The organism is Pseudomonas sp. B21-023 (assembly GCF_024749165.1).
Classification (GTDB): domain Bacteria; phylum Pseudomonadota; class Gammaproteobacteria; order Pseudomonadales; family Pseudomonadaceae; genus Aquipseudomonas.
On record NZ_CP087190.1, the window covers coordinates 675840 to 732210 of the forward strand.

At 64.3% G+C, this 56371-nt stretch carries 49 protein-coding genes (2 of these 49 only partly in view); 22 read left to right on the forward strand and 27 right to left on the reverse strand.

Features of this window, described 5'->3' with window-relative positions:
* Positions 1-687: the 5' portion of an urea ABC transporter substrate-binding protein gene (gene urtA, locus LOY42_RS03110; protein ID WP_016395201.1), read on the reverse strand. 579 nt of this gene lie to the left of the window's left edge; 687 of the gene's 1266 nt are visible here — the first part of the coding sequence; it begins with the start codon at positions 685-687; the stop codon falls past the left edge of the window.
* Between the two features lie 508 nt (positions 688-1195).
* On the opposite strand from urtA, the gene LOY42_RS03115 reads away from it, so the two are divergent.
* A complete protein-coding gene (locus tag LOY42_RS03115; protein WP_258599767.1) occupies positions 1196-1495 on the forward strand; it encodes a hypothetical protein in 300 nt (99 codons plus the stop codon).
* Positions 1496-1616: 121 nt separating this feature from the next.
* Here LOY42_RS03115 and cycA read toward each other — a convergent pair whose 3' ends face one another.
* From cycA to cbiE, 11 genes are all read right to left on the reverse strand, one after another.
* Positions 1617-3032, reverse strand: a complete 1416-nt coding sequence (gene cycA, locus LOY42_RS03120) for a D-serine/D-alanine/glycine transporter (RefSeq protein ID WP_139673766.1) — start codon at positions 3030-3032, stop codon at positions 1617-1619.
* A gap of 245 nt (positions 3033-3277) precedes the next feature.
* Positions 3278-4642: a PepSY domain-containing protein gene (locus LOY42_RS03125; protein WP_258599769.1), complete on the reverse strand. Its 1365-nt coding sequence runs from the start codon at positions 4640-4642 to the stop codon at positions 3278-3280.
* Positions 4643-4700: 58 nt separating this feature from the next.
* Positions 4701-6767 carry a TonB-dependent copper receptor gene (locus LOY42_RS03130; RefSeq protein WP_258599771.1) on the reverse strand — a complete coding sequence of 689 codons (2067 nt, stop codon included), beginning with the start codon at positions 6765-6767 and terminating at the stop codon, positions 4701-4703.
* Positions 6768-6836: 69 nt separating this feature from the next.
* A complete protein-coding gene (locus tag LOY42_RS03135; RefSeq protein WP_102683975.1) occupies positions 6837-7262 on the reverse strand; it encodes a DUF2946 domain-containing protein in 426 nt (141 codons plus the stop codon).
* A 20-nt stretch (positions 7263-7282) separates the two neighbouring features.
* On the reverse strand, positions 7283-7768 hold the full coding sequence (locus LOY42_RS03140) for a copper chaperone PCu(A)C (protein WP_258599773.1): 486 nt from the start codon (positions 7766-7768) through the stop codon (positions 7283-7285).
* Positions 7769-7815: 47 nt separating this feature from the next.
* Entirely contained in the window at positions 7816-8205 is a 390-nt protein-coding gene (locus LOY42_RS03145) for a DUF2946 domain-containing protein (RefSeq protein ID WP_258599775.1), read from the reverse strand.
* 209 nt (positions 8206-8414) lie between these two features.
* The gene (locus tag LOY42_RS03150) at positions 8415-9269 is read right to left on the reverse strand and encodes an SPFH domain-containing protein (RefSeq protein WP_023631114.1); all 855 of its coding nucleotides are present in this window, start codon (positions 9267-9269) and stop codon (positions 8415-8417) included.
* Positions 9270-9296: 27 nt separating this feature from the next.
* On the reverse strand, positions 9297-9734 hold the full coding sequence (locus LOY42_RS03155; RefSeq protein WP_102683977.1) for an NfeD family protein: 438 nt from the start codon (positions 9732-9734) through the stop codon (positions 9297-9299).
* A gap of 338 nt (positions 9735-10072) precedes the next feature.
* The gene (locus tag LOY42_RS03160; protein WP_258599777.1) at positions 10073-10801 is read right to left on the reverse strand and encodes a cobalt-precorrin-6A reductase; all 729 of its coding nucleotides are present in this window, start codon (positions 10799-10801) and stop codon (positions 10073-10075) included.
* The gene (locus LOY42_RS03165; protein WP_139673748.1) at positions 10798-11892 is read right to left on the reverse strand and encodes a cobalt-precorrin-5B (C(1))-methyltransferase; all 1095 of its coding nucleotides are present in this window, start codon (positions 11890-11892) and stop codon (positions 10798-10800) included. Before LOY42_RS03165 ends, LOY42_RS03160 begins: the two co-directional genes overlap by 4 nt.
* The gene (gene cbiE, locus LOY42_RS03170; RefSeq protein ID WP_139673745.1) at positions 11885-13096 is read right to left on the reverse strand and encodes a precorrin-6y C5,15-methyltransferase (decarboxylating) subunit CbiE; all 1212 of its coding nucleotides are present in this window, start codon (positions 13094-13096) and stop codon (positions 11885-11887) included. Before cbiE ends, LOY42_RS03165 begins: the two co-directional genes overlap by 8 nt.
* A 111-nt stretch (positions 13097-13207) precedes the next feature.
* Here cbiE and cobG point away from each other — a divergent pair, with 111 nt between their 5' ends.
* Genes cobG through cobJ form a run of 4 tightly spaced genes read left to right on the forward strand, consistent with a single transcriptional unit; the run spans position 13208 to position 17571 of the window.
* Positions 13208-14533, forward strand: coding sequence for a precorrin-3B synthase (gene cobG / locus LOY42_RS03175; protein ID WP_139673743.1), 1326 nt, complete (start codon positions 13208-13210; stop codon positions 14531-14533).
* Positions 14526-15152, forward strand: coding sequence for a precorrin-8X methylmutase (locus LOY42_RS03180; RefSeq protein ID WP_046854044.1), 627 nt, complete (start codon positions 14526-14528; stop codon positions 15150-15152). The genes cobG and LOY42_RS03180 overlap by 8 nt, the downstream gene beginning before the upstream one ends.
* Entirely contained in the window at positions 15149-15883 is a 735-nt protein-coding gene (locus LOY42_RS03185) for a precorrin-2 C(20)-methyltransferase (RefSeq protein WP_102683173.1), read from the forward strand. Before LOY42_RS03180 ends, LOY42_RS03185 begins: the two co-directional genes overlap by 4 nt.
* Complete coding sequence (gene cobJ / locus LOY42_RS03190; protein ID WP_214500938.1) at positions 15871-17571, forward strand: precorrin-3B C(17)-methyltransferase; 1701 nt, start codon at positions 15871-15873, stop codon at positions 17569-17571. Before LOY42_RS03185 ends, cobJ begins: the two co-directional genes overlap by 13 nt.
* 12 nt (positions 17572-17583) lie before the next feature.
* Here the strand turns inward: cobJ and LOY42_RS03195 are convergent, their stop codons facing one another.
* From LOY42_RS03195 to LOY42_RS03245, 11 genes are all read right to left on the reverse strand, one after another.
* Positions 17584-18180 (reverse strand): MarC family protein, encoded by a 597-nt coding sequence (locus LOY42_RS03195; protein ID WP_023633040.1) that lies wholly within the window; start codon positions 18178-18180, stop codon positions 17584-17586.
* 129 nt (positions 18181-18309) lie between these two features.
* Positions 18310-21084, reverse strand: coding sequence for a hybrid sensor histidine kinase/response regulator (locus LOY42_RS03200; RefSeq protein WP_258599783.1), 2775 nt, complete (start codon positions 21082-21084; stop codon positions 18310-18312).
* 136 nt (positions 21085-21220) lie between these two features.
* A complete protein-coding gene (purD, locus tag LOY42_RS03205) occupies positions 21221-22513 on the reverse strand; it encodes a phosphoribosylamine--glycine ligase (RefSeq protein ID WP_139673736.1) in 1293 nt (430 codons plus the stop codon).
* A 181-nt stretch (positions 22514-22694) separates the two neighbouring features.
* A complete protein-coding gene (gene purH, locus LOY42_RS03210; RefSeq protein WP_023630842.1) occupies positions 22695-24302 on the reverse strand; it encodes a bifunctional phosphoribosylaminoimidazolecarboxamide formyltransferase/IMP cyclohydrolase in 1608 nt (535 codons plus the stop codon).
* 78 nt (positions 24303-24380) lie between these two features.
* A complete protein-coding gene (gene fis, locus LOY42_RS03215) occupies positions 24381-24701 on the reverse strand; it encodes a DNA-binding transcriptional regulator Fis (protein ID WP_011535876.1) in 321 nt (106 codons plus the stop codon).
* Positions 24698-25711, reverse strand: a complete 1014-nt coding sequence (gene dusB / locus LOY42_RS03220; RefSeq protein WP_102683176.1) for a tRNA dihydrouridine synthase DusB — start codon at positions 25709-25711, stop codon at positions 24698-24700. Before dusB ends, fis begins: the two co-directional genes overlap by 4 nt.
* Before the next feature lie 205 nt (positions 25712-25916).
* A complete protein-coding gene (locus tag LOY42_RS03225) occupies positions 25917-27248 on the reverse strand; it encodes a DUF3426 domain-containing protein (RefSeq protein ID WP_258599784.1) in 1332 nt (443 codons plus the stop codon).
* Positions 27249-27291: 43 nt separating this feature from the next.
* Entirely contained in the window at positions 27292-28170 is an 879-nt protein-coding gene (gene prmA / locus LOY42_RS03230; RefSeq protein WP_198754599.1) for a 50S ribosomal protein L11 methyltransferase, read from the reverse strand.
* Between the two features lie 256 nt (positions 28171-28426).
* The gene (locus tag LOY42_RS03235) at positions 28427-31237 is read right to left on the reverse strand and encodes an FAD-binding and (Fe-S)-binding domain-containing protein (protein ID WP_258599785.1); all 2811 of its coding nucleotides are present in this window, start codon (positions 31235-31237) and stop codon (positions 28427-28429) included.
* A 71-nt stretch (positions 31238-31308) separates the two neighbouring features.
* Complete coding sequence (gene lldD, locus LOY42_RS03240) at positions 31309-32454, reverse strand: FMN-dependent L-lactate dehydrogenase LldD (protein ID WP_102683180.1); 1146 nt, start codon at positions 32452-32454, stop codon at positions 31309-31311.
* A 63-nt stretch (positions 32455-32517) separates the two neighbouring features.
* On the reverse strand, positions 32518-34188 hold the full coding sequence (locus tag LOY42_RS03245; protein ID WP_198754602.1) for a lactate permease LctP family transporter: 1671 nt from the start codon (positions 34186-34188) through the stop codon (positions 32518-32520).
* Between the two features lie 260 nt (positions 34189-34448).
* Here LOY42_RS03245 and LOY42_RS03250 point away from each other — a divergent pair, with 260 nt between their 5' ends.
* Positions 34449-35216 carry an FCD domain-containing protein gene (locus LOY42_RS03250; protein WP_102683182.1) on the forward strand — a complete coding sequence of 256 codons (768 nt, stop codon included), beginning with the start codon at positions 34449-34451 and terminating at the stop codon, positions 35214-35216.
* Between the two features lie 118 nt (positions 35217-35334).
* On the opposite strand, the gene smpB is transcribed toward LOY42_RS03250, so the two are convergent.
* On the reverse strand, positions 35335-35817 hold the full coding sequence (smpB, locus tag LOY42_RS03255) for an SsrA-binding protein SmpB (RefSeq protein ID WP_023629355.1): 483 nt from the start codon (positions 35815-35817) through the stop codon (positions 35335-35337).
* Between the two features lie 161 nt (positions 35818-35978).
* Here smpB and LOY42_RS03260 point away from each other — a divergent pair, with 161 nt between their 5' ends.
* Complete coding sequence (locus LOY42_RS03260; protein ID WP_139673722.1) at positions 35979-36413, forward strand: type II toxin-antitoxin system RatA family toxin; 435 nt, start codon at positions 35979-35981, stop codon at positions 36411-36413.
* 88 nt (positions 36414-36501) lie between these two features.
* Here LOY42_RS03260 and LOY42_RS03265 read toward each other — a convergent pair whose 3' ends face one another.
* Positions 36502-37020, reverse strand: coding sequence for an outer membrane protein assembly factor BamE (locus tag LOY42_RS03265; protein ID WP_046854057.1), 519 nt, complete (start codon positions 37018-37020; stop codon positions 36502-36504).
* 97 nt (positions 37021-37117) lie between these two features.
* On the opposite strand from LOY42_RS03265, the gene fur reads away from it, so the two are divergent.
* Positions 37118-37522 carry a ferric iron uptake transcriptional regulator gene (gene fur, locus LOY42_RS03270; protein ID WP_110701757.1) on the forward strand — a complete coding sequence of 135 codons (405 nt, stop codon included), beginning with the start codon at positions 37118-37120 and terminating at the stop codon, positions 37520-37522.
* A gap of 82 nt (positions 37523-37604) precedes the next feature.
* Here the strand turns inward: fur and recN are convergent, their stop codons facing one another.
* A complete protein-coding gene (gene recN / locus LOY42_RS03275) occupies positions 37605-39278 on the reverse strand; it encodes a DNA repair protein RecN (protein WP_258599787.1) in 1674 nt (557 codons plus the stop codon).
* A 182-nt stretch (positions 39279-39460) separates the two neighbouring features.
* On the opposite strand from recN, the gene grpE reads away from it, so the two are divergent.
* The 8 genes from grpE (at position 39461) to LOY42_RS03315 (ending at position 49783) form a co-directional block, all read left to right on the forward strand.
* Positions 39461-40015, forward strand: coding sequence for a nucleotide exchange factor GrpE (gene grpE / locus LOY42_RS03280; protein WP_050706997.1), 555 nt, complete (start codon positions 39461-39463; stop codon positions 40013-40015).
* 101 nt (positions 40016-40116) lie between these two features.
* A complete protein-coding gene (gene dnaK, locus LOY42_RS03285; protein WP_102683185.1) occupies positions 40117-42042 on the forward strand; it encodes a molecular chaperone DnaK in 1926 nt (641 codons plus the stop codon).
* Between the two features lie 212 nt (positions 42043-42254).
* The gene (dnaJ, locus tag LOY42_RS03290) at positions 42255-43379 is read left to right on the forward strand and encodes a molecular chaperone DnaJ (RefSeq protein ID WP_102683186.1); all 1125 of its coding nucleotides are present in this window, start codon (positions 42255-42257) and stop codon (positions 43377-43379) included.
* 13 nt (positions 43380-43392) lie between these two features.
* Positions 43393-44199 carry a 4-hydroxy-tetrahydrodipicolinate reductase gene (dapB, locus tag LOY42_RS03295; RefSeq protein ID WP_102683187.1) on the forward strand — a complete coding sequence of 269 codons (807 nt, stop codon included), beginning with the start codon at positions 43393-43395 and terminating at the stop codon, positions 44197-44199.
* 226 nt (positions 44200-44425) lie between these two features.
* Positions 44426-45562, forward strand: coding sequence for a glutamine-hydrolyzing carbamoyl-phosphate synthase small subunit (carA, locus tag LOY42_RS03300; protein WP_102683188.1), 1137 nt, complete (start codon positions 44426-44428; stop codon positions 45560-45562).
* Positions 45563-45667: 105 nt separating this feature from the next.
* Positions 45668-48889, forward strand: coding sequence for a carbamoyl-phosphate synthase large subunit (carB, locus tag LOY42_RS03305; RefSeq protein ID WP_031314636.1), 3222 nt, complete (start codon positions 45668-45670; stop codon positions 48887-48889).
* Positions 48886-49368 (forward strand): transcription elongation factor GreA, encoded by a 483-nt coding sequence (gene greA / locus LOY42_RS03310; RefSeq protein ID WP_011532131.1) that lies wholly within the window; start codon positions 48886-48888, stop codon positions 49366-49368. The genes carB and greA overlap by 4 nt, the downstream gene beginning before the upstream one ends.
* A complete protein-coding gene (locus tag LOY42_RS03315; protein ID WP_102683190.1) occupies positions 49346-49783 on the forward strand; it encodes an MFS transporter in 438 nt (145 codons plus the stop codon). The genes greA and LOY42_RS03315 overlap by 23 nt, the downstream gene beginning before the upstream one ends.
* A 24-nt stretch (positions 49784-49807) precedes the next feature.
* On the opposite strand, the gene LOY42_RS03320 is transcribed toward LOY42_RS03315, so the two are convergent.
* Positions 49808-50116, reverse strand: a complete 309-nt coding sequence (locus LOY42_RS03320; protein WP_102683191.1) for a YhbY family RNA-binding protein — start codon at positions 50114-50116, stop codon at positions 49808-49810.
* A 102-nt stretch (positions 50117-50218) separates the two neighbouring features.
* Between LOY42_RS03320 and rlmE the strand changes: the two genes are divergently transcribed.
* The 6 genes from rlmE to secG form a co-directional block, all read left to right on the forward strand.
* Positions 50219-50845 (forward strand): 23S rRNA (uridine(2552)-2'-O)-methyltransferase RlmE, encoded by a 627-nt coding sequence (rlmE, locus tag LOY42_RS03325; RefSeq protein WP_011532133.1) that lies wholly within the window; start codon positions 50219-50221, stop codon positions 50843-50845.
* Positions 50846-51048: 203 nt separating this feature from the next.
* Complete coding sequence (gene ftsH, locus LOY42_RS03330; protein WP_038706866.1) at positions 51049-52956, forward strand: ATP-dependent zinc metalloprotease FtsH; 1908 nt, start codon at positions 51049-51051, stop codon at positions 52954-52956.
* Positions 52957-52964: 8 nt separating this feature from the next.
* Complete coding sequence (gene folP, locus LOY42_RS03335) at positions 52965-53816, forward strand: dihydropteroate synthase (RefSeq protein ID WP_139673717.1); 852 nt, start codon at positions 52965-52967, stop codon at positions 53814-53816.
* A gap of 16 nt (positions 53817-53832) precedes the next feature.
* Positions 53833-55173, forward strand: coding sequence for a phosphoglucosamine mutase (gene glmM / locus LOY42_RS03340; protein WP_110701750.1), 1341 nt, complete (start codon positions 53833-53835; stop codon positions 55171-55173).
* 66 nt (positions 55174-55239) lie between these two features.
* The gene (gene tpiA / locus LOY42_RS03345) at positions 55240-55995 is read left to right on the forward strand and encodes a triose-phosphate isomerase (protein WP_139673714.1); all 756 of its coding nucleotides are present in this window, start codon (positions 55240-55242) and stop codon (positions 55993-55995) included.
* A gap of 3 nt (positions 55996-55998) precedes the next feature.
* On the forward strand, positions 55999-56371 hold the 5' portion of the coding sequence (gene secG / locus LOY42_RS03350) for a preprotein translocase subunit SecG (protein ID WP_258599792.1). Its footprint extends 20 nt past the window's final position; only the first 373 of its 393 coding nucleotides appear in the window; its start codon is at positions 55999-56001; the stop codon falls past the right edge of the window.

Consider the following 56371-nt stretch of genomic DNA (forward strand, 5'->3'; position numbering starts at 1 on the left):
TGCCGTCTTGCCGCCGGCGGAGAACTTCTTGATGTTGGCAACGATGGTCTGGTAATCGGCGTGGCCGAACGGCGTGTACACCTCTTCGATGTCCTTGTCGGCCACGCCTTTGCTGTGCAGGAAAGCGCGCAGGATCTTGTTGGTGGTGCGCGGGTAGACGTAGTCGGTGCCCAGCAGGAAGAAGCGCTTGGCGCTGCCGCCGTCTTCGCTCATCAGGTATTCCACCGCCGGAATCGCCTGCTGGTTGGGCGCGGCGCCGGTGTAGAACACGTTCGGCGACATCTCTTCACCCTCGTACTGCACCGGGTAGAACAGCAGGCCGTTGAGCTCTTCGAACACTGGCAGCACCGACTTGCGCGACACCGAGGTCCAGCAGCCGAACACCACCGCGACCTTGTCCTGGGTCAGCAGCTGGCGGCTCTTTTCAGCGAACAGCGGCCAGTTGGACGCCGGGTCGACCACCACCGGTTCGAGCATCTTGCCGTTCACGCCACCCTTGGCGTTGATCTCGTCGATGGTCATCAGCGCCATGTCCTTGAGCGAGGTCTCGGAAATGGCCATGGTCCCGGACAGCGAATGCAGGATGCCGACCTTGATGGTCTCGGCGGCCTGGATGCTCCAGCTCAGGCCCATCGCGGCGATCGATGCGCTGAGGGTAAAGGCCTTGATCAGACTGCGTCGCTTCATGTGCTCACTCCGATGTGATGGTGGGGGTTGGCCAGGTCGGAGATTGCAAAGGCTGTGCCGAGCGATGGAGGGTGCGCGATAGAGCGGTTGTGCGACGAATCGGGGCGTGGGGTGGGGCCAGGATGGTGCTTGCTGCACAGGCCTGCACAGGATTGGGGCCGGGGGCGATGAACACTTTTGACACATAAGCGGTACTTGAGTACCGTGCCGCACCGCAGTAGTTTCTGCGGTTCGGGATTGGCGTCCCGGATACAGAGAGCGGGCACTTTCAACAGTGTCCTGCATGGCTGCACCCGTTATGGGCGGAGCCGTGTGTGGGAGCCTTCGGGCTCACCGGCTCTCTCTGTCCGGCACGCCAACCCGCACGGCTCCGTCCACCCATATTGGCGTGTGGGTGCGGAGCGTCATTACGGAGAGCCGCAAGGAGATGCACCATGCTCAAGAAGATCGTTCCAGATCCACCGTTCGCATTTATCGAGATCGCCACCTTTCATCGAGAGGTGCAGCCATGAACCTGGAATCGCTGGTCAACCTCACCCCGCGCAAATCACGTCCGGTCACCGCCAGTTCCCACTTTGGCACCTGCAATCACGCCCACGCGCCGATGCTCTCGGTACAGGCCGGGGTCGATAGCGAGGATGCGCTGGTGTGCGCCGTGGCGGCGTTGAAGGCGGCCTATGAGACCAATGCCGCGGCATTGGAGAAGGCCGCAGATCCGTTGCGCAGTTTGCTGACGGCAACGGAGAATTCGCTGGAGAAGGGGTTGGCGTTGGCTGAGGCTGTGCTTGAAGGGTTGGAGCACGGCTGACAATCGCCGGGGCCGCTGTGCGGCCCAATCGCCGGCAAGCCGGCTCCCACAGGTACTGCGCAATCCTGACCCTGTGGGAGCTGGCTTGCCAGCGAAAGGGCTGCGCAGCAGCCCCCTGCGATCAGCGGCTCGACGCGCCTCTCACCGCATTGCGCGGCTGACGCCTGCTGCGCACAAACTGATAGGTCACCGCCAGGATCACAAACCAGATCGGCGTCACCACCAGCGCCGAGCGCGTATCGGCCTCCAGGCTCAGCAGCACCAGGATGCCGGCGAAGAACACCAGGCACACGTAGCACATGAAGCGCCCGCCGGGCATCTTGTAGGTGGATTGTTCATGCAACGCCGCACGTTGCTTGCGGTAGCTCAGGTACGACAGCAGGATCAGCGTCCAGACGAACATGAACAACACCGCCGACACCGTCGTCACCAGGGTGAAGGCTTCGATCACATTGGGTACCAGGTAGATCAGCACCGCGCCCAGCAGCAGGCAGGTGCAGGAGAAGTACAGGCCGTTGGCCGGCACCGCGCGGCGCGAGAGTTTCTCGAACGCCCTGGGCGCATCGCCTTCCTGGGCCAGGCCGAACAGCATGCGGCTGGTGGAGAACACGCCGCTGTTGGCCGACGAGGCGGCCGAGGTCAGTACCACGAAGTTGATGATGCTCGCCGCCGCCGGCAGGCCGGCCAGCACGAACAGCTCGACGAACGGGCTCTTGCCCGGCACCACGTCGCGCCATGGGGTCACGGCCATGATGGCGATCAGCGCCAGCACGTAGAACACGATGATGCGGATCGGGATCGAGTTGATCGCCCGTGGCAGGGTGCGCTCGGGGTTCTTCGCTTCGGCGGCGGTGGTGCCCACCAGTTCGATACCGACGAAGGCGAACACGGCGATCTGGAAGCCGGCGAAGAAGCCCAGCAGGCCGTTGGGGAACATGCCGCCGTCATTCCACAGGTTGGTCAGGGTGGCGGTGTGCCCGCTCGGCGACTGGAAACCGGTGATGACCATGTACAGGCCGGTGGCGACCAGGCCCATGATGGCGATGATCTTGATCAGGGCGAACCAGAATTCCATCTCGCCGAACATCTTCACCGTGACCAGGTTCAGCGACAGCAGCAGGGCCACGCAGCTCAGCGCCGGTATCCACTGCGGCAGGTCGGGGAACCAGAATTGGGTGTAGGCGGCGATCGCCACCACGTCGGCGATGCCGGTGACCACCCAGCAAAACCAGTAGGTCCAGCCGGTGAAGTAGCCGGCCCAGGGGCCGAGCAGGTCGGCGGAGAAATCGATGAACGACTTGTAGTTGAGGTTCGACAGCAGCAGCTCGCCCATGGCGCGCATGACGAAGAACAGCATGAAGCCGATGATCATGTAGACGAAGATGATCGACGGGCCGGCCAGGCTGATGGTTTTGCCCGATCCCATGAACAGGCCGGTGCCGATGGCGCCGCCAATGGCGATGAGCTGGATGTGGCGGTTGGTCAGGTTGCGTTGCAGGTGCTGCTCTTCGGAGGGTGTCTGGGAGGTCCGGGTCATAGGCTGCATTCCATTGAGGGTCAGTCTTTTTGTGAGCGAAAGCCGAGTAGGCTATCACGTCGCGTTCCAATCGCGGGTGTGGCAGATCGGCACGATCTTGGCGGTACAGCGCGATGCTCGACATGACTGGAGTCAATGGTTGCATGGGCTGGCCTAATCGCCGGCAAGCCGGCTCCCACAGGGATCGCATCCACCCTTGTGGGAGCCGGCTTGTCGGCGATTAGGCCGGAACAGCCAAGCAAGGCTCAGGCCCGGGCCAAGGCCCGTTGCCGCACCACCAGGCTATCCACCACCCACATCACCACCATGGACAACCCCACCAGCGGGAAGGCGACGCCCAGCAACAGCATCACCCCCACCGCCGTCTTCCAGCGCGGTAGGTCATGGCGCAGCGGCGGCACGCCGAGCCCACCGGCCGGTTTGCGCTTCCACCACATCACCAGCCCGCTTACCGAACCCAGCAGGATCATCAGGCATACCAGCAGGATGACGAGCTGGTTCAACGACCCGAACATCTTCCCTTCGTGCAGCATCACCCCCAGCTCCGTGGCGCGGGCCACCGGGCTGTAGTCCTGCCAGCGCACGTCGGCCAGTACTTGGCCGGTATACTGGTCGACATGCAAGGTGGCGTCGTTGCGCGGATCGTCGGCGAACACGGCGATAGTGAACACGCCGTCGGCACCGGTCGGCAGGGTGATGCTGTAGCCCGGTTCGACCTTGCGCAGGGTGGCGACCTCCTCGACCTGCTGCAGGCTCACCTGCGGCGCCGCCGGGGCGTGATCCATCATGTGATGCCCGGCATGCTCGGCATGGGCGCCGGACACCGGCATCGGCGTGTTCTCCATCGCCCACGGCACGGTCTGGCGGTGGGCGCTGTTGAGGTCGCGCGCTTCTTTATCGGACTTCGGCACGTCGTTCCACATGGCCGCTGGGAAGCGGTTCCACAGGTCGGCGTACTGCTTGCCCCACAGCCCGGTCCAGGTCATGCCGCTGAGCAGCATCAACAGCAGCAGCGTCGAACCCCAGAAGCCGGTGACGGCATGCAGGTCGCGCCACAGCAAGCGGCCGCGCGCGCTGAAACGTGGCCACAGCACGCCCGCGCTGCTGCGCCCGCGTGGCCACCAGAGATAGAGGCCGGACACAACCAGGACGATGCCCCAGCCGGCCGCCAGTTCCACCAGCCGGTCACCGACCGTGCCGACCATCAGTTCGCCATGCAGGGCGCGGGCGATGGCCTGCAGGTTCTGCTTGCCATCCTGCTCGCCCAGCACCTTGCCGCTGTACGGGTCGACGAAGACATTCAGCTCGCGCCCGCCGTCATGCACCACGAACTGCGCGCTGCGCTCGGCGTTGATCGCTGGCAGGTACTGGCCCACCTGCCCCTGGGGATAAGCCTGGCGCACATTGGCCAGCAGCGTGTCGGCAGCCTGCCGGTGATGGCCGGCCTCGACCACCATCAGCTCGCGGTACATCAACGGGTCGAGTTGTGGCTTGAACAGGTAGATGATCCCGGTAAGCGCCAGCAGGATCATGAACGGCGCCACGAACAGCCCGGCATAGAAATGCCAGCGCCACGCCAGGTTGTAGAAGGAAACGTTTGGTTTGCTCATGGGAGCCTCCCGTAGACCTTGTGTGGGCGCGGTCAGGCCCCGCGCCCGTTTGTTGTTGTCAGAAGCTGAAGTCGACCTTGGTCCAGAAGGTCCTGCCTGGCTCGTTCACCGGCTGGGTACTGTTGGCCGGGTAGCCGAACCCGGCGTTCCCGGCCAGGTTCAGGTGCTCGGCGTAGGCCTTGTCGAACAGGTTGTCGACGCCCGCGCTGAGCTTGAGGTTGTTGTTCACCTTGTAGGCACCGTTGAGCGAGAACACGCCGAAGCCGGCACTTTTGTCGTAGTCCTTGCCGACCACGTTGCCCTGGTTCTGGGCGATGCGGTTCTGCTCGGCCACCAGGCGCCACAGGGCGCCGACGCTCCAGGTGTCGCGGCTGTAGGTCAGGCCCAGGCGGCTTTCCAAGGGCGGCATTTGCGGTAGCGCCTTGCCATCACTGCTGTTCTTGCCCCAAGCGTAGGCGAGCGTGGCGTCGGCCTTCCAGTTCTCGGTCAGCTTGTAGGCCGCGCCCAGTTCACCGCCCATGATGCGGGCGTCGATGTTCTGCGCCTGGGAGGTGAGGTTGCCCATCATGTTGCGTTGGTAGTCGAACAGGATGTAGTCGCGGATCTGGCCAACATAGCCCGATGCCCAGGCTTCCAGACGCTCGTCGCGATACTGGATGCCGAAGTCGAGCTGGGTGGTTTTCTCCGGCTTGATGCCGTCGAAGGCATTCACCGAGCCGGCCGGGGGGCGCTTGGGCGAGAACAGCTCCCAGTAGTCGGGGAAGCGCTGGGTGTGACCGAGGCCGATGTAGGTGGTGGCGGGGATCGCCGCCAGGTCGTGCTCGTAGCGCACGAAACCGCTGGGCAGCGTGTCGGCGCGGGTGTCGCCCTCGGTGGCGCTGCCCTTGCGGAAGTCGCGGGCCGAGGCGCGGTCCAGGCGGGCGCCGGTGATCAGGCGGTCCTCGCCGGTCGCATACCAGGTGAGCTCGCCGAAGGCGCCGTAGTTGTGGAAGTCGGCATCCTTGGTCCAAGGCTGGCCCTTGTGCGCGTTGACCCCCATGCCGCCACGCTGGCGGTGCTCGTTGGTCTGCGCATCGATGCCGCTGATCAGTTGCACGTCAGCCCAGCGCCAGGTGGCCTTGATCCGCGCACCCAGGGTGCGGCGGTCGACGTTGCTGACCATGGGCATGCCCATCATGCCGCTGCCCGACGGGGTGCGCAGGGTGTAGTTGTCCATCACGTGGTCGGCGTAGTTGTAGTAGACCTGCGCCTCGACCTTGTCGAGCATCTCGCCGAGGTTGGACTTCTCGAAGCGCAGCCCCAGGCTTTCACGCTTGAACTGGGAACCGTCCATGCCACGCCCGGCGGAGCGGGCCTCGCCGTCGCCCTTGCCGGCGGTCAGCTCGAGCAGGGTGTCGGCGTCCGGGGTCCAGCCGAGGCTGACATCGCCGTTCCACTTGTCCCAGCGCGAAGGCACGGTGTCGCCGTTGCCGTCTTCGAAGTCGTCCGAGTGCGACTGGTTGCCGACGAAGCGCACATAGCCGAGCTGGTTGCCGGCCGCGGCGTCTAGCACTTTGTCGAAGCGACCGTTGGAGCCGGCCAGCACGCTGCCGTTGACCCGGCTGCCGAGCTCGCCGAATTTCTCCGGGTCACGCTCGAAGAGTATGGTACCGGCCGAACCGCCCGGCCCCCAGATCACGCTTTGCGGGCCCTTGATCACGGTGAGGCGGTCGTAGGTTTCCGGGGAGATGTACGAGGTCGGGGCGTCCATGCGGCCCGGGCAGGCGCCGAGCATCATGCCGCCGTTGGTGAGGATGTTCAGGCGCGAGCCGAACATGCCGCGCAGCACCGGGTCGCCATTGGTGCCGCCCGCGCGGATCACCGAGAAACCGGGGATGGTCTTGAGGTAGTCGCCGCCGTCGCTGGCCGGCACGGGCTGGCGCGGGTCCTTGGGGTTGGTGACCACGGTCAGCGGCGAGCTCGGGGCGATGGCGGTGATCACCGTCGGGCTCAGCTCGGCAGTGTCGTGGATGTGGCCTTCATGGCCGGTTTCGACGGCAAAGGCCAGTGGCGCGAGCAGCGAGCCGCACAGTACGGCGATGGTCCCACGCAGGGAAAGTGCAAAAACAGGGGTGCAGCCGGACATAATGATTCCAGTCGATCAGTCATGAGTCAGCGCGAAGCCTCCTGGCTTCGGGCGTTTATCGCGTTGTGTTCAGGCGACGATCGAACGGGGTGGCGCGCGGCTGCGGGCGCCGGGGAATACAGCCTGCCGGGCATGGCCCTGGCGCGTGGCATTGGTGAGGTGGACAGGGGGGATCTGGCTGCCCGCTGTCAGCGGGCTGAGGGTCTGGGGCAGGGCGGGGCAGTTGAACAGCAGGCTGCAGTAGCCGCACTTCTCCCACATGACATGCAGCTGGCCATCGTTGCCGTGGCCATGGTGCTCGTCGTGGGCCATGGGCATGCTCATCGACATGTCCATGGGCATGGCCATGCCGGCGTGGTGCTCCATCGGCATCGACTGGGAAACCAGCGGGCCGATGAAGATCATCCACATGGCGAACAGGCTCAGCCAGCCGCCACCGACGCGCCTGCGATCAGGGCGGGTGCTGCGGGCGGAGCTGTAGCGCGGCAGGCTCATGGCGAGCGCCTGTCAGTCGGTCAGTGCGTGTGTTCGTGCGCTGCAGCCTGCTCGGCCGGCGGCTGCTTCTGCACCGCGACGTCGACCGTGACGTCACCGGCTTTCTCGAAGTGCAGTGTCAGCGGGAAGCGCTTGCCGTCGGTGAGCAGGCTGCGGTCCTTGGGCTGCATGATCATCACGTGGTAGGCGCTGGGGGCGAACACCACATCCTTGCCGGCCGGGACCAACACGCTGGGCACATGTTGCATCTTCATGGCGCCGGCGGCGCTCATCACATGCTCATGCAACTGGGCGTCGTCGCTGACGGGGCTTTTCACCGAAAGCAGGCGGTCATCGGCCTTGCCGTTGTTGTGCACGACAAAGTAGGCGGCGACGTTGGGCGCGTTCGGCGGCAGCTCCAGCGACCAGGGGTGGGCGATGTGCAGGTCGCCGACGTTGTACTCGTGGGCGTTGGCGTAGGCGCCGGGCAGCAGCAGGGCGGCCAGGACGAGGGCTTGCTTGAGCATGGGTGAGTCTCCGGTCTGTTCAGGTTCTGAAGGACAGCGTAGTGAACTCAGACCAGCGGAGAGGCACGGGGATTGAGCGCGGGCCAGAGCTGGCGCGGCGTGAGTTGGTAGTCGGCGAGGTGCGGCAGGTGCCCGGCGATCAGAAGCGGCGGGTTGTGCAACTGTGGCGGGTAGCTGGGCAAGGCCAGCAGTGGCGCCGCGCCCAGGCAGCACCAGCAGTTCATCATGCTGGCGCTGTCGTCGCTTTGCGGCCCCAGGTCGATCTTGGCCAGGGCCTGGACATCGACCTTGGCCTTGTTGGCCATGCTGGAGCAGAAAGCCCCCCACAGCAGCTGCTCGGCCGGGCCCTTGGGCGCGGCCGAAGACAGCGGCATGGCCAGCAGGTTGAACAGCACTGCAAGGCAGGCTATCCAGGCAATGTGCCGACGTGGGGGCATGGAGAGATCCGGTCAGGAATCGTGATGGCTATTGTACGGCGGAGTATAGGTAAAAAAGCCGGGGTGCGGTGAAGTGCCGCACCTGGGGCTGCTTTGCAGCCCTTTCGCTGGCAAGCCAGCTCCCACAGGTGTTGCGGCAACCCTGTGGGAGCCGGCTTGTCGTGACGACGAACCGCGGCGAAAAGGGGCGCAAAGCGCCCCCGACGATATCAAGCTTTGCCGCGCCCCATCAGGCCGCGCACGGTTTCCTGCAGGTCAGCCGGCAGCACCACGACTTTCGAATTGTCGCTGGCCGCCAGGTTCTCCATCGCGCCAATGTAACGCTCACCCAGCAGGTACATGGCCGGCACGGTCTCGCTGCCCACCGCTTCCTTGACCAGGGTGATCGCCCGCGCCGACGCCTCGGCCAGGTTCACCTGGGCCTCGGCATCCAGCTTGGCCGCCTGCAGGCGCGCTTCGGCCTCGAGGATCGCCGCCTGCTTGTTGCCCTCGGCGCGGGTCACGTCGGCTTTACGTTCACGCTCGGCGGCCGCCTGGCGTTCCATGGCGGTCTGCATGCTCGGCGATGGCTTGATGTCCTGGATCTCCACCGAGCGCACGGTCACGCCCCAGTCTTCGGTCTGCTCGGACATCGCCTCGCGCAGGCGCGCCTTGATCTGCTCGCGGCTGGACAGCGCCTCGTCCAGGTCCATGGCGCCGACGATGGCGCGCAGCGAGGTCATGGTCAGGCTGGTGACGGCGAACGAGAAGTTTTGCACGCCGTAAGAGGCTTTCTGTGGGTCGACCACCTTGGCGAAGCACAGGGCGTTGGCGACGATCACCGCGTTGTCCTTGGTGATGATTTCCTGCTGCTGCACGTCGAGGATGATGTCCTTGGTCGGCAGGCGGTAGGCGACCACGTCCATGTACGGAATGACGATGTTCAGGCCGGGCTTGAGGGTGCTGTGGTAGCGGCCCAGGCGTTCGACGATCCATTCCTCGCCCTGGGGCACGATGCGCACGCCCTTGAACACGGTGATCAGGACGAATACAGCGAGGGTGGCGACGACGATGAGGCTGGTCATGCTTGCGAACTTCCTTTTAGTGCAGATTCAGGCCCGGGTGACCCGGGCGGTGTTGCCTTCGATGGCGGCCAGGCGCACACGCTCGCCGGCGGGGATGTCGCTGTCGGCAACGCAGGTCCATTCCTCGTTGCCGAGGATCGGCTTCTGGAAGCGCACGCGGCCTTTCTGGAACTGCGACACGGCGCTGGTCAGCAGGCCGACTTCGCCGATCACGCTGTCGGCGGTCCAGCGCACGTCCGGCTTCTTGCGCCGGAACACCTTGAACCAGAGGGCGGTGGTGATCGATGAGAGCACCACCCACAGCAGGCCCTGCATATCGAGTTGCAGGCCGGGAGCAAGCAGCGAAATGAACGACACCAGCACGGCACCGATGCCGAACCAGAGAATGAAGAAGGTGGGGAGCACCAGTTCCAGCAGGATCAGGGCCACGCCGAAGACGAGCCAGATCCACCATTGCATTTCCATATGGGTGGAGCCTTCCAGAAGAGGGAAGGTGATTGTACGGCAGGATAAAGGCACAGGGCCATTTACCTGTCCTAACAAGCTCTGCTGGAGAGTGTGTCGCGACGCTGATCGGCCAGCTGTTCGCGCTGAATGACGAAGTCGCTGGTTACACCGTCATTTGCAAACCAGGTGTCCCAATCGCTTTCGAGGACAGGGGGCGCATTTTCATAAGCTGTGTTTGGGGGGCGTTTGGGCGTATCTGGCATGAGGTGGCTCCATTCGAAGTACCTGGGAAGGGCTACACCTTGCTTAATCTTGTGGAGCGATGAAAGCGTCAATGTGTTTCGGAAGATGCCGGGTTATTCCGGACGGAAGCTCAGAGCCTCAAATAGCCGTTTCGGATCAGGGAAAGTTCGATCCACTTCCGGCAGCACCGGCCGCTTGAGCACCAGCACTGGAATCCCGCGCTCCCTTGCCACTTCCAGCTTCGGCTCGGTGGCCGTGCTGCCACTGTTCTTGCTCACCAGCACGTCGATCCGTCGACGTTCGAACAGGGCACGCTCATCGTCGATGAGGAATGGTCCGCGCGCACCGATCACTTCACAGCGTTCATTGTCGGGACACGCTTCGAGGGCGCGCAGGGTCCAGAACTGGTGTGGGGGGATTTCGTCCAGATGTTGCAGGGGTTCGCGGCCAAGGGTGAACAAGGGGCGCTCGAACGGGGCCAGTGCCTCGATCAACCCGGCCCAGTCCTCGACTTCGCGCCAGTCATCGCCGGGCTGCGCCTGCCACGCCGGGCGGCGCAGGGCCCAGCAGGGAATGCCAGCGCTGCGTGCGGCGAGGGCGGCGTTGCGGCTGATCTGCGCGGCATAGGGATGGGTGGCGTCGATTAGCAGGTCGATGCCTTCGGCGCGCAGGTACTCGGCCAGGCCTTCGGCGCCGCCATAGCCGCCGACCCGCACCTGGCAGGCCAGGTCCTGGGGAATACGGCCGATGCCGGCGAGGCTGTAGACATGCTGCGGCCCCAACTGGCGAGCGATGACCAGGGCCTCGGTGACACCGCCCAGCAGCAGGATCCGCCCGTTCATGCCACGCCCGCCTTGCCGACGATGCCGCCCTGGCGATCGATGGCGAACACTTCGACCTGCACCTGGGCAGGCACCACGCTGCGGGTGAAGAGCAGGGCGTGACGGCAGACCTCGTTGCCCAGGGCGATACCGGCGGCATGGGCCAGGGCCAGCGCTTGCTGGCTGGTGTTGGCGCTGACGATGGCCTGTTGCAGGGTGGTATCGGCGCCAATGGCCGCCGCCCAGCCCGCCAGCTGCGGCAGGTCGATGCTCGAATGGCGGCTGTGCAGGTCCATGTGCCCGGCCGCCAGCTTGCTGATCTTGCCGAAGCCACCGCATAGCGTGAGGCGCGGCACCGGCACCTTGCGCAGGTGCTTGAGCACGGCGCCGACGAAGTCGCCCATCTCGATCAGGGCGATCTCCGGCAGGTTGTAGACCCGGCGCATGGTGTCTTCGCTGGCGTTGCCGGTGCAGGCGGCGATATGCGTGTAGCCGTTGGTGTGAGCGACGTCGATGCCCTGGTGGATCGAGGCGATGTAGGCCGAGCAGGAAAACGGCCGGACGATGCCGCTGGTACCGAGGATCGACAGCCCGCCGAGGATGCCCAGGCGTGGGTTCATGGTCTTCAGCGCCAGCGACTCGCCGCCCTGGACATTGACCGTGACTTCGAAACCGCCGCCATAGCCGCATTCGCTGGCCAACTGTTGCAGGTGGTCGCCGATCATCCTGCGCGGTACCGGGTTGATCGCCGGCTCGCCGACGCCCAGCACCAGGCCCGGGCGGGTCACGGTCCCTACGCCTTGCCCGGCGACAAAGCGAATGCCGGGCTCGGCCAGCAGGCGCACCTGGCTGTAGAGCAGGGCGCCATGGGTGACATCGGGGTCGTCGCCGGCATCTTTCAGGGTGCCGGCTTCGGCGGTCTCGCCGTTGAGATGGCAGAACTCCAGGCGCATCTCCACCACCTTGCCCTTGGGCAGGGTGATGTGCACCGCGTCGTTGTGCTGCCCGGTCAGCAGCAGGCGCGCCGCCGCCAGGCTGGTGGCGGTGGCGCAGCTGCCGGTGGTCAGGCCGCTGCGCAGGGGCGCGGGCTGTTCGCGGGTTTCTTCACGCATCGACAGGTTTCACCACGTCGAGCAAAGTGATCGGCAGGGCCTGGCGCCAGGTGTCGAAACTGCCCAGCGGCTGGGTGTGGGCGATATGGATACGGGTCAGCTCGCCGCCATGCTGGTCGCGAAATTGCCCCAGGGCGACCTCGCTTTGCAGCGTGACAGCGTTGGCAACCAGGCGCCCGCCCGGCAGCAGGCGCTCCCAGCACAGGTCGAGCACGCCTTCGCGGGTGACGCCGCCGCCGATGAAGATCGCGTCCGGACGTTCCAGCCCGGCCAACGCTTCGGGTGCCTTGCCGCGGATCAATTGCAGGCCGGGCACGCCGAGGGTGTCGCGGTTGTGTTCGATGTAGCCCTGGCGGCCTTCGTCCGCCTCGATCGCAAGGGTGCGGCAGCTGGGGTGGGCGCGCATCCATTCGATGCCGATGGAGCCGCAACCGGCGCCTACGTCCCACAGCAGTTCGCCCGGTTGCGGTGCCAGGCGGGCCAGGGTAATCGCTCGCACGTCGCGCTTGGTCAGCTGGCCGTCGTGACGGAAGGCGCTGTCAGGCAGGCCGGCCACGCGAGGCAGGCGCGGGGTATCAGGCGAGGCCTGGCATTCGATGGCGACCAGGTTGAGCGGGGCGATGTCGGTATGTGGCCAATCGTTGGCGGTGCCGCTCAGCGTTCGTTCCTGTGGGCCGCCGAGGTGTTCGAACACCTGGAGACGGCTGGGGCCGAAGCCACGTTCGCGCAGCTGCGCGGCAATGGCCGCCGGGCTGCCTTCGTCGTTGCTCAGCACCAGCAGGCGCATGCCGCTGTACAGGTGGGCATTGAGCGCCGCCAGCGGGCGGGCGACCACCGAGACCACCTGCACGTCCTGCAGCGGCCAGCCCAGGCGGGCGGCGGCCAGGGCGCAGGAGGAGGGCAGCGGCAGTACCTGCAGTTCCTCGGCGGGCAGCTGGCGCGCCAGGCTGGCGCCGACGCCGTAAAACATCGGGTCGCCGCTGGCCAATACGCATACCGGCTCACCGCGCAGGGCCAGGACCGGGGCCAGGGAGAAGGGGCTGGGCCAGTGCAGTTGCTCGGCGGTCACACAGCGGGGCAACAGGGCCAGCTGGCGCGGGGCACCGATGATTCGCGTGGCCGATAGCAGGGCGCGCCGGGCCTGTTTGCCCAGGCCGCTGAAGCCGTCTTCGCCGATGCCTATTACTGTCAGCCAGGGGGCCATCTGTTCCTCATACCGTTTATTGATCGCGGAGCGTTCGACCACCGGTTTTTCATGCCGCCGGACAAAGCAGGCATAATACCGCGCCTTCTACACTGAAGCGCACTTTCACGATTGCCGGATGCCCCCTTGACGCCGCCCCTGCCCCCCGAAGTTTCGCCCCGTCCCTCGGCCTGCCCGGGGTTGTGGCGCATCGTCGCCGCGCGCGATGGCGGCATCTGCCGGATCAAGCTGCCCGGTGGCCTGCTGCTGGCCGACCAGGCCGATGCCGTGGCCGACGCCGCCGAGCGTTTTGCCGGAGGCGTGATCGAGGCGACCAACCGAGCCAATCTGCAGATTCGCGGCATCGGTGATGATCACCGGGGCCTGGTCGAGCATCTGCTGGCTGCCGGGCTCGGCCCGCGTGACGCGGCCGGTGATGATGTGCGCAACCTCATGGTCAGCCCATTGGCCGGGCTCGATCCGGCGATGGTGTTCGACACCCGACCGTTGGCCGGGCAGATTCTTGACCTGCTGGAAAGTACACCCAGGCTCCACAAGCTGTCGGCCAAGTTCGCCATGCAACTCGATGGCGGCGAAGCGCTGGCGATGCTCGAGCACGCCCATGATCTGTGGCTGTCCGCGATGCAACGCGAAGGACGGATCTGGTTGCGGTTCGGGCTCGCTAGCAGCCTGTCGAATAGCCAGGCGCTGGGCGCGGTGCCGGTGGAGCAGGGGCTGGCGTTGGTGCGCGCGGTGCTGGAGCGCTTCCTCGACCTGGCGACGCCCGAGCAGTCGCGCATGCGTCAATTGCTGCAGGTGTGCCCGGTGGAGCACTTTCTTGAAGGGCTGCCCCTGAAAATCGACACCTCATTGCTGGTTTGGCAGCGCCCGGCTACGACAAGTGCCTGGCTTGGCGTGCTGCCCCAGCGCCAGGGCGTGGCCCTTGGCGTCGCGCCGCCCCTCGGACGCCTGACCCCAGCCATGCTGCGCGGCGCCGCCCATGTCGTCCGCCAATGGGGCGATGGCAGCTTGCGCCTGACGCCTTGGCAAAGCCTGGTACTGACCAACCTGAACCCGGCCCATGTGGAGCCTGCCCGCGAACACCTTGCAGCCCTGGGCCTGCTGTGTCACAGCGAGCACCCGCTGGCGCGGGTCGTCGCCTGCACCGGCTCCAGCGGCTGCGCCAAGGGCCAGGCCGACACCAAGGCCGATGCCGTGACCCTGGCCGGCTTGCTGCACCACGGCGCCCCAGGCAGCGTGCACCTGTGCGCCTGCCCACGTTCCTGCGCCATGGCCCATACGGCCCCGGCCACCCTGCTGGCCCGCGCCCCGGGCCGCTATGACCTTTACTTGCGCGATGCGCGCCAGCCGGGCTTCGGCAGGCTGCGCGGCGCCGACCTCACCCCAGAAGAAGCAGGCGCCATGCTCGACCTGCCGACGGAGCACCTTGATGATTGACTACATCCGCGATGGTCAGGAGATCTATCGCAATTCCTTCCGCATCATCCGCGAGGAAGCCCGGCTCGAGCGGATCCCCGCCGATCTTGAAAAGCTCGCCGTGCGCGTGATCCATGCCTGCGGCATGGTCGAAGCCATCGATGGCCTGCAGTTCTCCGAAGGCGCCGGCAGTGCAGGCCGCGAGGCCCTGGCCAAGGGCGCGCCGATCCTCTGCGACGCGCACATGGTCGCCGAAGGCATCACCCGCGCCCGTCTGCCGGCCAACAACCCGGTGATCTGCACCCTGCGTGACCCGAGCGTGCCGGACCTGGCCAAGGCTGAAGGCAACACCCGTTCCGCCGTGGCCCTGGAGCTGTGGCGCCCGCATCTGGAAGGCAGCGTGGTGGTGATCGGCAACGCGCCGACCGCGCTGTTCTACCTGCTGGAAATGCTCGATGCCGGCGCACCGAAGCCGGCGTTGATCCTTGGCTTCCCGGTTGGCTTCGTCGGCGCCGCCGAATCCAAGGCGATGCTCGCCGCCGACAGCCGCGGCGTGCCGTTCGTGATCATGCAGGGCCGCCTGGGCGGCAGCGCGATGGCCGCCGCCGCGGTCAACGCCCTGGCCACGGAGGTGGAATGATGCAGGCACGCGGACGACTGCTGGGCCTGGGCGTGGGCCCGGGCGACCCCGAACTGATCACGGTCAAGGCCTTGCGCCTGCTGCGCGAGGCGCCGGTGGTGGCGTACTTCGTCGCCAAGGGCAAGCGCGGCAACGCCTTCGGCATCATCGAAGCGCACCTGCAAGCCGAACAGACCCTGTTGCCCCTGGTGTATCCGGTGACCACCGAGGCGCTGCCGGCACCACTGTCCTATGAACAGGTGATCAGCGACTTCTACGACGAAGCCAGCGTGCAGGTGGCCGAACACCTGGATGCCGGCCGTGACGTGGCGGTGATCTGTGAGGGCGACCCGTTCTTCTACGGCTCCTACATGTATCTGCATGATCGCCTGGCCTCGCGCTATGAGGCCCAGGTGATCCCGGGCGTGTGCTCGATGCTCGGCGGCGCCTCGGTGCTCGGAGCGCCGCTGGTGTATCGCAACCAGACCCTCACCGTGCTTTCCGGCGTGTTGCCCCATGAGGAACTCAAGCGCCGTCTGGCCGATGCCGACGCCGCAGTGATCATGAAACTGGGACGCAACTTCCCCAAGGTGCGCCAGGTGCTCGCCGAACTGGGCATGGATAGCCGTGCGCTGTACGTGGAGCGGGCGACGATGGCCAACCAGAAGATCGTCGCGCTGGACGAGGTCGACCCACAGTCCTCGCCATACTTCTCGCTGATCATCGTGCCGGGTGAGAAATGGCAGGGATGAACAAGGCTCCGGCAATCGTCATTCTCGGCCCGGGCAGCCTGGCCACCGCGCGGCGTATCCAGGCCTGTTATCCACAGGCGCTGATCCATGGCCTGGAAGGGCGCGTGGAAGGGGCGGACGTATACTACGCAGCATTTGGCGACACCCTGCGTGCGCTGTACCAGCAGGACACGCCGATCATCGCCCTGTGCGCGGCAGGTATCGTCATTCGCACCCTGGCGCCGCTGTTGAGCGAAAAAGGCGTCGAGCCACCGGTACTGGTGGTGGCCGAGGACGGCAGCGCCGTGGTGCCGCTGCTCGGTGGCCTGGGTGGGGTCAATATCATGGCCCGAGAGATCGGTGAGGCGCTGGGTGTGAGCGCGGCGATCACCACCAGTGGCGAACTGCGCTTCGGCACCTGTCTGCTCAACCCGCCCGAGGGTTACGCACTGGCGGACCTGGAGCAGGGCAAGCGCTTCGTCTCCGACCTGCTGGCGGGCGAGGCGGTGCGTGTCGAAGGTGACGCGCCATGGCTCGAACACGTCCAGCTGCCCGCCAGTGACGAGGCGCAGCGCACTATCCACGTGGGCAGCGCACTGCGTCCGGCCAGCCGTGACGAACTGCTGATCCATGCGCGTTGCGTGGTGGTGGCGGTCACGGCCGGTAGCGCCGACCTGGCGCACCAGGTACGCGAGGAACTGCTGCGGGCGAACATCGCCGAGCCCGCGCTGGCCTGCCTGCTGGCGAGCGAAGCCGAGATGGCGGAGCCGGCCCTGCACGAAGCTGCACGGGCACTGAATGTTGCCCTGCGCTTCGCCCCGGCCGCCGAAAGCCTGGAGCGGATGCTGGCTGATGCAGTGCCGCAAGCGCGTGTAGGTTCGTCGGCGGGGCTCGCCCACGGTGTTTGCGCAGCACCTGTCGACATCGACCGCGTTGGCCGTCGCCGTGGTCGCCTGGCCGTGATCGGCCTGGGCCCTGGTGCCGCCGAGCTGATGGTGCCGGCGGTCAAGGCGGAGCTGGCGCGTGCGCAGGATGTGCTGGGTTACGAAACCTACGTGCGCATGGCCGGCCCCTTCCGCGACGATCAGGTGCTGCACTGCACCGACAACCGCGAAGAGATGCAGCGTGCTCGGCATGCCTTCGAGCTGGCGGCGCAAGGGCGTTCGGTGGTGGTAGTGTCGTCGGGCGATCCGGGCGTGTTCGCCATGGCCGCCGCGGTGCTCGAAGCGCTCCACGAGTCCAGTGACCCGGCCTGGCAGCGCGTCGAGCTGGAGATCCTGCCTGGCGTCTCGGCCTCGCTGGCTACCGCCGCCCAGGCGGGGGCGCCACTGGGCCACGATTTTTGCGTGATGTCGCTGTCGGACAACCTCAAACCCTGGTCGATCATCGAGAAGCGCCTCGACCTGGCGGCCCAGGCGGATCTGGTGCTGGCGTTCTACAACCCGATCTCCAAGGCCCGCCCTCATCAGCTGGGTATGGCGCTGGAGGTGGTACGCCGCCATCGCGGTGCAGGCACCCCCGTGGTGCTGGGCCGTGATATCGGCCGGCCAGGGCAGACCCTGCGCGTGGTGACCTTGGGCGAGCTGCTGCCGGAGATGGTCGACATGCGCACCATGGTGCTGGTCGGCTCCTCGACCACCTGCACCTTCCCCCGTGCCGATGGCGGCCAGTGGGTGTACACGCCGCGCTGGTACCCCGCCAAGCCCTGAGCGGAGCCGGGGTCAGGGCAGCAGGTAGCCCTTGATCCCGGTGAAGATGATCTGCGCCGCCAGGGCGCAGACGAACAGCCCCATCAGGCGGCTGACGATCTGCAGGCCCTGGTCGCCGAGAATCCGTTCGATACGGTGCGAGAGGTACAGCACCAGGCCCACGGTGAAGCTGGCCAGGGCGATGCTGACGATGGCCAGCAGCTTGTCGTCCCAGTGCGGTTGGCCCACGCCCATCACCAGCAACGCACCGATGGTGCCGGGGCCGACGGTGAGCGGAATGGTCAGCGGCACGATGGTCACGTCCTGCTGCACGTTGTCGGTCTGCACCGCCGACTTGCCCTGGGCCATGCCCAGCGCGGAGATGAACAGCACCGAGCCGGCGCCGATGCGGAAGGCGTCGGCGGTGATGCCGAATACCCCGAAGATCACCCGCCCGAACAGGTACAGCAGCACGCTGGCGACCAGCGTGGCAATGGCTACACGCCAGGCCAGTTGCTTGCGTTCCTTGCTGGAGTGGCCGCGAGTCAGGCCGATGAAACATGAGAGCACGAAGAACGGGCTGTAGAGCACGAGCATTTTCAGGTAAACGCTGAACAACTCATGGAGCATGGCGCTGGGTCCGCGGCGGGAATGGGTGGCACCTGTATAGCACGGAACCTGTAGCAGCGGCTTCAGCCACGATCACCCGCGAAGCGGGTGCCCGATTCTGAGGTGGCTGCCTCGCGGCTGAAGCCGCTGCTACAGGATCTGCGTGGTGTCGTCGGACACCGCCTGGCGCTGCCCCGCCCAGAACTGCACCAGCTCGCGCAACTGCGACAACTCCACCGGCTTGGCCATGTGCCCGTCCATGCCAGCCAGGCGCGCGCGTTCCTTGTGTTCGTTGAGGATGTGCGCGGTCAATGCCACCACCGGGGTACGCGGGCGCTGGTTGGCGCTTTCCCAGGCGCGCAGCTGCTGGGTGGCGGAGAAACCATCGAGCACCGGCATCTCGCAGTCCATCAGCACCAGGTCGTAGTGCTTGGCCTTCATCGCCTGCAAGGCCTCTTCACCATTGCTGGCGGTATCGGGTTCGAGGTTGAGCTTGCCGAGCATGCCGCGGATGACCTTGGTCGAGATGCTGTTGTCCTCGGCCACCAGGATGCGGAAGTCGCCGGGCAGGTCCAACGGCACCGGGGTACCGACCGGCAGTGGCGGTGCGGCCTGCTCGCGGCCGCGCAGGGCGAGCTCCTCGGCAAGGGTGGTCTTGAGCGTGTAGCCGGCCACCGGCTTGGCGAGGATACGCTTGACCCCGGCGTTGCGGGCGATGATCTTGCTCGGCGCATTGCTGATGCCGGTGAGCATGACCACCAGGATGTCGTGGTTCAGGCTCGGATCTTCCTTGATCTTCGCTGCCAGTTGCATGCCGGTCATGCCGGGCATGTTCTGGTCGAGCAGCACCGCGTCGAAATAGTCACGCAGATGCGCCTTGGTGCGCAGCAAGGCCAGTGCCTCCTTGCCCGACGGCACCGCGCTGACGTTCATGCCCCAGGCGCTGCATTGCTGCACCAGCACCTTGCGGCAGGTGTCGTTGTCGTCCACCACCAGTACCCGGGCATCGCGCAGCGGGCCGTCGAGGTCGGTGGGCGGCTGCTCCAGGCGCAGCGGGTCGAGCGGCAGGGTCAGCCACAGGGTGTTGCCCATGCTGGTGCTGGTCTTGATGCCGAACTCGCCCTGCATCAGGCCGATCAGTTGCTTGGCGATCACCAGGCCAAGGTGGCCACCGAGTTTGTTGCTGGAGAGGAAGTGGCGGCTGTGCAGCTCGGCCTGCAGCAAGGCGTCACGCTCGGCCGGCGGCATGGGCTCGCCGCTGTCCTGCACGGCGATGCGCAGGCGTGGGCTGTCGCCGCGCTGGTCTAGGGCCACCACCAGCAGGATCTCGCCCTGGCTGGTGTTCTTCAGGGCGTTGTCCAGCAGACTCGACAAGGCCTGGCGCAGGCGTGTCGGATCGCCGCTGACGACCCGGGGCACCTGGGGCTGGGTGAAACTGATCAGCTCGATGTTCTGCTGTTCGGCCTTGGCTCGGAAGATGTTCAGGCAGTCCTCGATCAGGGCATTGAGGTCGAACTGCACGTCGTCCAGCTCGATCTGCCGCGACTCGAGCTTGGAGATGTCGAGGATTTCGTTGATCAGGGTGAGCAGTTCGTTGCCGGCGCTGTGGATGGTCTGCACATAGTCGCGCTGCTTGACCGACAGCGGCGTGCCCAGCAGCAACTCGGTCATGCCCAGCACGCCGTTCATGGGGGTGCGGATCTCATGGCTGATCTTGGCCAGGAACTCGGCCTTGGCGTTGATCTCGGCATCGCTGGCGGCCAGGGCGCGGCTGGCGCGAAAGCGCTCCTCGCTGATCCGGCGCAGGCGCTCGCTGACTGCCAGGTTGAGCAGCAGGCCGCTGACCACGGTCAGCGCCATGAGGATGCACAGCAACCAGGGCGTGGAGGTGCGGGTGAGGCCCAGCAGGGCCGGCAGCAGCACCAGGCCGCCGAGGTTGAACACCAGCATCGCCACGGCGAACAGGCGCGCCGGGCCGTAGCCCTTGTACCAGTGATAGCCGCTGACCAGCAGCATGCTCACGCTGCCCAGGGCGAGCAAAGCGTAGGTCATCAGGTTCAGCGGCAGGGTGTCGACGAACAGCAGCACCAGGCCGCTGACGGCGGCCACCAGCATCTCCAGGTGCAGCAGGCGGTTGAGCCGCGCCGAACTGCAGGGGGAGAAGAAGTGCAGGGTGAAATACAACCCGGCCAGGCCTGCCAGCACCAGCGTCAGGTAGGCCGCCGGGGTCTGCGCGCTGTGCCACAGGTGCCACCAGGGCCCGCTGAGGTTTAGCAGGATCAGCGCGCTGAGCAACATCAGGCCGTGGTACAGCGCCAGCACCAGCGTGGTACTGGAACGCGTGTAGGCAAAACGGATCAGGTTGTGCAGGATCAGCATCACCAGGCCACCGAACAACAGGCCGAACAGCAACGACTGGCGCTGGTCGGCGGCGGCGTGGGCGGTGGTCTCGACAGTGATGGCCGGGCGCAGTTGGTGTTCGGAAACCAGCCGCAGGTAGATATCCAGCGGTTGGTTACTGTGCGGCAGTGGCAGCACGTGGTCCCTGCCGCGCAGGGTGGGGCTGAGGCCGTCGCCCTGCCGGCCATGGTGCAACTGGCGCAGCAGTTTGCCGCCTTCCAGGGCGTAGAGGTCCAGGCGTGACAGGTCGGGGGCGAAAATACGAACCAGTTGTTCCTGGTCGCTCGGATCCAGACGGTAGTGCAACCACAGGGCCTGGTCGGGGAGGGCGGCATCCAGTTCTTCGAGGGCCAATGGGCTGAACTGGTTGCGGTAGCGTTCGGAGCGCACGTCGGACAGCTGCAGGTTGGCCTGTTCATCGAGCAGCGCCGACCAGCCCGCGGCCTGTTCGGCGTGCGCCGGGAGCAGGCAGAGCAGGGTCGTCAGACTGACGAACAGGGCTATGGCAATCCGAAGCCGACGCACGACGAAATCCCTTCTTAGCTAATGTGCCGGATAACCACTATGCGCGGCGCGCCAAGGCGAAGGCAAGGCCCCGGCGGGGCCTTGACGACGAGCCGAAGGCCGTGCGCCGGGAGCACCACGACCGTTGGCTGCACTTTTACTGCTGCTCACCGCGCTCGCGGGCGATGGCCCGGTAGCCGATGTCGTTGCGGTAGAAGCTGGCGTCCCACTTGACCTGCTCGGCCAGGCGGTAGGCCTGCTGCTGGGCGGCTTCGACGGTGTCGCCCATGGCGGTGGCGCACAGCACGCGGCCACCGGCGGTGACCACCTGGCCGTCCTTCAGTGCGGTGCCGGCGTGGAACACCTTGCCTTCCAGCTTGGCGGCGGCGTCCAGGCCGCTGATCGCGGCGCCCTTGGCGTAGTCGCCCGGGTAACCACCGGCGGCCAGCACCACGCCCAGGCTCGGGCGCGGGTCCCATTGCGCTTCGACCTTGTCCAGGGCCTTGGCAAAGGCTGCTTCGATCAGCAGCACCAGGCTCGACTCCAGGCGCAGCATGACCGGCTGGGTTTCCGGGTCGCCGAAGCGGCAGTTGAACTCGATGACCTTGGGGTTGCCCGCCTTGTCGATCATCAGGCCGGCATACAGGAAGCCGGTGTAGACGTTGCCTTCCTCGGCCATGCCGCGCACGGTTGGCCAGATCACCTGGTCCATCACGCGCTGGTGCACGTCGGCGGTGACCACTGGCGCTGGGGAGTAGGCACCCATGCCGCCGGTGTTCGGGCCGGTGTCCTGGTTGCCGACACGCTTGTGATCCTGGCTGGTGGCCATTGGCAGCACGTTGTGGCCATCGACCATGACGATGAAGCTGGCTTCCTCGCCGTCGAGGAACTCTTCGATCACCACGCGCGAACCGGCTTCACCGAAGGCGTTGCCGGCAAGCATGTCGCGCACGGCGTCTTCGGCTTCCTGCAGGGTCATGGCGACGATCACACCCTTGCCTGCAGCCAGGCCGTCGGCCTTGATCACGATCGGCGCGCCTTTCGCACGCAGGTAGGCCAGGGCCGGCTCGATCTCGGTGAAGTTCTGGTAGTCGGCAGTCGGGATCTTGTGGCGGGCCAGGAAGTCCTTGGTGAAGGCCTTGGAGCCTTCCAGCTGGGCCGCGCCCTTGGTCGGGCCGAAGCAGTCCAGGCCACGGCTGCGGAACAGGTCCACGACACCGATGACCAGCGGCGCTTCCGGGCCGACAATGGTCAGGTCGACGTTCTTCTCGGCGAAGTCGGCCAGTTGCTCCAGGGCAGTGACGTCAATGGCGACGTTCTCGCACTTGGCTTCGCTGGCGGTGCCGGCGTTACCCGGCGCCACGAAGATTTTCTCGACCCGTGGGTCCTGGGCGACTTTCCAGGCCAGGGCGTGTTCACGACCGCCGCTGCCGATGATCAAAACTTTCATGTCAAAACCTCGAAATCTGTCGAACGAGAGGCAGCGCCCCTCGCTGTACGAGGTCGCAATGAAACAGGTAGATGCAAGGCGGGGACGGTTCCGATGAGCGCAGTTGCCTTATGGCAATGAGCATCAGCGGAACCGGCCCCAACGCAGCAGATGCCTGCTTCAGTGCGGCCGATTGCCATAATCAGTGGCGGAAGTGGCGCATGCCGGTGAATACCATGGCGATACCGGCCTCGTCGGCGGCGGCGATGACTTCGGCATCGCGCATCGAACCACCTGGCTGGATCACGGCGCTGATACCCACTTTAGCCGCGTTGTCGATGCCATCACGGAACGGGAAGAACGCATCCGAGGCCATTACCGCGCCCTGCACTTGCAGACCGGCATGCTCGGCCTTGATCGCGGCGATGCGCGCGGAGTTGACGCGGCTCATCTGGCCGGCGCCGACGCCGATGGTCTGGCGCTGCTTGGCGTAGACGATGGCATTGGACTTGACGAACTTGGCCACTTTCCAGGCAAACACCAGGTCGTGGATTTCCTGCTCGGTCGGCGCACGCTTGGTGACGATCTTCAGGTCGTCGGCAGTGATCATGCCGATATCGCGGCTCTGCACCAGCAGGCCACCGTTGACGCGCTTGAAGTCCCAACCGGCGGCGCGCTCGGCTGGCCACTCGCCGCACTCCAGCAGACGCACGTTCTGCTTGGCGGCCACGACTTCGCGGGCGGCCTGGGAGATTTTCGGGGCGATGATCACTTCGACGAACTGGCGCTCGACGATGGCTTTGGCGGTTTCGCCATCCAGCTCGCGGTTGAAGGCGATGATGCCGCCGAACGCCGACTCGGTGTCGGTGGCGTAGGCCAGGTCGTAGGCCTTGCGGATACCGCCTTCGTCTTCAGGCACCACGGCCACGCCGCACGGGTTGGCGTGCTTGACGATGACGCAGGCCGGCTTTACGAAGCTCTTCACGCACTCCAGCGCGGCGTCGGTGTCGGCCACGTTGTTGAACGAAAGCTCCTTGCCTTGCAGCTGGATGGCGGTGGAGATGCTGGCTTCGCCTTTCTTGGCCTCGACGTAGAACGCCGCGCTCTGGTGCGGGTTCTCGCCGTAGCGCATTTCCTGGGCCTTGACGAACTGGCTGTTGAAGGTGCGCGGGAACTCGCTGCGGTCTTCGGTGGACAGGGTGTCCTTGGCCTGGTCGATGGTACCCATGTAGTTGGCGATCATGCCGTCGTAGGCGGCGGTGTGCTCGAAGGCCTTGAGCATCAGGTCGAAGCGCTGGGCGTAGGTCAGGCCGCCGGCTTTCAGGCCTTCGACAATGCCGGCGTAATCGCTGGCGTTGACCACGATGGCCACGTCCTTGTGGTTCTTCGCCGCGGAACGGACCATGGTCGGGCCGCCGATGTCGATGTTCTCGATGGCGGTCGGCAGGTCGCAGCCCGGCTTGCTGATGGTGGCTTCGAACGGGTACAGGTTGACCGCGACCAGGTCGATCGGCTTGATGCCATGCTCGTTCATGATGGCGTCGTCGGTGCCGCGACGGCCCAGGATGCCGCCGTGGATCTTCGGATGCAGGGTCTTGACCCGGCCGTCCATCATTTCGGCGAAGCCGGTGTAGTCGGCCACTTCCACCGCGTTCACGCCATTGTCCTTGAGCAGCTTGTAGGTGCCGCCGGTGGACAGGATCTCGACACCGAGCTGCTGCAGCTCACGGGCGAATTCGAGGATACCGGTCTTGTCGGAGACGCTGATCAGGGCGCGGCGGATCGGCAGGCGGGTAGTCTGGTCGGTCATTTCAGATTCCATAACGCGGTGGAGTCAGCAAAAAAGGCGCCTCTTTGCATGAGCGCCTTTTTGGTTGGGGTTCTGGCCTTACAACAGATCGTACTGCTTGAGCTTCTTGCGCAGCGTGCCTCGGTTGAGCCCGAGCATCTCGCTGGCCTTGGTCTGGTTGCCCTTGACGTAGTTCATCACGCATTCGAGCAGGGGCGCCTCGACTTCCGAGAGCACCAGGTTGTACACGTCCGTGACGGTAGCGCCTTCCAGGTGGGCGAAGTAGTTGTGCAGTGCCTTCTCGACGCTGTCGCGCAGGGTCTGGCCCTCTTCGCTCGGCGTGTTCAGGTGCTGCTTGAGGTTGGCGTTGTCGCTCACGGGCGTTGTTCCACTCACTAATGTCTCGGTCATCATCGTCATGCGGCCACCCCTTGTTCGTCCTCTGTCCCAAGGCTCTGTCGACGTTCGGCGAAAAACGCCTGAACGTTGGCGCACTGCGCTTGTGTGTCTTGCAAAGCGTTGAACTGGCTGCGGAACTCCTTGCCGCCAGGTCGGGTTGCCAGGTACCAGCCAACGTGCTTGCGGGCGATCCGCACGCCCATCACATCGCCATAGAAGGCATGCAGCGCGGCCAGGTGCTCCAGCAGAATGCGTTCTACTTCGTCCAGCGCCGGGGCGGGGAGGTGCTCGCCCGTGCGCAGGTAATGCTCGACCTCGCGGAAAATCCACGGCCGCCCCTGGGCGGCACGGCCGATCAGCAGGCCGTCGGCGCCGGTGGCATGCAGCACCGCCCGGGCCTTTTCCGGCGAGGTGATGTCGCCGTTGGCAAATACCGGGATCGACACCGCCTGCTTGATCGCGGCGATGGTGTCGTACTCGGCGTCACCGGTGTACAGGTCGGCGCGTGTGCGGCCATGCACCGCCAGCGCCTGGATGCCGGCCTGTTCGGCGATCTTCGCCACGTTCAGGCCGTTCTTGCTCGCCCGGTCCCAGCCGGTGCGGATCTTCAGCGTCACCGGTACGTCCACGGCGCCGACGACGGCATGGAGGATTTCGGTGACCAAGGCTTCATCTCTCAATAAAGCAGAGCCTGCGGCCTTGTTGCAGACTTTTTTCGCCGGGCAGCCCATGTTGATATCGATGATCTGCGCGCCGGCCTCGACGTTGGCCCGGGCCGCCTCGGCCATCATCTGCGCGTCGCCACCGGCGATCTGCACCGAGCGTGGCTCGGGATCACCTTCGTGGATGCGGCGCAGGCTCGACTTGCGGCTGTTCCACAGGCGCATGTCGCTGGAAACCATCTCCGACACCACCATGCCCGCGCCAAGGCGTTTGCACAGCGTTCGGAAAGGTTGGTCCGTGACGCCGGCCATGGGGGCCAGGATCAGGTTGTTCTGCAGTGTGTAAGGGCCGATGCGTACCGCCGACATAGGTGTTCCCTGTTGTGGGGCCGAATCATTGGAGTTCGAAAAAGGGATGGCATGATACCCGCTCTCGATGACCGGATAAAGATGAATCTGGATAAAATCTGAACAGTTGCGGCGTTATGACACCCAGTGCCAAGTGGCGAGCTTCAAGCTGCAAGAGGCCTGCAGACAGGCTTTTACCTGCGGCTTGAAGCGTGCCGCCTGTCGCTTATTCCGGCGAACGGAAGCTCAGGCTGTAGTTCACCGCCTTCGGCCCAGGGTCGAGGATGTCCAGGGCGATGTGGATCGGCGTCTGGCTGGGCATCTCGCCGCGCCCGGCCAGTTCGCCCGACAGGTACTCGCTGGGCTTGAAGCGCCGGCTGGCGATCAACTGGCCGTTGAGGTCGGCGAAGCGCAGCTCGAGCAGCGGGAAGGGCTGGGCGAAGGGCGCACGGTTGTAGATGATCGCGTCGACGATCAGCGCCCCTTTGAAGTCCGGGTGGCTGCGCACCACCAGGTTGCTGCTCTTGATCCGCGAGATGTCGACGCGGGTCGGCACCTGGCAGCCGAGCATCGGACACAGCTGTTGGAACCAGGGGCGATACTGGTCCTGGCGGGCCATTTCGTCGAAGTGGAACCAGATGTACTGGAATGCCAGCAAGCCCGCGGCCAGCAGGGTCAGGAGACCCCACAACAGGCGCTTGCCCCAGTTCGGGGTTGGCTTTTCCCAGCCCAGCTGCAACGGGTCGTCGACCACGTCGACCAACGGCTCCTTGCGCGAGCGCTCGGGCTTGGCGGCCAGGCTCGGTTCCAGGCGCTGCCCGGGATGTTCGTCGGGGTCATCGTCGCGGGCCGAGAACGGCGCGCCGTGCACCTCGTCGTCGAGCGCCGAAAGGCCCTTTTCCGGCAAGGGTTCGTCATGGCTGGGCAGCTGCCGCGAGGGTTCGTCGAGGTCGTCGTCGAGTGGCCGATCGCGCACTGGTGGTTCATCGTCCAGATCGAGGCTGGTCGCGCCGAGGGTAGGCTCGGTGCGCTCGTCGTCGGCCGGCGCCAGGTCCAGCGACTCCTGCTCGACCAGCATCGGTGCGTCCTCGCGCTCCTGCGCCGGCTCACGGTCGCCGTCAGTGGCCGTGCCGAACGGTTCATCGCCAGGCCCATCACCGAGCTGATCGTCGCGGCGGGCCTGGAGCATGCCCTTGGCCGGGGCTGCGCGTCGATCACCCGGGCTGCGCCGTTCAAGGCGCGCCAGCTCCTGGTCGAGGTCGAGGGCGTCCAGTTCCTCGGCCGTGACCGTCCAGTTGTCCTCGCTCGGTGCCGGCGGGGCGGCCTCCGGTTGCACGGCTGCGGGCGCTGGCACGGCCGGCTCGACTGCCGGCACCGGCGCACGAATGTCGCCTTCGCCAGCCGTGGCGCGGTTCTGCTCCAGCAGTTGCTTCGCCGCGTTGAACACCTGCAGGCATTGGCCGCAGCGCACCACGCCGCGGGCCACGCTCAACTGGTGATGGGTGACGCGAAAGCTGGTCTGGCAATGCGGGCACTGGGTGACGAAACTGTCGGTCATGCGGCTGTCCGGGAAGCTGTGCAGGAGATGAGTCTAGGCGCGCTTAGCGGCGGCGACCACTGATACGTACCCAGCCGTCGCGCACGACGATCGGGTCCAGGTCGAAGTCGGCGGCATAGGCGGCGGCCACTTCCTCGCCCTGTTCGGCGAGGATGCCCGACAGCGCCAGCAGGCCGCCGGGGCGCACCAGGCCGGACAGCTGCGGCGCCAGCGCTACCAGCGGGCCGGCCAGGATGTTGGCGACCAGCACGTCGGCCTGCATCGCCGGCATCTGCTCGGGCAGGTACAGGTCGAACGTGTCGTCGGCAATGCCGTTGCGCTGGGCGTTGTCACGGGAGGCCTCGATAGCCTGCACGTCGATGTCGGTGCCGACCGCGTGGCGGGCGCCGAGCAGCAGCGCGGCAATGGCCAGGATGCCCGAGCCGCAGCCGAAGTCGAGCACTTGCGTGCCTTGCAGCTGCTGGCCGTCGAGCCATTCCAGGCACAGCGCGGTGGTCGGGTGGGTACCCGTGCCAAAGGCCAGGCCCGGGTCGAGCAGCAGGTTGACCGCGTTCTTTTCCGGGGCTTCGTGCCAGCTCGGCACGATCCACAGGCGCTGGCCGAAACGCATCGGCTGGAAGTTGTCCATCCAGCTGCGCTCCCAGTCCTGGTCCTCGATCACCTCGGCGTGGTACTCGGGGAGCTCGGCGCCGGTCAGCAGGCGCAGGTGGGCGAACACCTGCTCGGGCTCGGCATCGGCCTCGAACAGCGCCAGCAAGTGCGTGTGCGACCACAGCGGGGTGGTGTTGAGGTCCGGTTCGAAGATCGGCTGGTCTTCGGCGTCCATGAAGGTCACCGAGACAGCACCCACTTCAAGCAGGGCGTCTTCGTAGGTTTCGGCTTGTTCCGGGCTGATGGCCAGGCGTACTTGCAGCCAGGGCATGGCGGGCACCTTTGGTAAATCGACAGGGGCAGCCCGAGGCTGCGCGAAAAGGCCGCCAGTTTACTTGAGTGCGTGGGGTTTGTGCAGAAGTCGCATGCCGGCATGCGCCATACCTGTGGGAGCTACTGGCTTGTTTGCCTGTACCGGCCTCTCGCCGGCAAGCCGGCTCCCACAGGATGACACATTGCTTTGGGCTAGCGCGGTCGGGGTGGGAGCCGGCTTGCCGGCGAGAGGCCGGTGCGAGAAAGCCCTGCCCTCAGAGACTGCGCGCCCGCGTCACCCGGTCCACCAGATAGACCAGCCCGTGATAATCGATGCCACTGTGGCTCGACAGGCCGATCTCGCAGGTGCGGCTGGTGGAGATCCCCTCGCTGCAATACTGCACCGCGTCCTTGAGCGTGCGCAGCGAATGGGCGTTGAGCTCCGGTGTGGTGAAGCCCTTGTCGCCGGCGAAGCCGCAGCAATGAATGCCTTCGGGGATCACCACCTGCTTGCTGCAGCGCCGCGCCAGGTCGATCAGCGCCTGGCTTTCGCCCAGGTGCTGGGTGCTGCAGGTCACGTGTACCGCCACGGGCTCGTCCTGGGGGGTGAACTCCAGCTTGTCGACCAGGTGGGTGCGGATGAAGCGTACCGGGTCGTACAAATCCAGCCGCGATTCGCCCAGGTCCTGCACCAGGCGCAGGGTGCAGGGGCTGGTGTCGCAGTAGATCGGGTCGAGGCCGCCACGGCTGGCGTGCAGCAGCGCGTTGATCAGTTCCTGGCGCTTGTGCTCGGCTTGTTCGGGGTAGCCCTTGGAGGCGAACGGCTGGCCGCAGCACAGGCTGTCGGCGTTGTCCGGGAACACTACCTGATAGCCGGCCTTCTCCAGCAGGGCGCGGGTCTTGTCCAGCAGCGAGCTTTGCTCGCGGTCGGCATAGGCCGGGCCCATCACCCGCGAAACACAGGCGGCCAGATAGACTACGCGAGGGCGGTCGTCGTGGTTTGCAGTGCGGAGCTCTACGGCCCGCAACGGCTGCGGCATGGCGGGTGTCCACTGTGGCAGGCGGCCTTTGCTGGCCTTGCTCAGGCGGGCGCTGAGCCGACTCATGCGTGGGGCACCGAGCAGCTTGCGCGCGCTATTGGCGGCGGCCAGCGTGAAGCGGGCACCGCGCAGGGTGGCGTGGAAATGTTCGGCCAGCCAGTCGGCGGCCTTGCCGTGCTCGGCCGCCTGCCCGCGCAGCTTCTTCACCAGCTCGCCAGTGTTGATGCCCACCGGGCAGCGCTGGGCGCACAGGCCGGTGGCGGCGCAGGTGTCGATGCCCTGGTACTGATAGGTGCGCAGCAGTTCGCGGGTATCAACGCCGGCGCGTTTCTTCGCCTGGATGTCGCGCCACATGACGATGCGCTGGCGCGGGCTCAAGGTAAGCCCTTTCGACGGACATACCGGCTCGCAGAAACCGCACTCGATGCACTTGTCGACGATCTCGTCGGCGGCCGGCAGCGGCTTGAGGTTCTTCAGGTGGATGTCAGGGTCCTCGCTCAGCACCACATCGGGGTTGAGGATGCCGTTGGGGTCGAGCAGGCGCTTGAGCTTCCACATCAGCTGGTAGGCGTCATGCCCCCATTCCAGTTCGACGAAGGGCGCCATGTTGCGCCCGGTGCCGTGCTCGGCCTTGAGCGAGCCGCCGAATTCCACTGCCACCAGCTGCGCCACGTCGTCCATGAAGGCCTGGTAGCGCGCCACTTCCTCGGCGCTGTTGAAGCCCTGGGTGAAGACGAAGTGCAGGTTGCCTTCCAGCGCGTGGCCGAAAATGATCGCCTCGTCGTAGCGGTGCTTGTCGAACAGCTGGATCAGGCGGTTGACGCCTTCGGCCAGTTGCTCGATGGGGAAGGTCACGTCCTCGATGATCACCGTGGTGCCGGTCTGGCGCACGGCGCCGACGGCGGGGAAGGTGTCCTTGCGGATCTTCCATAGCTGGTTGTACACCGCCGGGTCTTCGCTGAACGCGACCTTCTGCTCCAGCGGGTAGTCGTCGATGGACGCCATTACCTGCTCGAGTTGCTCGTGCAGCAGGCTCTGGCTGGCCGCGCGACATTCGATCAGCAGGGCGCAGGCGTTGGCCGACAGGTCCTTGACCCACGCCGGCATGCCCGGCATCTCCTGCACCGAGCGCAGGCTGCGTCGGTCGAGCAGCTCCACGGCGGAGACGGGCTGGCGCTTGAGCACGGTCACGGCGCGGCAGCAGCTTTCGACGCTGGGGAACACCAGCAGCGCGCTGGCCTTGTGCGGGTGGTCGGGCACGGTGTCGTAGGTGACGGCGCTGATGAAACCCAGGGTCCCCTCGGAGCCGACCAGCAAGTGTTGCAGAATATCGAGCGGCTGGTCGTAGTCCACCAGTGCGTTAAGCGAAAGCCCCGTGGTGTTCTTCAGCCGGTACTTGTGCCGGATGCGCTCAGCCAGCGTGGTGTTGGCGCGGGTCTCGCGGCCAAGGCGGGCCAGTTCGTCCAGCAGGCTGGCGTGGCTTTGCTCGAATGCGGCGACGCTGGCCGGGTCTTCGCTGTCCAGGCGGGTGCCATCGGCCAGCACCAGGCGCAGACCGGCGAGGGTGTGGTAGGTGTTCTGCGCGGTGCCGCAGCACATGCCGCTGGCATTGTTGGCGACGATGCCGCCGATCTTGCAGGCGTTGATCGACGCCGGGTCCGGGCCGATCTTGCGCCCATAGGGGGCCAGCCAGGCATTGGCCTGGGCGCCGATCACGCCGGGCTGCAGGCGGATCTGCTCGCCGTGGTTGCGAATCTCCCGGCCATTCCAGTTGTCGCCGAGCACGATCAGCACCGAGTCGCTGATGGCCTGGCCAGACAGGCTGGTGCCGGCAGCGCGGAAAGTCACCGCTACCCGGTCACGCTGGGCCAGCTGGATCAGCGCGACCACTTCGTCCTCGGACTCCACGCGCAGCACCAGCTTGGGGATCAGCCGGTAGAAGCTGGCGTCGGTGCCGAAGGCCAGGGTCGAAGTCGGGTCGTCGAAGCGGCGCTCGGCGGGGATCAGGCGCTCGGCATCACGCAGGAACGCGGCGGGCAGGCTCATGCAGTCTCCTCGCGGGGCCGCGGCGTCTGGTGCGCGGCGTGCCCCGGGTAATCAGGCGTTGGCGGGCGCGCTCAGGCGCCCAGTTCGCGGACCAGCGAGTCTTTGCTGATCTCGCCGATGGACTTGGCGCCGGTCAGCACCATGGCTACGCGCATCTCTTTCTCGAACAGCTCCAGCAGGTTCTTCACCCCGGCCTCGCCGTGGGTCGCCAGGGCATAGAGGAAGGCGCGGCCGATCAGCACGGTGTCGGCGCCCAGGGCGATCATGCGCACCACATCGAGGCCGCTGCGAATGCCGGAGTCGGCGAGGATCTTGATATCGCCCTTCACCGCGTCGGCGATGGCCGGCAGCGCACGGGCGCTGGACAACACGCCGTCGAGCTGGCGGCCGCCGTGGTTGGAGACGACGATGCCGTCGGCGCCGAACTTGACCGCGTCGCGGGCGTCATCGGCGTCGAGGATGCCCTTGATGATCATCGGGCCGTCCCAGAATTCGCGGATCCACTCCAGGTCTTTCCAGGAGATGGACGGGTCGAAGTTGTTGCCCAGCCAGCCGATGTAGTCGGCCAGGCCCGTGGGGTTGCCGCGGTAGGCGGAGATATTGCCCAGGTCGTGGGGGCGGCCCATCACGCCGACGTCCCAGGCCCATTGCGGGTGAGTCATGGCTTGCAGCACACGGCGCAGCGGGCCGTTGGCGCCGCTCATGCCGGAGTGGGCGTCGCGGTAGCGGGCGCCGGGCACGGGCATGTCGACGGTGAACACCAAGGTCTTCACGCCGGCCGCTTTCGCACGCTCCAAGGCGTTGCGCATGAAGCCGCGGTCTTTCAGGACATACAGCTGGAACCACATTGGCCGGTCGATGGCCGGGGCCACTTCTTCGATCGGGCACACCGATACCGTCGACATCGTGAACGGAATGCCATGGGCCGCCGCTGCGCGTGCCGCCTGCACCTCGCCACGACGGGCGTACATGCCGGTGAGGCCGACCGGGGCCAGGGCCACAGGCATGCTCAGAGTCTCGTCGAACAGTTTTGTCTGCAAGCTCAGTTCGGACATGTTCTTCAGCACGCGCTGGCGCAAGGCGATGCCGGCAAGGTCCGAGACATTGTGGCGCAGGGTGTGCTCGGCGTAGGCGCCGCCGTCGGCGTAGTGGAACAGGAAGGGAGGCAGCTTGCGTTGGGCCGCGGCGCGATAGTCGGTGGAGGCGGAAATGATCATGGATTCTCGCAGCGTTGCTTGTGGGGAATGCCGGGCGCGTTAAGGCGCCCGGCCCCTGTCACTTTAGTGATGAACCAGCATGCCAGTGAGCCAGTAGGCCTGGACCAGAGTGATCAGGCCGACGATGGTGGCGAAGAACAGGCTGTGCTTGACGGTGAAGCGGAACAGGTCGGATTCCTTGCCGACCAGGCCGGTGGCCGCGCAGGCCACGGCGATCGACTGCGGCGAGATCATCTTGCCGGTCACGCCTCCGCTGGTGTTGGCCGCCACCAGCAGAGTGTCGCTGACGCCGATCTGGTGCGCGGTGGTGGCCTGCAGCGAGCTGAACAGGGCATTGGACGAAGTGTCCGAGCCGGTCAGGAACACGCCCAGCCAGCCGAGGAACGGCGAGAAGAACGGGAACGCCGCGCCGGTGCCGGCCAGCACCAGGGCCATGGTCGAGGACATGCCCGAGTAGTTGGTGACGAAGGCGAAGGCCAGCACCATGCCGATCGACAGGATCGGCCAGCGCAGTTCCCAGAAGGTCTCTTTGAAAGTGGTCAGACCAGTTTTGAAGTTGATCTTCAACACCCACATCGAGATCAGTGCCGATAGGAAGATCGCGGTGCCGGTGGCGGAAATCGGGTCGAGCTTGAACACCGCCGGCATGGCGATGGGCGCTGTGACGATTGGGGCGGTCTTCACCACCAGCTGGTCGAGGTGCGGGATGGCGAAGTTGAACACGAAGTTGTACATCGCGCCGCCCGGGGCGAAGGCTGCCTTGAACGGTTTCAGGGTCCAGATGGTGACCAGTACGGTGAGGATCAGGAATGGCGACCAGGCCTTGAAGATCTCGCCAAAGCTGTACGGGCTCGGTTGGCTGCCGCTCGACTGCACGACGGCGGCGCCGACGCTGCCCTTGGCCTCGGCGAACGCGCGCTTGGGCTGCCAGACCTTGAGGAACAGGGTCAGGGCGATCAGGCTGGCCAGGGCCGAGGTGATGTCGGGCAGCTCCGGGCCGATGAAGTTGGAGGTGAAGTACTGGGTGACGGCGAAGCTCAGGCCGGCCACCAGGGCGGCAGGCCAGGTCTCTTTCACGCCGCGCACGCCGTCCATCATGAACACCAGCCAGAACGGCACGAACAGCGACAGCAGCGGCAGCTGGCGTCCGGTCATGGCGCCGATGTGGAAGGCGTCGATGCCGGTTACCTGCCCGGCCACGATGATCGGGATGCCCAGGGCGCCAAAGGCCACCGGGGCGGTGTTGGCGATCAGGCACAGGCCGGCGGCATACAGCGGGTTGAAGCCCAGGCCCACCAGCAGCGCGGCGGTGATGGCCACCGGTGCGCCGAAGCCGGCCGCGCCTTCGAGGAAGGCGCCGAAGCAGAAGCCAATCAGCAGCACCTGCAGGCGCTGGTCGTCGGTGATCGACAGCACCGAGCTGCGGATGACCTCGAACTGGCCACTCTTGACCGTGAGTTTGTAGAGGAACACCGCGGCAACGATGATCCAGGCAATTGGCCAGAGGCCATAGAGGAAGCCGTAACCCGCAGCGGCCAGGGCCATGTCGACAGGCATCTGGAAGGCGAAGATCGCCACCAGGATCGACAGCGCCAGGGTGATGCTGCCGGCGACGTGGCCCTTGAGGCGGAACACGGCGAGGGCAAGGAAGAAGAACACGATTGGGATGACCGCCGCCAGCGCGGACAGGCCAAGGCTACCAAGCGGGGTATAGAGTTGTTGCCAGGTTTGCATATGGGGTGGCCCCTAATTGTTGTTGGTCAAGGCACTGGCATTGGATAATTGGTAAGACCAATTTACAATGGCTGGTCGCTAGGTTAAAAGCGCAGCAGCGGGTGTGTCAATTTGTCCTGGGGGAAACTTTGGTCGGATGCCGATGAGCGGGCATCTGAATGGCTGGGAAAAACGCCGCCTGATGGGTGTCGGCGCAAGCCGGATAGGCGCAGAATAGGCGCCCCCGGATTCGCATCCCCGGGGTTCGTGGAGAGCATGTGATGGTTTTTGATCAGGTCCGCCAGCGGCGCCTGTCCGACGACATCGTCGATCGGTTGGAAGGGATGATTCTCGAAGGCACCCTCACCTCGGGTCAGCGCCTGCCGGCTGAGCGCGCCCTGGCCGAGCAGTTCGGCGTGTCGCGCCCGTCGCTGCGCGAGGCGATCCAGAAGTTGGTGGCCAAGGGCTTGCTGGTCAGTCGCCAGGGCGGCGGCAACTATGTGGCCGAGTCATTGGGCTCGACCTTCAGCGACCCCTTGCTGAAACTTCTCGAATCCAGTCCCGAGGCGCAGCGTGACCTGCTGGAGTTTCGTCATACGCTGGAGGCGTCCTGCGCCTACTACGCGGCGCAGCGCGCCACCGAGCCGGATCGCGAGCGGCTGAAGACTGCGTTCGACGCCTTGCAGGACTGCTACAACCGTGTCGGTGAAGTGGACCGGGCGGAGGAGGGCGCGGCGGATGCGCGCTTCCATCTGGCCATTGCCGAGGCCAGCCACAATGCCGTGCTGTTGCACACCATTCGCGGGTTGTTCGACCTGCTCAAGCGCAATGTGGTGACCAACATTGGCGGCATGTACCAGCAACGCACGGAGACCCGCGACATGCTGATCAGCCAGCATCGCGAGTTGTATCTGGCGATTGTCGAGGGGCGCGCGGAGGACGCGCGGGAGGTGTCCAGCCGGCACATCCTATATGTGCAGGAGGTGCTGCAGGAGGCGCAGCAGCAAGCGCAGCGGGTGGCGCGTGCGGAGCGGCGCAGCGGACGCTGATTCTGGACTTCGTGGGAGGGGGCTTGCCCCGCGATCGCGCTAGCAGGGGCAGCAGTACTGCCTGGCCTGGCGCTATCGCGGGGCAAGCCCGCTCCCACGGGAAAGGTCAGGCCGAGCCCTACTCTTCCTTGCCCTTGTTGCGCATCGTGCGCTGCAGCTCGCGGTTGGAGTCGCGCTCGCGCACGGTATCGCGCTTGTCGAACTCCTTCTTGCCCTTGCCGAGTGCGATCTCGCACTTGATCAGGTGCTTGCTCCAGTACAGCGACATCGCTACGCAGGTGTAGCCCTTCTGCGCCACGGCCGCTTCCAGGCGCTCGAGCTCGCGCTTGTTCAGCAGCAGCTTGCGGGTGCGGATGGGGTCGGCGATGACGTGGGTGCTGGCGGTGTTCAGCGGGGTGATGTGGCTGCCGAACAGCCAGGCTTCGCCATCCTTGAGCAGCACGTAGCTGTCGGTCAGGTGCGCCTTGCCGGCCCGCAGGCTTTTTACTTCCCAGCCGGACAGGACCAGCCCGGCCTCGAACTTGTGTTCGATGAAGTAATCGTGTCGCGCTTTCTTGTTCTGCGCGATGGTCCCGGTCGGATGCTTCTTTTGTTTAGCCATAGGGGCGGCATTATAGGCAGTCGCCGCGTCCTCGGCTACGGGGTTTAGCTGCGCTTGAGCCTGTTGTGTGAATCCCGGACAATGCAACCCACGCTCTGCCGCGCAGAGCCGTTTTCAAGGCGCTGACAAGCGCTGCCGCCCAGTTTGGAAGTGACGCCTGGATGACTACCCATATTCAACGCTCCGCTCTGCTGCCGTACCCTGCCCAGGCGCTCTACGACCTGGTCAACGATGTGGCGAGCTACCCGGAGTTCCTGCCCTGGTGCTCGGCGTCCACGGTGCTCGAGACCAGTGACGCGCACATGCGGGCAAGGCTGGAAGTGGCCAAGGGTGGCATGAGCCAGCAGTTCATCACGCGCAATGTGCTGGTGCCGGGGCAGTCGATCGAGATGAACCTGGAGGAGGGGCCGTTCACCCAGTTGCACGGGCTGTGGGTGTTCAAGCCGTTGGGAGAGAAGGCCTGCAAGATCAGCCTCGACCTGTCGTTCGACTACGCAGGTGCCCTGGTGCGGGCCACATTGGGGCCGCTGTTCAACCAGGCGGCCAACACGATGGTCGATGCCTTCTGCCAGCGGGCCAAGCAGCTCAATGGTTGAGGGCGCGCTTGGCAGGTGAGCAAGCCCCGCCATTCATGCAGGCAATAAAAAGCCCGGGCAAGATCCGGGCTTTTTAGTATCGGCGCATTTACTGCGGCGAAGTTTCCAGCGGTGCTGGTGTCGGTACCGGGGTGGTCTCGACGTTGTCGATTTCCTTTTGCAGCGAGTCTTCCAGCGAGCCTGGCTTGGCTGGCTTCTCGGGTTGGCTCGGCTGCTTGTCCGGGTTGACCGTGGTGTCACCGCTGCCACCGAGGATTTCCTGGTCGCGGCTGACGCCTGGCATGAAGTCGCCGGAGAGGTTGACCAGTTGATCGTTCTCGTTGAAGAAGATGCTCATGCGCTCTTGCTGGCGCTGGCCGCCGCCAGGCTGCAGGCTGTAGAGATAATCCCAGCGATTGGTGTGGAAGGTGTCCTGCAGCAGGGGGTTGCCCATGATAAACCTTACTTGTCGGCGGGTCATTCCCGGACGCAATTGGTCTATCATGTCCTGCGTGACGACATTGCCCTGCTGGATGTCGATTTTGTAAACCCCGGGAAACGAGCAACCGGCGAGTGCGAGCAGTCCCACTAGGGTGAGGCTGGTTAGCAAGAGCTTGGTGTTTTGCATCGGTGGGCGACTTCCACTATCTTGGCTGGACAACGTAAACCCCGATCATACCCGTATTAAGAGAAGCTGCGAAGCAGCATCGGCGAGAAAGCTGACCATGGTTGAAAATAGCGAATTGCGCAAAGCGGGCCTCAAGGTAACCCTGCCTCGAGTAAAGATTCTTCAGATGCTCGACTCCACCGAGCAGCGTCACATGAGTGCCGAGGATGTGTACAAGGCGCTGATGGAGGCTGGCGAGGATGTCGGTCTGGCGACCGTGTATCGCGTACTGACCCAGTTCGAAGCGGCGGGTCTGGTGGTTCGCCATAACTTCGATGGCGGCCACGCGGTATTCGAGCTGGCTGACGGCGGCCACCACGACCACATGGTCAACGTGGACAGCGGTGAAGTCATCGAGTTCTTCGATGTCGAGATCGAAAAGCGCCAGAAGGAAATCGTTGCCGAGCACGGTTTCGAGCTGGTGGACCACAATCTGGTTCTGTATGTGCGTAAAAAGAAGTAACGATTTATCTCGTTATTGACGACAAAGGCGACCTTCGGGTCGCCTTTGTGCGTTCTGGGGAGCGTGCGTGGGGTGGGCCCGCTCAGGTCTTGCTGGTCACCACCATCTTGCGCGCATGGGCCAGCGACTCTTTGGTGAGGTCGATGCCGCCCAGCATCCGCGCCACTTCCTCGACCCGCTCGCGCTTGCCCAGGCTGGCCACGGCGGTATGCGTGGTGTCGCTGTTGCGCACCTTGTGCACGAACAGGTGGTGATGCCCCTGGGCTGCGACCTGTGGCAGGTGGGTCACGGTCAGCACCTGGCCGCGCTCGCCGAGGCGGCGAAGCAATTGGCCGACGATCTCGGCGGTCGGGCCGCCGATGCCAACGTCGACTTCGTCGAATACCAGGGTTGGAATGCGTGAGGTCTGTGCGGTGATCACCTGGATCGCCAGGCTGATGCGTGACAGTTCGCCGCCCGAGGCCACTTTGGCCAGGCCCTTGAGTGGCTGGCCGGGGTTGGCACTGACCAGCAGTTCGATCTGTTCCAGGCCATGGGGTGAGAGGTCCGTGCTTTCGAAGGGGGTGAGTTCGATGCAGAAGCGTCCGCCGGGCATGCCCAGGCGTTGGATTTCCTGCTCCACGGCGGTGGCCAGCTGTTTGGCCGCCTGCCGGCGCAGGGTGCTGAGCTCGATGGCCTTCTCTCTATAATGCTGTGCGAAGGCCGCGAGCTCCTCGCCCAGTCGCTCGATCGATTCGTCGCTGGCGTTCAGCCCTTCCAGCTCTTCCATCAGGCGCTGTTGCAGGTGCGGCAGTTCAGTGGGATGCACGCGGTGCTTGCGGGCGAGGGTGTAGATGGTGTCCAGGCGCTCTTCAAGGGTCTGCAGGCGCATCGGGTCGGCGTCGAAGTTGTCGAGGAAGCGGTTGAGTTCGCCGACGGCCTCCTCCACCTGGATCTGCGCGCTGGCAATCAGGTTGACCGCCTCGCCCAGTGCTTTGGGTGCATTGCCTACCGCGCCGAGGCGGTTGAGGCTCATGGTCAGGGCACTCAGCACGTTGCCTGAATCGCTTTCGCTGCACTGTTCGATGACCTGGCGGCAAATGCCGAAGAGTGCCTCGGCGTTGGTCAGGTTCTTGTGCTCCTGCTCAAGCTGCTCCAGTTCGTTTTCGCCCAGTCCGAGGTTGTCGAGTTCCTCCAGCTGGTAGCTGAGCAACTGGTGGCGCGCCCGCTGCTCGTCGCCGGAGTTGCTCAGACGCTCCAGCTCCTGGCGCGTCTGGTTCCAGCGCTTGGCGGCCAGCTGCACCTGGCGGGCCAGATCGGTGGCGCCGGCGTACTCGTCCACCAGGCGGCGGTGGGTGTCGGTTTTCAGCAGTGACTGGTGTTCGTGCTGGCTGTGGATATCGATCAGCAGCTCGCCCAGGGCCTTGAGGTCTCCCAGCGGACAAGGGGTGCCATTGATGTAGCCGCGGCTACGGCCCTCGGCGGTGATCACCCGGCGCAGGATGCAGGGGCCGTCGCTTTCCAGGTCGCGCTCGGCGAGCCAGGCGTGCGCCTCGGGGATGTCGACCAGGTCAAACGTGGCGAGGATGTCGGCTTTGTCGGTGCCCGGGCGCACCACGCCGCTGTCGGCGCGGTCGCCCAGGGCCAGGCCGAGGGCATCGAGCATGATCGACTTGCCGGCCCCGGTCTCGCCGGTGATGACGGACATGCCGCGGGCGATCTCGAGGTCGAGGTGTTCGACGATGGCGTAGTTGTGAATGGACAGGTGCACCAGCATGGGGCGGCTCCCGAAGGGTCTTGTCTGGATATTTATACAGTGCTTTTCGCGAGTCTGCCAATAGCCGGTCGACGAATGTGGAAAAGCACCTTCCCCCTTGAACCTGGTTTTTCCGACCCCATATAGCCGGCAAGACATGGCGAGCCTGGCTCGCACGACAGAAATCGTGGAGGAGAAACCCAATGGCTGACGAACAGCTGGATGAGAAGAACCTGAATTCCGAAGAAGCAGGCGCCGCGAATGCCGATGCCCGTGTCCTGGAGCTCGAGGAGCAGCTGGCCGCCGCCAAGGACCAGTCCCTGCGCGCCGCTGCCGACCTGCAGAACATCCGCCGCCGTGCCGAGCAGGATGTCGAGAAGGCCCACAAGTTCGCCCTGGAGAAGTTCGCCGGCGACCTGCTGCCGATCATCGACAGCCTGGAGCGTGGTCTGGAGCTGTCCAGCGCCGACGACGAGACCATCAAGCCGATGCGCGAAGGCATCGAGCTGACCCTGAAGATGTTCCAGGACACCCTCAAGCGCTACAACCTCGAGACCATCGAGCCGCACGGCCAGCCATTCAACGCCGAGCACCACCAGGCGATGGCCATGCAGGAAAGTGCTGATGTCGAGCCGAACAGCGTGCTGAACGTGTTCCAGAAGGGCTACCTGCTCAATGGCCGCCTGCTGCGCCCCGCCATGGTGGTGGTCAGCAAGGCGCCGAGCGCCCCGCAGCCTTCGATCAACGAAAAGGCTTGAAATCTTTTCGGGCACCCCCATCTAGGTGTCAAGCCTTCAAGTATTAGCGCAGTTGGCCAAAGCAGTCGCTGCTACCAAATTCAAGTTTCGGGAGAATCAACATGGGTAAAATCATCGGTATCGACCTGGGGACCACCAACTCCTGCGTCTCCGTGCTGGAAAACGGCACTGCCAAGGTCATCGAGAACGCCGAAGGCGCGCGCACCACGCCTTCGATCATCGCCTACGCCAACGACGGCGAGATCCTGGTTGGCCAGTCGGCCAAGCGCCAGGCGGTCACCAACCCGCACAACACCCTGTTCGCGGTGAAGCGTCTGATCGGCCGCCGCTTCGAAGAAGATGTCGTACAGAAAGACATCAAGCTGGTGCCTTACAAGATCGTCAAGGCCAACAATGGTGACGCCTGGGTCGAGGCTGCCGACAAGCAGATGGCTCCGCCGCAGATCAGCGCCGAAGTCCTGAAAAAAATGAAGAAGACCGCCGAAGACTACCTCGGCGAGCCGGTCACCGAAGCGGTCATCACCGTGCCGGCCTACTTCAACGACAGCCAGCGCCAGGCGACCAAGGACGCCGGCCGCATCGCTGGCCTGGACGTAAAACGCATCATCAACGAGCCGACCGCCGCTGCGCTGGCCTACGGCATGGACAAGGGCAAGGGCGACCATACCGTCATCGTCTATGACCTGGGTGGTGGTACCTTCGACGTATCGGTCATCGAAATCGCCGAAGTCGACGGTGAGCACCAGTTCGAAGTGCTGGCCACCAACGGTGACACCTTCCTGGGTGGCGAAGACTTCGACATGCGCCTGATCGACTACCTCGTCGACGAGTTCAAGAAAGAGTCCGGCATGGACCTGAAGAACGATCCCCTGGCCCTGCAGCGCCTGAAAGAAGCCGCTGAAAAGGCCAAGATCGAGCTGTCCTCGGCTCAGTCGACTGACGTCAACCTGCCGTACATCACTGCAGATGCAACTGGTCCGAAGCACCTGAACGTGAAGATCTCCCGCGCCAAGCTGGAGTCGCTGGTCGAAGACCTGGTCAACCGTACCATCGAGCCATGCCGCATCGCCCTGAAGGACGCCGGCATTGATGCCAGCAAGATCGACGACGTGATCCTGGTCGGTGGCCAGACCCGTATGCCGATGGTGCAGAAAGCCGTTGCCGACTTCTTTGGTAAAGAAGCGCGCAAGGACGTCAACCCGGACGAAGCCGTTGCCATGGGTGCCGCCATCCAGGGTGCCGTTCTGGCCGGTGACGTGAAGGACGTGCTGCTGCTGGACGTCAGCCCGCTGACCCTGGGTATCGAAACCATGGGTGGCGTGATGACCGCGCTGATCGAGAAGAACACCACCATCCCGACCAAGAAGTCGCAGGTGTTCTCGACCGCCGACGACAACCAGGGCGCCGTGACCATCCACGTGCTGCAGGGCGAGCGCAAGCAAGCTTCGCAGAACAAGTCGCTGGGCAAGTTCGACCTGGCTGACATCCCGCCGGCTCCACGCGGCGTGCCGCAGATCGAAGTGACCTTCGACATCGACGCCAACGGCATCCTGCACGTCGGTGCGAAGGACAAGGCTACCGGCAAGGCGCAGTCGATCGTGATCAAGGCCAACTCCGGTCTGTCCGACGAAGAAATCGAGAAAATGGTGCGTGACGCCGAGGCCAACGCCGAGGAAGACCGCAAGTTCGAAGAGCTGGCCGCCGCCCGTAACCAGGGTGATGCGCTGGTCCACTCGACCCGCAAGATGGTCACTGAAGCGGGTGACAAGGTCACCGCCGAAGAGAAGACTGCCATCGAGGCCGCCGTGGTTGCCCTGGAGGCCGCCGTCAAGGGCGACGACAAGGCTGCCATCGACGCCAAGGTCGAGGAGCTGTCCAAGGTTTCGGCCCCTGTTGCCCAGAAGATGTACGCCGAGCAACAGGCCGAGCAACCGCAGGGCGGCGCCCAGCAGGCCGAACCGGAAGCCAAGCACGACGACGTGGTTGACGCCGAGTTCGAAGAAGTAAAAGACAACAACAAGCAGTAAGTCCTGCATGTTGTCGCCCAGTTCACCGTCGTTTGCCGGTGAGCTGGTAGGATGTCGCCGCGCGGGGGCTTGCTCCCGCGTTGGCGTGTCTGGAACACGAGAATTATTTACAGCATCTGTCTGGGCGCATTCGCGTATGGCGGCAGGTGCTGACGGCATGGCGCACCGATGCGCAGAGGTATGCCGAACGCCCCCAAGAGTGCAAATGACCTATGGCAAAGCGTGATTTTTATGAAGTCCTGGGTGTCGAGCGTGGCGCCAGTGAAGGTGATCTGAAGAAGGCCTACCGCCGTCTGGCGATGAAGTACCACCCTGACCGCAACCCGGGTGATAAAGAGTCGGAAGACCTGTTCAAGGAAGCCAACGAGGCCTACGAAGTGCTGTCGGATGCCAGCAAGCGTGCGGCGTACGACCAGTACGGCCACGCCGGCGTCGACCCGAGCATGGGTGGCGGCGGTGCCGGTTTCGGTGGTGCCAACTTCTCCGATATCTTCGGTGATGTCTTCAGTGATTTCTTCGGCGGTGGCCGTGGTGGTGGTCGTGGCGGCGCCCAGCGTGGCAGTGACCTGCGCTACACCCTCGAGCTCAATCTCGAGGAGGCGGTGCGCGGTACCACGGTCAATATCCGCGTCCCTACGCTGGTCAACTGCAAGCCGTGCGACGGCTCCGGCGCCAAGAAGGGCTCGACCCCGTCGACCTGCCCGACCTGTGGCGGTATCGGTCAGGTGCGCATGCAGCAGGGCTTCTTCGCGGTGCAGCAGACGTGCCCCCGCTGCCATGGCCAGGGCAAGATCATCACCGACCCTTGCGGCTCGTGCCACGGCGAAGGTCGTGTCGAGGAATACAAGACCCTGTCGGTCAAGGTGCCGGCTGGCGTCGATACCGGCGATCGCATCCGCCTGTCCGGCGAAGGCGAGGCGGGTGCCCATGGCGGTCCGACCGGTGACCTGTATGTGGTCGTCAATGTGCGCGAGCACCCGATCTTCCAGCGCGACGGCAAGCACCTCTACTGCGAAGTACCGATCAGCTACACCGACGCCGCCCTGGGTGGCGAGCTGGAAGTGCCGACCCTCGATGGTCGCGTGAAGCTGAAAATTCCCGAAGGCACCCAGACCGGCAAGCAGTTCCGCTTGCGTGGCAAGGGTGTGGCGCCGGTGCGCGGTGGTGCTGCAGGCGACCTGCTGTGCCGCGTGGCGGTGGAAACGCCGGTCAACCTCAGCCGTCGCCAGCGCGAACTGCTCGAAGAGCTGCGTGACTCGCTCGAGGGTGACAGCTCCCATTCGCCCAAGGCCAGTGGCTGGTTCGAGGGTATGAAGCGCTTCTTCGGCGATCTCTGAGAAGGAACAGGCTATGCGACGTATTGCGGTAATGGGCGCGGCGGGGCGGATGGGCAAGACCCTCGTCGAGGCCGTGCAGCAGCAGGCGCCCCTGACGGGCCTGACGGCGGCGATCGACCGCCCGGACAGCTCGCTGGTCGGGGCTGATGCCGGTGAGCTGGCGGCCCTGGGGCGTATCGGCGTGCCGATCTGTGATGACCTGGCCAAGGTTGCCGACGAGTTCGATGTGCTGATCGACTTCACGCATCCTTCGGTGACCCTGAAGAACCTGGCGTTCTGCCGCAAGGCGGGCAAGGCCATGGTTATCGGCACCACCGGTTTCACGCCGGAAGAGAAAGAGCTGCTGGCAGAGGCGGGCAAGGAGATCCCGATCGTCTTCGCCGCGAACTTCAGCGTGGGTGTGAACCTCAGTCTCAAGCTGTTGGACATGGCGGCCCGGGTGCTGGGCGATGATGTGGATATCGAGATCATCGAGGCCCATCACCGGCACAAGGTCGACGCGCCGTCGGGGACCGCGCTGCGCATGGGTGAAGTGGTTGCCAATGCGTTGGGGCGCGACCTGCAGGAAGTGGCGGTTTATGGTCGTGAAGGCCAGACCGGTGCTCGTGATCGCAAGACCATCGGTTTCGCCACCGTGCGTGCCGGTGATGTGGTCGGTGATCACACCGTGCTGTTCGCCGCCGAAGGCGAGCGCCTGGAGATCACTCACAAGGCCTCCAGCCGCATGACGTTCGCCAAGGGCGCCGTGCGCGCTGCGCTGTGGCTGGAAGGGCGTGAGCCTGGCCTGTACGACATGCAGGACGTGCTCGAGCTGCGTTGATGCCACGGGGCTGCCTGGCAGCCCCTTGTCGCATTGGTGTGTTTTAGAGGCACATCTACGGTAGACCGAAAACGCACTTTTCTGTAAGCTACAGCTTTAGTGTGTCCACTAAAAGCGCGCAGCGAATTGAATTCAGCACTTAAAAGCGGGGTGACGTGTCCATACGTCACTCCGCTTTTTTGCAACCTGCGATCGCCCTTTCATGCTTGATTTACGGGAGGTCTTCTTGACAAAGCCAGCCATACTCGCCCTTGCCGACGGCAGTATTTTTCGCGGTGAAGCCATTGGTGCCGACGGTCAGACCGTTGGCGAGGTGGTATTCAACACCGCTATGACCGGCTACCAGGAAATCCTTACAGACCCTTCCTACTCGCAGCAAATCGTCACCCTGACCTACCCGCACATCGGCAATACCGGCACCACCCCGGAAGACGCCGAATCCAACCGCGTCTGGTCCGCTGGCCTGGTCATCCGCGACCTGCCGCTGCTGGCCAGCAACTGGCGCAACACCCAGTCGCTGCCTGAGTACCTCAAGGCCAACAACGTTGTCGCCATCGCCGGTATCGATACCCGTCGCCTGACCCGTATCCTGCGTGAAAAGGGCGCCCAGAACGGCTGCATCCTCGCCGGTGACAACATCACCGAAGAGCAGGCCATCGCCGCTGCCCGTGCCTTCCCGGGCCTGAAGGGCATGGACCTGGCCAAGGTCGTTTCCACCAAGGAGCGCTACGAGTGGCGTTCCAGCGTGTGGGAGCTGAAGACCGACAGCCACCCGACCATCGATGCTGCCGACCTGCCGTACCACGTGGTTGCCTTCGACTACGGCGTCAAGCTGAACATCCTGCGCATGTTGGTCGCGCGTGGTTGCCGCGTCACCGTGGTGCCTGCCCAGACCCCGGCCAGCGAAGTGCTCGCGCTCAACCCCGATGGTGTGTTCCTGTCCAACGGCCCTGGTGATCCGGAGCCATGCGACTACGCCATCCAGGCGATCAAGGAAATCCTCGAGACCGAGATTCCGGTCTTCGGCATCTGCCTCGGCCACCAGCTGCTGGCCCTGGCCTCCGGTGCCAAGACCGTGAAGATGGGCCACGGCCACCACGGTGCCAACCACCCGGTCCAGGACCTGGATACCGGTGTGGTCATGATCACCAGCCAGAACCACGGCTTTGCCGTCGACGAAGCCACCCTGCCAGGCAATGTTCGCGCCATCCACAAGTCGCTGTTCGACGGCACCCTGCAGGGTATCGAGCGCACCGACAAATGCGCGTTCAGCTTCCAGGGCCACCCTGAAGCGAGCCCGGGCCCGACCGATGTCGCGCCACTGTTCGATCGTTTCACCGATGCCATGGCCAAGCGCCGCTGAGCATCCTGCTTCAAGGCCCCGGGCCGGCTTGTGCCGTGCCCGGAAGCGCCTGACCCAGATTGTTCAAAGCGGCTTGCCGACTGACCCCGGATTTGAGTGACCACCATGCCAAAACGTACAGACATCAAAAGCATCCTGATTCTCGGCGCTGGCCCGATCGTGATCGGCCAGGCCTGTGAGTTCGACTATTCCGGCGCCCAGGCCTGCAAGGCCCTGCGCGAGGAAGGTTTCCGCGTCATCCTGGTGAACTCCAACCCAGCCACCATCATGACCGACCCGGCCATGGCCGACGCCACCTACATCGAGCCGATCAAATGGCAATCGGTGGCCAAGATCATCGAGAAAGAGCGCCCGGACGCCGTCCTGCCGACCATGGGCGGCCAGACCGCGCTGAACTGCGCCCTGGACCTGGAGCGCCATGGCGTTCTGGAAAAGTTCGGCGTGGAGATGATCGGTGCCAACGCTGACACCATCGACAAGGCCGAAGACCGCTCGCGCTTCGACAAGGCCATGAAGGATATCGGCCTGGAGTGCCCGCGCTCGGGTATCGCCCACAGCATGGAAGAGGCCAATGCGGTCCTCGAGAAGCTCGGCTTCCCGTGCATCATCCGCCCATCGTTCACCATGGGCGGCACCGGTGGCGGGATTGCCTACAACCGTGAAGAGTTCGAAGAAATCTGCACCCGTGGTCTGGACCTGTCGCCGACCAAGGAACTGCTGATCGACGAATCGCTGATCGGTTGGAAGGAATACGAGATGGAGGTGGTCCGCGACAAGAAGGACAACTGCATCATCGTCTGCTCGATCGAGAACTTCGATCCGATGGGCGTGCACACCGGTGACTCGATCACCGTTGCTCCGGCACAGACCCTGACCGACAAGGAATACCAGATCATGCGCAACGCCTCGCTGGCGGTGCTGCGTGAAATCGGTGTCGAAACCGGCGGCTCCAACGTGCAGTTCGGCATCTGCCCGAACACCGGCCGCATGGTCGTGATCGAGATGAACCCGCGCGTCTCTCGCTCCTCGGCTCTGGCGTCCAAGGCCACCGGTTTCCCGATCGCCAAGATCGCCGCCAAGCTGGCCATCGGCTACACCCTCGACGAACTGCAGAACGACATCACCGGCGGCCGTACTCCGGCGTCCTTCGAGCCGTCGATCGACTACGTCGTCACCAAGCTGCCGCGCTTTGCCTTCGAGAAATTCCCCAAGGCCGATGCCCGCCTGACCACCCAGATGAAGTCTGTCGGTGAAGTCATGGCCATCGGCCGTACCTTCCAGGAATCCCTGCAGAAAGCCCTGCGTGGCCTGGAAGTCGGCGCCTGCGGCCTCGACCCGAAAGTCGACCTGGCCAGCCCGGAAGCGGCCAGCATCCTCAAGCGCGAACTGACCGTGCCGGGTGCTGAGCGTATCTGGTACGTGGCCGACGCCATGCGTTCGGGCATGACCATCGAGGAAATCTTCCAGCTGACCGGCATCGACCTGTGGTTCCTGGTGCAGATGGAAGACCTGATCAAGGAAGAAGAGAAGGTCAAGACCCTGGCCCTGTCGGCAATCGACAAGGACTACATGCTGCGCCTCAAGCGCAAGGGCTTCTCGGACCAGCGCCTGGCCAAGCTGCTCGGTATCACTGACAAGAACCTGCGCCGTCACCGCCACAAGCTGGAAGTGTTCCCGGTGTACAAGCGCGTCGACACCTGCGCCGCCGAGTTCGCCACCGACACTGCCTACCTGTACTCGACCTACGAGGAAGAGTGCGAGGCCAATCCGTCGACCCGCGACAAGATCATGATCCTGGGCGGTGGCCCGAACCGTATCGGCCAAGGCATCGAGTTCGACTACTGTTGCGTGCACGCTGCGCTGGCACTGCGTGAAGACGGTTACGAGACCATCATGGTCAACTGCAACCCGGAAACCGTCTCCACCGACTACGACACCTCCGACCGTCTGTACTTCGAGCCGCTGACCCTGGAAGACGTGCTGGAAGTCTGCCGCGTCGAGAAGCCGAAGGGCGTCATCGTCCACTACGGCGGCCAGACCCCGCTGAAACTGGCCCGTGCCCTGGAAGAAGCCGGCGTGCCAATCATCGGCACCAGCCCGGACGCCATCGACCGCGCCGAAGACCGCGAGCGTTTCCAGCAGATGGTTCAGCGCCTGAACCTGCTGCAGCCGCCAAACGCCACCGTGCGCAGCGAAGACGAAGCCATCAAGGCGGCCGGCACTATCGGCTACCCGCTGGTGGTGCGCCCGTCCTACGTACTGGGCGGCCGTGCGATGGAGATCGTCTACGAACTGGACGAACTCAAGCGCTACCTGCGTGAAGCGGTGCAAGTGTCCAACGACAGCCCGGTGCTGCTTGACCACTTCCTCAACTGCGCCATCGAGATGGACGTGGATGCGGTCTGCGACGGTACCGACGTGGTGATCGGCGCGATCATGCAGCACATCGAGCAGGCCGGCGTTCACTCCGGTGACTCGGCGTGCTCGCTGCCACCTTACTCGCTGAGCAAGGAAGTGCAGGACGAAGTCCGCGTACAGGTCAAGAAAATGGCCCTGGAGCTGGGCGTGGTCGGCCTGATGAACGTGCAGCTGGCCTTGCAGGGCGACAAGATCTACGTGATCGAGGTCAACCCGCGCGCCTCGCGTACCGTGCCGTTCGTGTCCAAGTGCATCGGCACCTCGCTGGCGATGATCGCCGCGCGCGTAATGGCTGGAAAAACCCTGAAAGAACTGGGCTTCACCCAGGAAATCATCCCGAACTTCTACAGCGTCAAGGAAGCCGTCTTCCCGTTCGCCAAGTTCCCGGGGGTTGACCCGATCCTCGGCCCTGAGATGAAATCCACCGGTGAAGTCATGGGTGTCGGCGACAGCTTCGGTGAAGCCTTCGCCAAGGCCCAGATGGGCGCCAGCGAAGTGCTGCCGACCGGCGGTACCGCGTTCATCAGCGTGCGTGACGACGACAAGCCACAAGTGGCTGGGGTTGCTCGCGACCTGATCGCCCTGGGCTTCGAAGTGGTTGCAACTGCAGGCACCGCCAAGGTTATCGAAGCGGCCGGCCTGAAAGTGCGCCGTGTGAACAAGGTGACCGAGGGTCGCCCGCACGTGGTCGACATGATCAAGAACGACGAAGTGTCGCTGATCATCAACACCACTGAAGGCCGCCAGTCGATTGCCGACTCCTACTCGATTCGTCGCAATGCGCTGCAGCACAAGATTTACTGCACCACCACCATTGCGGCCGGTGAAGCCATCTGCGAGGCGCTGAAATTCGGTCCGGAAAAGACCGTTCGTCGCCTGCAGGATCTGCATGCAGGACTCAAAGCATGAGCATTACCAAGTATCCGATGACCGTCCAGGGCGCTCGCGCCCTGGAAGAAGAGCATCTGTTCCTGAGCAAGACCGAGCGTCCGCGCCTGAGCCAGGCAATCGGCGAAGCTCGCGAGCTGGGCGACCTCAAGGAAAACGCCGAATACCATGCCGCCCGTGAGGAGCAGGGCATGGTCGAGGCGCGTATCCGCGATATCGAAGGCCGCCTGCAGAACTCGGTGGTGATCGACGTCACCACCATCGCCCACACCGGCAAGGTGATTTTCGGCACCACCGTGGTGCTGGCGAACACCGAGACCGATGAAGAGGTGACCTACCAGATCGTCGGCGAGGACGAGGCCGACGTGAAGCAGGGCAAGCTCTCCAGCGGTGCGCCGATCGCCCGTGCCATCATCGGCAAGGAAGAAGGTGATACTGTCGTCGTCAAGACGCCAAGTGGCACGGTCGAGTACGAGATTGTCGAAGTCAAGCACATCTGACCGGCGCCTGCGGGCGCCATCCCTCGAGGGGATCCTCTGGCAGCTGGCCCAGGTTTTCTGGGTCGGTGGCTTGTGGGTGTTCCACGTGGGGTTGGTGCCGGCGCTCAAGGTCAGTGGCCTTGCGCCGTTGCTGGTGCAGGATATTGCCGTGCAGATCGACCGTTGGTTGATCGGCGTGGCGCTGCTCGGGCTGTTGACCCAGCTGGCAGTATTGGCGAGGGTGGATGGCCTGGCGGCCTGGTGGCGGCAGTTCCGTGGGCAGATGCTGCTGCTTGGCTTTGCTGCCTGCCTCAGCTACTACACCCTGCGCTACGGGATCTCCGTGGGTGAGCGCTGGCAGATGTTCTGCTTTTTGGTGCTGGGCTTCTCCGGCATCGTGCTGGTTGCCCAGCCGGTTCCGGTCAGGGCGCGCTAGGCGCGCCACTGATCGGCGCCACTGTTACTTGTAACGGTGGATGTTGGACAGCTGCTTGTTCGGCTGTGGGTTCTTTCGGTAGATCAGCGCTTTCTTGCCGATGGTCTGCACCAGTTCGGCGCGGCCGACCTTGCACAGTTCGGCAATCGCGGCGGCGCGCTCTTCACGGTCTTCCGAACGGATTTCGACCTTGATCAGCTCGTGATCGGCCAAGGCGCGCTCCAGTTCGGCGGCGACGCCTTCGTTCACACCGTTGCCAGCAACGATCAGGACCGGCTTCAGGTCATGACCAATGGACTTGTATTGCTTCTTCTGCTCGTTATTGAGCGGCATAATCTGACCCTTTTCGTCTGATTCTGTAAAATTGACGGGCATTTTACCCGAGGGCCCCTGGCTCCGCCCAGTCAAACACGACGCATATCATCGAGGTGCCCCGTGGTACAACGTTCCAAAAGCAGCGCCAACTGGCTGCGTGAACATTTCAACGACCCTTTTGTGAAGCAAGCGCAGAAGGATGGTTATCGCTCGCGTGCGAGCTACAAGCTGCTGGAGATCCAGGAGAAAGATCGCCTGATCCGCCCCGGCATGAGCGTGATCGACCTCGGCGCAGCGCCAGGTGGCTGGTCGCAGGTGACCAGTCGTCTGATTGGCGGCCAAGGGCGGTTGATCGCCTCGGACATCCTGGAAATGGACTCGATCCCGGACGTTACCTTCATCCAGGGCGACTTTACCCAGGACGAAGTGCTGCAGCAGATCCTGCAGGCGGTCGGTGATTCGCACGTAGACCTTGTGATTTCCGATATGGCCCCCAATATGAGTGGTACGCCCGCGGTGGACATGCCGCGTGCCATGTTCCTCTGCGAACTGGCCCTGGATCTGGCGACCCGCGTGCTCAAGCCCGGCGGGGATTTCCTGATCAAGATCTTCCAGGGCGAGGGTTTCGACATGTACCTGAAGGACGTGCGCAGCAAGTTCGACAAGGTGCAGATGCGCAAGCCGTCGTCCTCGCGGGATCGTTCCCGCGAACAGTACCTGTTGGGCAAGGGTTTCAAGGGAGCGTGAAAGGCGTGCTGCGGGGTTGCCGATAGTTATTTCCAATCGGCGGCTCCGTCTGGATCGTCCGAACTTCGTGTAGTCTAGCTTTCACAAAGGGTTACAGACGGTGCCTGCGGATGCGTGGGTAATGTAGTAAGTTAGGGCGATGAATATCATGCGAGGCACGGCTGCGTCGTGCGCCGGCCTCAGAGGGTAGCGAATTGAACGACATGGCAAAGAATCTGATCCTCTGGTTGATCATCGCCGCCGTCCTGGTGACGGTGATGAACAACTTCTCGAGCCCTAACGAGCCGCAGACCCTCAACTATTCCGACTTCATCCAGCAGGTCAAGGATGGCAAGGTCGAGCGCGTGACCGTCGACGGCTACATCATTACCGGCAAGCGCACCGACGGCGACAACTTCAAGACCGTCCGCCCAGCCATCACGGATAACGGCCTGATCGGCGACCTGGTCGATAACCACGTCACCGTCGAAGGCAAGCAGCCTGAGCAGCAGAGCATCTGGACGCAACTGTTGGTCGCCAGCTTCCCGATTCTGGTGATCATCGCCGTGTTCATGTTCTTCATGCGCCAGATGCAGGGCGGTGCCGGTGGTAAAGGCGGCCCGATGAGCTTCGGCAAGAGCAAGGCGCGCCTGCTGTCCGAAGATCAGGTCAAGACTACCCTGGCTGACGTTGCCGGTTGCGACGAGGCCAAGGAAGAAGTTGGCGAACTGGTCGAGTTCCTGCGTGACCCTGGCAAGTTCCAGCGCCTGGGTGGCCGCATCCCCCGCGGTGTGCTGATGGTCGGCCCGCCCGGTACCGGTAAGACCCTGCTGGCCAAGGCCATCGCCGGCGAAGCCAAGGTGCCGTTCTTCACCATTTCCGGTTCCGACTTCGTCGAGATGTTCGTCGGCGTGGGTGCCAGCCGCGTGCGCGACATGTTCGAGCAGGCCAAGAAGCACGCACCATGCATCATCTTCATCGACGAGATCGACGCCGTCGGCCGCCACCGTGGCGCCGGCATGGGCGGCGGTCACGACGAGCGTGAGCAGACCCTGAACCAGTTGCTGGTCGAAATGGATGGCTTCGAGATGAACGATGGCATCATCGTCATCGCCGCCACCAACCGCCCTGACGTGCTCGACCCGGCGCTGCTGCGCCCGGGCCGCTTCGACCGCCAGGTGGTGGTCGGCCTGCCGGACATCCGTGGTCGTGAGCAGATCCTCAAAGTGCACATGCGCAAGGTGCCAATCGGCGAGAACGTCAACGCGGCGGTCATCGCCCGCGGTACCCCTGGCTTCTCCGGTGCCGACCTGGCCAACCTGGTCAACGAGGCGTCGCTGTTCGCTGCCCGTTCCAGCAAGCGCGTGGTCGAGATGAAGGAGTTCGAGCTGGCCAAGGACAAGATCATGATGGGCGCCGAGCGCAAGACCATGGTCATGTCCGAGAAAGAGAAGCAGAACACCGCTTACCACGAAGCTGGTCACGCCATCGTCGGCCGTGTCGTCCCCGAGCATGATCCGGTGTACAAGGTGTCGATCATTCCGCGTGGTCGTGCCCTGGGTGTGACCATGTTCCTGCCGGAAGAAGACCGTTACAGCCTGTCCAAGCGTGCGCTGATCAGCCAGATCTGCTCGCTTTACGGCGGTCGTATCGCTGAAGAGATGACCCTGGGCTTCGACGGTGTGACCACTGGCGCCTCCAACGACATCATGCGTGCGAGCCAGATTGCTCGGAACATGGTCACCAAGTGGGGCCTGTCCGAAAAACTCGGGCCGCTGATGTACGCCGAAGAAGAGGGCGAGGTGTTCCTCGGCCGCAGCGCGGGTAGCCAGCATGCCAGCGTTTCCGGCGAGACGGCGAAGATGATCGACTCCGAAGTACGCAGCATCATCGACCAGTGCTATGCCACGGCCAAGCAGATTCTCACCGACAATCGCGACAAGCTCGACGCCATGGCCGAGGCATTGATGAAGTACGAAACCATCGATGCCGACCAGATCGACGACATCATGGCTGGCCGCACTCCGCGTGAGCCACGTGACTGGGACAACGATGCCGGGACCTCTGGCAAGCAGGCTTCCCAGGATGATCGTCCGGAGTCGCCGATCGGCGGTCCAGCGGCTCAACACTAAGGGCATCTATGAGCTCTAAGCAGTACCCGGCCCGGTTGCCTTGTGGCAACCGGGTTCTTGATTTGTCCCGTACCCATGTCATGGGTATTCTCAACGTCACCCCAGACTCGTTCTCCGATGGTGGGCGCTTCAATCAGCGCGACGAGGCCCTGCGTCATGCTGAAGCCATGGTTTCAGCGGGTGCTACGCTGATCGATGTCGGAGGCGAGTCCACCCGGCCTGGTGCGCGAGCGGTATCCCCGCTCGAGGAGTTGGAACGCGTCGCGCCGATCGTCGAAGCGATCAACAGCCGGCTCGACGTGGTCATCTCGGTCGATACCTCGACGCCCGCGGTCATGCGCGAATCCGCGCGCCTCGGCGCTGGCTTGATCAACGACGTGCGCGCCCTGGAGCGCGACGGTGCGCTGGATGCGGCGGCGGACACCGGCTTGCCGGTGTGTCTCATGCACATGCGCGGCGAGCCGGGCAACATGCAGGACAATCCGCAGTATGAAGATGTGACAGCCGATGTTACGCGCTATCTTGAACAGCGTATGGCTGCCTGCGCGGCGGCTGGCATCGGGGCTGAACGCATCCTCCTCGACCCGGGGTTCGGCTTTGCCAAGACCCTTGAGCACAACCTCAGCCTTTTCAAACACATGGAAGCGCTCTATCGCCTCGGGAGGCCGCTTCTGGTGGGCGTCTCGCGCAAGAGCATGATCGGCCTCGCGCTGGGTCGCCCCGTTGGTGAGCGCCTGTACGGTAGCCTGGCGCTGGCGGCATTGGCCATGACCAAGGGTGCGAGCATCCTGCGGGTGCATGACGTGGCGGAAACCGTCGACGTGGTGCGCATGATCGCGGCCGTGCAGAACGCCGAATAAGAACATTGGAGTCACTATGAGCAGAAAATACTTTGGTACCGATGGTATCCGTGGTCGCGTTGGCCAGTTCCCCATCACCCCGGACTTCATGCTGAAACTCGGCTGGGCGGCGGGCATGGCCTTCCGCAAGCAGGGAAATTGCCGAGTGCTGGTCGGCAAGGACACGCGTATCTCGGGTTACATGTTCGAGTCCGCGCTGGAGGCCGGCCTGTCTGCGGCCGGCGCCGATGTGATGCTGCTCGGGCCGATGCCGACGCCTGCCATCGCTTACCTGACGCGCACTTTCCATGCTGAAGCGGGTATCGTCATCAGCGCCTCGCACAATCCGCATGATGACAACGGCATCAAGTTTTTCTCCGGCGCCGGTACCAAGCTGCCGGATGAAGTCGAGCTGATGATCGAGGAACTGCTCGACCAGCCGATGACCGTTGTCGAGTCCAGCAAGCTGGGCAAGGTTTCGCGTATCAACGACGCGGCGGGGCGCTATATCGAGTTCTGCAAGAGCAGCGTGCCCAGTAGCACCAGCTTCGATGGCCTCAAGATCGTGGTGGACTGCGCGCACGGCGCCACCTACAAGGTCGCGCCGAGCGTGTTCCGTGAGCTCGGTGCCGAAGTCACGGTACTGCACGCAGCGCCAGATGGCCTGAACATCAACGAGGGCTGTGGTTCGACCCATATCGAGTCGCTGCAGGCCGCGGTGCTGGTCGGGCATGCGGACATCGGCATCGCCTTCGACGGCGACGGTGACCGTGTGCTGATGGTCGACCACACCGGCACTATCGTCGACGGCGACGAGTTGCTGTTCATCATTGGCCGCGACTTGCAGGAGCGCGGCAAGCTGCAAGGCGGCGTGGTCGGTACGTTGATGAGCAACCTGGGCCTGGAGTTGGCGTTCAAGGAGCTTGATATTCCGTTCGTGCGCGCCAAGGTGGGTGATCGCTACGTGATGGCCGAGCTGCTCGAGCGCGAATGGCTGCTGGGTGGCGAAAATTCCGGGCATGTCGTCTGCGGTAGCCACACCACCACGGGAGACGCGATCATCGCCGCGCTGCAGGTGCTGATGGCGCTCAAGCGCCGAGGCGAGAACCTTGCCCAGGCACGCCAGGCGGTGCGCAAATGCCCTCAGGTGCTGATCAACGTGCGTTTCGCCGCAGGCAAGAGCGATCCCTTGGAAAACCCTTTGGTCAAGGAGGCTAGCGCCAAGGCGACCGAGGCCATGGCGGGGCGCGGCCGTGTGTTGCTGCGCAAGTCGGGTACCGAGCCGTTGGTGCGGGTGATGGTAGAGGGTGACGACGAAACCCAGGTGCGCGGCCATGCCGAAGCCCTGGCCAAGCTCGTTGAAGAAGTTTGTGCCTGAAAGAGGCTTGCCAGCGCAGATCGGGTTGGGTAAGATCTGCGCCCACTTTGACCGACGAGGTAAAGCATGCGTCGCCCCATGGTAGCTGGTAACTGGAAGATGCACGGTACCCGCGCCAGCGTCGCTGAGCTGACTCAGGGGTTGGGCAAAATGCTCATTCCCGACGGTATCGAAGTCGCGGTGTTTCCACCGGCCCTGTTCATCAATGAAGTTGTTGATGGGCTGAAAGGCAAGGGGATCATCGTTGGAGCACAGAATTCTGCGGTACAGCCCGAGCAGGGCGCACTGACCGGTGAAGTTGCACCGAGTCAGTTGTCAGAAGTCGGTTGCAAGTTGGTGTTGATCGGCCATTCGGAGCGTCGCCAGATTATCGGCGAAAGTGACGAAGTGCTGAATCAAAAGTTTGCAGCCGCACAGAAAAGTGGTTTGACGCCAGTGCTCTGTGTAGGGGAAACTCTCGCCGAGCGTGAAGCAGGCAAGACGCTCGAAGTTGTAGGGCGTCAACTAAGCAGTGTAATCGACGCGTTCGGTATCGCCGCTTTTGCCAATGCAGTAATTGCCTATGAGCCTGTATGGGCCATTGGTACAGGTTTGACGGCCTCGCCCCAGCAAGCGCAGGATGTGCATGCAGCCATCCGCAAGCAGTTGGCGGAAAAGGACGCCGAAGTTGCCCGCAAGGTGCAGCTTCTCTACGGCGGCAGCGTGAAGGCGGCTAATGCGGCCGAACTGTTCGGCATGCCGGATATCGATGGGGGGCTCATTGGTGGAGCGTCCCTGAATGCAGACGAATTCGGTGCAATTTGTCGCGCCGCAGGAAACTGAAAAATGCTGGAAACAGTCGTAGTTGTTTTTCATCTGTTGGCAGCACTGTCACTGGTAGTCATGGTGTTGTTGCAGCAGGGTAAAGGTGCGGAAGCAGGTGCATCTTTCGGCGCAGGTGCTTCAAATACTGTGTTCGGAAGCCAAGGTTCCGCTACCTTTTTGAGTAAAGTTACTGCTATACTTGCCGCCACTTTCTTTTTGACTGCACTTGGGTTAGGATACTTCGCCAAGCAGCAGGCTCACCAGCTGACTCAAGCTGGTCTGCCAGATCCAGCAGTGCTGGAAGTCAAAGAGCAAAAGCCGGCAGTCAATGATGATGTACCGGTGCTCCAGCAGCAGAAGAGTGAAACCACCAGCTCTGGTGATGTACCTCCTC

What these genes read in the sequence shown, in the direction of transcription:
- LOY42_RS03115 (WP_258599767.1), top strand. Translation starts at nt 1,196, where the DNA reads ATGAACCTGGAATCGCTGGTCAACCTCACCCCGCGCAAATCACGTCCG.
- cycA (WP_139673766.1), bottom strand. Translation starts at nt 3,032, where the DNA reads ATGACCCGGACCTCCCAGACACCCTCCGAAGAGCAGCACCTGCAACGC.
- LOY42_RS03125 (WP_258599769.1), bottom strand. Translation starts at nt 4,642, where the DNA reads ATGAGCAAACCAAACGTTTCCTTCTACAACCTGGCGTGGCGCTGGCAT.
- LOY42_RS03130 (WP_258599771.1), bottom strand. Translation starts at nt 6,767, where the DNA reads ATGTCCGGCTGCACCCCTGTTTTTGCACTTTCCCTGCGTGGGACCATC.
- LOY42_RS03135 (WP_102683975.1), bottom strand. Translation starts at nt 7,262, where the DNA reads ATGAGCCTGCCGCGCTACAGCTCCGCCCGCAGCACCCGCCCTGATCGC.
- LOY42_RS03140 (WP_258599773.1), bottom strand. Translation starts at nt 7,768, where the DNA reads ATGCTCAAGCAAGCCCTCGTCCTGGCCGCCCTGCTGCTGCCCGGCGCC.
- LOY42_RS03145 (WP_258599775.1), bottom strand. Translation starts at nt 8,205, where the DNA reads ATGCCCCCACGTCGGCACATTGCCTGGATAGCCTGCCTTGCAGTGCTG.
- LOY42_RS03150 (WP_023631114.1), bottom strand. Translation starts at nt 9,269, where the DNA reads ATGACCAGCCTCATCGTCGTCGCCACCCTCGCTGTATTCGTCCTGATC.
- LOY42_RS03155 (WP_102683977.1), bottom strand. Translation starts at nt 9,734, where the DNA reads ATGGAAATGCAATGGTGGATCTGGCTCGTCTTCGGCGTGGCCCTGATC.
- LOY42_RS03160 (WP_258599777.1), bottom strand. Translation starts at nt 10,801, where the DNA reads ATGAACGGGCGGATCCTGCTGCTGGGCGGTGTCACCGAGGCCCTGGTC.
- LOY42_RS03165 (WP_139673748.1), bottom strand. Translation starts at nt 11,892, where the DNA reads ATGCGTGAAGAAACCCGCGAACAGCCCGCGCCCCTGCGCAGCGGCCTG.
- cbiE (WP_139673745.1), bottom strand. Translation starts at nt 13,096, where the DNA reads ATGGCCCCCTGGCTGACAGTAATAGGCATCGGCGAAGACGGCTTCAGC.
- LOY42_RS03180 (WP_046854044.1), top strand. Translation starts at nt 14,526, where the DNA reads ATGATTGACTACATCCGCGATGGTCAGGAGATCTATCGCAATTCCTTC.
- LOY42_RS03185 (WP_102683173.1), top strand. Translation starts at nt 15,149, where the DNA reads ATGATGCAGGCACGCGGACGACTGCTGGGCCTGGGCGTGGGCCCGGGC.
- cobJ (WP_214500938.1), top strand. Translation starts at nt 15,871, where the DNA reads ATGGCAGGGATGAACAAGGCTCCGGCAATCGTCATTCTCGGCCCGGGC.
- LOY42_RS03195 (WP_023633040.1), bottom strand. Translation starts at nt 18,180, where the DNA reads ATGCTCCATGAGTTGTTCAGCGTTTACCTGAAAATGCTCGTGCTCTAC.
- purD (WP_139673736.1), bottom strand. Translation starts at nt 22,513, where the DNA reads ATGAAAGTTTTGATCATCGGCAGCGGCGGTCGTGAACACGCCCTGGCC.
- purH (WP_023630842.1), bottom strand. Translation starts at nt 24,302, where the DNA reads ATGACCGACCAGACTACCCGCCTGCCGATCCGCCGCGCCCTGATCAGC.
- fis (WP_011535876.1), bottom strand. Translation starts at nt 24,701, where the DNA reads ATGACGATGATGACCGAGACATTAGTGAGTGGAACAACGCCCGTGAGC.
- dusB (WP_102683176.1), bottom strand. Translation starts at nt 25,711, where the DNA reads ATGTCGGCGGTACGCATCGGCCCTTACACACTGCAGAACAACCTGATC.
- LOY42_RS03225 (WP_258599784.1), bottom strand. Translation starts at nt 27,248, where the DNA reads ATGACCGACAGTTTCGTCACCCAGTGCCCGCATTGCCAGACCAGCTTT.
- prmA (WP_198754599.1), bottom strand. Translation starts at nt 28,170, where the DNA reads ATGCCCTGGCTGCAAGTACGCCTGGCCATCAGCCCGGAACAAGCCGAA.
- LOY42_RS03235 (WP_258599785.1), bottom strand. Translation starts at nt 31,237, where the DNA reads ATGAGCCTGCCCGCCGCGTTCCTGCGTGATGCCGAGCGCCTGATCCCC.
- lldD (WP_102683180.1), bottom strand. Translation starts at nt 32,454, where the DNA reads ATGATCATTTCCGCCTCCACCGACTATCGCGCCGCGGCCCAACGCAAG.
- LOY42_RS03245 (WP_198754602.1), bottom strand. Translation starts at nt 34,188, where the DNA reads ATGCAAACCTGGCAACAACTCTATACCCCGCTTGGTAGCCTTGGCCTG.
- LOY42_RS03250 (WP_102683182.1), top strand. Translation starts at nt 34,449, where the DNA reads ATGGTTTTTGATCAGGTCCGCCAGCGGCGCCTGTCCGACGACATCGTC.
- smpB (WP_023629355.1), bottom strand. Translation starts at nt 35,817, where the DNA reads ATGGCTAAACAAAAGAAGCATCCGACCGGGACCATCGCGCAGAACAAG.
- LOY42_RS03260 (WP_139673722.1), top strand. Translation starts at nt 35,979, where the DNA reads ATGACTACCCATATTCAACGCTCCGCTCTGCTGCCGTACCCTGCCCAG.
- LOY42_RS03265 (WP_046854057.1), bottom strand. Translation starts at nt 37,020, where the DNA reads ATGCAAAACACCAAGCTCTTGCTAACCAGCCTCACCCTAGTGGGACTG.
- fur (WP_110701757.1), top strand. Translation starts at nt 37,118, where the DNA reads ATGGTTGAAAATAGCGAATTGCGCAAAGCGGGCCTCAAGGTAACCCTG.
- recN (WP_258599787.1), bottom strand. Translation starts at nt 39,278, where the DNA reads ATGCTGGTGCACCTGTCCATTCACAACTACGCCATCGTCGAACACCTC.
- grpE (WP_050706997.1), top strand. Translation starts at nt 39,461, where the DNA reads ATGGCTGACGAACAGCTGGATGAGAAGAACCTGAATTCCGAAGAAGCA.
- dnaK (WP_102683185.1), top strand. Translation starts at nt 40,117, where the DNA reads ATGGGTAAAATCATCGGTATCGACCTGGGGACCACCAACTCCTGCGTC.
- dnaJ (WP_102683186.1), top strand. Translation starts at nt 42,255, where the DNA reads ATGGCAAAGCGTGATTTTTATGAAGTCCTGGGTGTCGAGCGTGGCGCC.
- dapB (WP_102683187.1), top strand. Translation starts at nt 43,393, where the DNA reads ATGCGACGTATTGCGGTAATGGGCGCGGCGGGGCGGATGGGCAAGACC.
- carB (WP_031314636.1), top strand. Translation starts at nt 45,668, where the DNA reads ATGCCAAAACGTACAGACATCAAAAGCATCCTGATTCTCGGCGCTGGC.
- greA (WP_011532131.1), top strand. Translation starts at nt 48,886, where the DNA reads ATGAGCATTACCAAGTATCCGATGACCGTCCAGGGCGCTCGCGCCCTG.
- LOY42_RS03320 (WP_102683191.1), bottom strand. Translation starts at nt 50,116, where the DNA reads ATGCCGCTCAATAACGAGCAGAAGAAGCAATACAAGTCCATTGGTCAT.
- ftsH (WP_038706866.1), top strand. Translation starts at nt 51,049, where the DNA reads ATGGCAAAGAATCTGATCCTCTGGTTGATCATCGCCGCCGTCCTGGTG.
- folP (WP_139673717.1), top strand. Translation starts at nt 52,965, where the DNA reads ATGAGCTCTAAGCAGTACCCGGCCCGGTTGCCTTGTGGCAACCGGGTT.
- glmM (WP_110701750.1), top strand. Translation starts at nt 53,833, where the DNA reads ATGAGCAGAAAATACTTTGGTACCGATGGTATCCGTGGTCGCGTTGGC.
- tpiA (WP_139673714.1), top strand. Translation starts at nt 55,240, where the DNA reads ATGCGTCGCCCCATGGTAGCTGGTAACTGGAAGATGCACGGTACCCGC.